Genomic DNA, 57671 nt, shown 5'->3' with positions numbered 1-57671 from the left:
GCTGAATCTCGATGTATATCAATTAAATACGTTATATCTTCATTTTTAGAAACTGTAGTTTCGATAAGTTCACGAGACAGTTGATAAGAATGGCTATAATTCCATCCCCTATCCTTTAAGGCCTTAGCAATGTTAGTTTCGTCCTGTACCGCATAAACACCATATTCTTTCAATTTTTTTGTTAGCATGGAACCAACTAGAACTACATTTTCATTATTATTAATACTTGAAGAGTCACTAGTCCTCCCATGCTCTGCCATTAAAGGTAGATATCCTTCCCAACTATGAGATTGATAGATAAAAACTGTTGGATTATTTGGTTTATCTGTAGTTAGATTTGGAACATGATGATTATCATTATCAGGACCTTCTGTCTTGAGTAGTTCATCAAAGTCTGGCGGTGGAGACTCTTGAGGGAGATTTGAATAATCTGAACCCTGGCCAGCCACATAAATCACATTATTATGACTGAATCCTGGAATTTCACTGATTAGTAACATATTGAGGTTATCAGTATTAATTCCGGTTATTGATTCTAATAACAAGTTACCAATGGAAGGAGTATTATATTCATTGTCTATATACTCTTTAAAATTGGGAATTTCTTCTCCCATTATAGATAAAAAAACCTTAGAAAATTCATCTGAGTTAATAAGTTGTGCAAGCATATTGTTTTTCATATTTGAATTATTTATTACCATAGTTATAATAATTGTCATTGGAACAAATAAACTGATTAATATTATTGAAAATATTCTTACCCTATTATTAGCATTCTTCAAAATATCACCTCTATTTAATCTATGATTTGTCGGGCTAAAATAGAAGTTATATCATTGTATATTCAACTTCTATTAAAAACTATCACCATTTTCACGGTGATAGTTTTTAAAATGCTTATATTAGGGTTATATTAAAAACAGTTTAAAGTAACATCAATCAATTGCATTATGCATAGGAATGAAGCCCTGCTATCACTAAATTTACAACAATTAGGTTAAATAATATTATCCCAAAACCTATTATAGCTAGCCACGCTGACTTTTCTCCATGCCAACCGCGTGAAAGTCTTAAATGTAAGTATGCAGCATAGAAGAACCAGGTGATAAGTGCCCAAACTTCTTTTGGATCCCAGCCCCAGAAGCGTCCCCATGCTTCTTGAGCCCAAATAGAGGCAAAAATTAACCCGCCCAATGTGAAGATTGGAAACCCAATTGCTACTGCACGATAATTGATCTCATCCAATAACTCGGGGTTTACTTTTTTAAGTAGCGGACTAATTGCCGCACCTACACGCTTCCGTAACAGCAACCGAGTCAATCCATAGAGAGCTGACCCTACAACCATTGACCAAATAACACTGTTAAATTTTCTTCCGGCATGAGAACCCTGCATCCATGAAGGGGTTTCAAACCACGGTTTCATTACACCTTCTGTTACTAGAGTGCTTTCATTCGGTGCAGCAATTGCTGGTAACTCATATTCTGTCATTACCCTCTTACCATTTAAATCATATTCAAAAATTGCACTATAATTCATAGCACTAAATACGGAAGAAATAAGAATAAACCCTAATAACAGGAATATGAAGTATAAAACTACTTCTAATGAAACAACTCGAGCATCACGTTTACGTTGATCAACTTGGCGAATTAAGTACATTAATCCTGCAACAAAGCTAACAAATAAAATGCCTGACCCTAAAGCAACAGTAGTTACATGAATATATAACCAGTAGCTTTTTAATGATGGAACTAGTGGTGCAATTTCTGTTGGAAACACACTTGCATATGCAATAAAAATCATAGCAATCGGTAATGCAAATAAACCTAAAATGTTTAATTTGTAAATTAAATAGATAATAATAAACGCTAACACTAAACACATACCAAGGAAAGTAACAAATTCGAACATATTACTAACTGGAGCATGTCCTGAGGCCATCCATCTTGTAATAAAGTAGATTAGCTGCGCAACTAACCCAAGTATGGTTAGTGTTATTGCTAGTTTTCCAGCAAAACCAGATTTTTTTTGTTCACTATTCTTCTCTTTAATAGTTGCACCGAAAAATAATGTTGCAACTAAGTACAATATGAATGCAGTGAACAGCATTGTACTACTCGCATTTAATAAGCCCTCCATGATTGTCCTCCCTAATCATCCTCTTTTTGTTCTTCCACCATTTGAATGGAAGTCCCGTCGATTACTTTTTCAATATCCTTTTTAAGTCCAAACCAGTTCTTATTGGTATGAGCAGCTAAAAGAATACCTTCTTTTTTTGGATGTATCCAAATTCTTCTGTGCTGCCAATACATACCTTGGATGACACCTATCATAAAGATTAGTGTGCCTAATACAAAAAATGGAATGGTATAATCCCTTTTAATACTTAAGCCACTCTTACGGTCAAATTCTATGGAATCAATTAAAATACGATATTGATTTTCACCAGTAGGGTCAATTGAAGGTGCGAATGACCCGATAACATTACCCATTGGCTGTAGGTCAACAGCGGAAGTGTCTATCCCTAAATCCTCTGCCGAACCGATAACGTCACCTACAAAACTAATCTCAGCATCTTCACTACCAGGAGGATATAAGTTAAACACGAATGCAGGATTATTGGAATCTTTTGTCTTAGACCTTACCTGATCTTCGGTTAATGTATAATCTGGATAGTATTCAACCACTTCTACTCTGAATTCACTATCAATCTCGTACTCTGTTTTGGGGTCAAATAAATCAACTGTAAATTCCCCTAATGCTTCAGCCTCTGGATCATTCAATTGATAGATTTTAAAGGTCATCTTCGAAAATTCATTTATTTGATAGCCTTGTTGATATAAAATATAACCACCAAATTTTGCTGGTTCATTCATTCTTATTTCAAAATCATTAATTTTTACTAGGTCCTCTTCAACACCGATTACTTCGGGTTCCTCAGCCTTAAAAATAGTAACATTTGTCTGGAAGTTACTAGGAATTATTCTCCCCTCTTTTGCAAGAGCATCTTTAAAACGTTTATCATTTATATCATATGTATCTAATATGAATTTCTTATTCTCGATATAATACTCGCTGTCTGTGCCGGGAATGACTGTAAGTTCCCCGTCTCTTACCCAAACATACTCACTTAAATAGAAAAAGGAAGTTGTTCTCAATAATGCTGCAATGAGAATGATAATAAGACCAATATGATTGACATAAGGACCCCATCTAGAAAATCTGCCTTTCTCCGCGACTATATGTCCATTTTCTTCTTTAATTCGATAGCGTTGCTTTTGCAGACGTTTCTTGACTGTATTAATTTCTTCCTGAGAAACTACTTCAGTTTGACTATAAAAACGCTGTCTATTAATAAAGGATTCATGTCGCTTAGCCTTTTGACGCTTTAATGCTCGATATAGTGGGACGAATCGATCAATACTACAAATTACTAATGATACCCCAATGGATGCTAATATAATGAGATACCACCAGGAACTATATAAGTTGTGAAAACCCAATTGATAATATACTTTTCCAAATAATCCGTAAGTCTCCGGATAAAATATTGCTGGATCTCGTGATATTGCATTTGCTGGAATGTATTGTTCAAGTGGTAATATAGTACCAATTCCGGATGCAATTAATGCAATAACAATTAACCATACACCAACCTTAACCGAGGAGAAAAAACTCCATACTTTGTCAACTATTGATTTGTTAAATGTAGTAGACCTTCTCGCACTTCCTTCATAGCGCATATTTAATAGTTTCTTTTTATCGTTTCCATCAATATGCTGATTTCCTTCTATTGGTTTACCACATGCTTCACAAAGGACAGTGCCCTCTGGATTTACATGACCACATTCACATTTTATATGCTTCATTTACATCCCTCTCTGGCTTATGATTCCGTGGGTTGAATTTGTTTAAGGTATCCTTCTAATCGTTCAAGTGAAAGTCCACCTTCTACAACTTCAACTATTTCTCCCTCAGGACTTATAAAAAAGGTACTTGGAAGAGGACCTACTTTATACAAGTCACGAACTTGATCTTTTGTATCGTGTGGTACAGGGAAAGTTAAGTCATATTTATCGATAAATTTATCTACTACAAACTCTGTTGCATCAAGATTTACCGCAATAATCTCTACACCTTTTTCTTGATATTCAGGGTAGAGTGCTTGCATATATGGCATTTCTTCCTCACATGGTTTACACCAGGTTCCCCAAAAATTTAACATAACCCCTTTTCCACTAAAATCGCTTAAGCGCACCGTTTCTAAATCGTTATAATTATTAATCTGATTTAATTGGAAATCCGGTGCTGTATCCCCAACCCGATAAATAGTTGTATCTCCTTGCAAATTAGAAACTAATGCAAATATTATGGCCCCTGCCAATAGCACCAAAATAGATGTTCTAAAAATAAAGCGATTTCTTTTTTTATCTTTCTTTTTCCTCTTAGCTTCCTCTAAGCTCATATACGTCAACTCCTAAGCGCTTTTAATTGAAAAGTATTCATAAGTACAATCCGTTTAATTGTAGGAAAAATATATGCATAAACTGTCAAGATTTAATGAAATCTTTATGACATAAGCAATTGCCAGAATAAAAAAATGGCTAAACAAGATATTCTTGCTTAGCCACGATATATTATTCGGTTAGTCAATCTTTAATAATTGAGCATTGATGGCACATATAATTGTACTAAGTGACATTATTGCTGCGCCAACAGCTGGTGTTATCACTATCCCAATATTATAAAGTACACCAGCAGCTAGTGGGATCGCAAGGATATTATATCCAGCAGCCCAGCCCAAGTTTTGAACCATTTTTCTACGACTTGCTTTCGACAGTTTAAGGATACTTAAAATATCTACCGGATTGCTGTTTACCAACACAACATCAGCGGTCTCAATTGCAACGTCTGTGCCTGCTCCAATTGCAATTCCCAAATCGGCCTCTGCTAAAGCAGGTGCATCGTTAATTCCATCACCAATCATAGCAACCTTTTTCCCGTCTTGTTTTAAATACTTAACATTGTTTGATTTCTCATGGGGAAGTACTTCGGCAATAACTTTAGAAATTCCTAGTTTTTCACCCACATAATTTGCAACACGGCTATTGTCCCCAGTCATCATAACAGTCTCAATTCCGAGATCACTCAACTCTTTTATAACCTTGTAAGAAGATTCACGGATAATATCAGCGAGTGCTATCATTCCTTGCAAAGTATTATTTTTAAGGACAAATACAACTGTTTTTCCTTGTAAAGCCAATTGTTCATAGTTTTTTTCATCGAAAGAAATTTTATTGGCTCTCATAGCACCGGGACTTATAACAGCTATTTCATCTTCTCCTATTTTTGCTACTAATCCCTTACCAGTTAGATTTTGATAATCCCTAACATCATAGGGATATAAATTACGTTCTTTTCCTTCTTTGACAATTCCTTTAGCTATGGGATGGTCTGATTGTGTTTCAACAGAATAAGCTAGTTTTAATAACTCTTCTTCACTAATACCCTCAATTGGATGAACATCCGTAACACCAAAATTACCTTCCGTAAGGGTACCTGTTTTATCAAACACCACTCGATCCAATTTAAATGCACTTTCAAACGCTATTCTATTTCGAATTAACAAACCATTTTTAGCTGCAATGGCAGTAGATCTAGATGTTACTAGAGGTGTTGCTAAACCAAGTGCGTGTGGACAAGCAATAATTAAAACGGTAACCATTCGTTCTAGGGCAAAATCTACATCCCCAGTAGTCCACCAGACGGCGAAAGTTATAATCCCTACAACAACAGCAACATAGAATAACCATTTGGCTGCAATGTCGGCAAATCCTTGAGCTTTTGATTTGGTCTTTTCAGCGTCACTCACTAATTTTATTACTTGAGATAGGTACGTATCATTTCCTGTTTTACTTACCTTTATCTTTAAAACACCGTCACCATTGACAGCTCCACCAATCGCTTCCATTCCAGGACCCTTTTCGACCGGTACCGATTCACCAGTAAGCATGGACTCGTCCACTGTAGACTCACCTTCGTATATTTCACCATCAATAGGAATCTTTTCACCCGACTTAACTAAGATTCGGTCCCCTGGCTGTAAATCCTCTACTGTTACTTCAATAATATTGCCTGACTCATCTAATTTGTGAGCTTCTTTGGGCATTAATTTAATTAACTCCTCCAATGCCTTGGAAGCACCCATAAGGGATTTCATTTCTATCCAATGTCCTAGTAGCATAATGACAATAAGTGTAGCTAGTTCAAAGAAGAAATCACTACCCTCGATAAAAAATGCTGTTAAGGTACTGTATACATAAGCAGCCACTATAGCTAGTGTAATTAACATCATCATGCCAGGAGATTTACCTTTAAGTTCATCCCATGCACCAAGCAAGAACGGCTTTCCACCATAGAAAAATACAATAGTAGAAAGTATGAAAAGTACAAGGGTATCCCCCGTAAAGTTCACTTCATAGCCAATAAGCATTTGAATCATAGGTGACAAATAAGAAACTGGTATTGCTAGGACTAATGAAATCCAAAAACGCTTCTTAAAGTCTTCTACCATATGCTCGTGGTGTCCTCCATGTCCTCCATGTCCATGGTGAGCATGGCTATGATTATGATGTTCATGACCGTTATGTTGTTGGTTATGGTCTCTATGGTGCTCGTGTTGTTCATGATTGTGATGTCCATGTTCCATGTGTTCATGTTGATTATGGTGTTCGTGATGCTCATGATTTTCACTACCATTGTGATGTTCATGTCCCATATGTTCTTTATGATTATGGTGATCATGTCCACTATGTTTGTGGTGGTTATGATTTTCATGATGGTGCTTATCCATTATTACCACTCTCCTTTTTAAGATATTCTACTGTTAACATCTACTTTATTTTCTATCCCTATTCACATATTACCATACCCCTGTATGGTATACAATAAAATTGATTGTTTGTTACTACTTTTGTGTGGATTTGTGATAAAATCATGAACATAGACTTTGTTCCAGTGACTAATTTCAATTACTAAATTTTATTAACCCACTTATATCCAAGTCCCCAAACAGTTAGGAAATAATCTTCAATTGGAAAACCCACCTGGCGAATTTTATCGCGAATATTACGGACATGAGAATCAACCGTTCTTCCATCGGTCTGTGATTCATATCCCCAAATTAACTCGATTAATTGCTCTCTTGTGTATACTTGATTTGGTTTTTTCATCAAATACCCCAACATGGTAAATTCTTTAGGTGTTAATTTAATCAGTTTATTATTATAAGATAACTCGAACTCATCCTCATTCCATAATAATCCATTTACCTCTATTTTGTTTGCTGTGCTACTTCTACGTAATAAAGCTTCTATTCTGGCCAATAATTCCTCTTCATCAAATGGTTTGGTAATATAATCATCCGCACCTAATTTCAGCCCTTTAACGATATCCTCTTTCTGTTCACGGGCGGTAACCATAATAATTGGAACGTCGGAATTTTTTCTAATTGTACGGCATAAATCCCAACCATTCATCTCAGGCATCATAATATCAATTAATACAATGTCAAAAGTCTCTTCTTCTAAGTACGATAATGCTTCTTTGGCACTTAAAGCTTTTTTTGATTTATACTTATGTGCTCTTAAATATAATTCTAGCAAATCTAACATTCGCTTTTCATCGTCAACTAATAATACTTTCACCAACCCAATCACCTCTTAAGAAATATATTAACACTGGTTCCTTTTCCAATCTTACTTTGAATTTCAATTCTTCCTTCATGGGATTCTATAATTTCCTTTGCTATTGCCAAACCTAACCCTGTACCTCCACTTTCTCTAGAGCGAGACTTTTCAACACGATATAAACGGTCAAATAAATAAGGTAGGTCCTCCTTTGGAATCCCTTCCCCTTCATCCTCAATAGTTATTTTTATTTCCATTTCATTTTGTATAACCCTAATTGAGATGGTTTCCCCCGGACTCGTATGTTTAATTGCGTTATCTAGAATATTTAATAAGACCTGCTGTATTCTTTCCGGGTCAATATTAGCAATTATATTTTCGGGACAAATAACTGAAAACCTAATATTTCTTTCTTCTAAGCCAGGTCTGATTAGTTCTTCAACAGTTTGGATTAGTTTTCTAAGTTCTACCTTTCTTCTATTTATAATGAATCTATTTTCGTCCATTTTAGCTAATTCAAACAAATTTCTTATTAAAACTGTCAATTGATTCGTCTCTTCGCGTATAATATCAAGATATTCCTTTCTTTCATGAATAGATATATCCTGTTTATTAATGATGTCTGCATACCCTTTAATATAAGTTAGCGGGGTTCTTAGTTCATGAGAGACACTTGCTAAAAATTCGTTTCTATCCTTTTTTAATCGTTCTAAATCATTGGATAACTTCATTATGGTACTAGCTAGTTCACCTAACTCATCTTTTCGGTCTGTATGTAACGATACTTTAGTTTTCCCCTTGCTTAGCTGCTCCGTCGCTTGTTTCATTTTCATTAACGGTATTGTAATAAATCGAGACAGGAAGAATACCGTAATAATTGTAAGAATTACTGTAGTTATTCCTATCCAGACAAATTGATCACTTAAATGATTAACCATGTTTTTAACTATATTAGTATTGGCGAACATAATTACATGGCCATGGTGGTCTCCATTAATATTAATTGGACTATCTGCAGCAATATATTGTCTTTCCGTCCATCGTTGCTCTAAAACTTTTCCACCACTAGGTATTTCTTCGTAATCGGTATGTTCAATAATATCTAACATTTCTTTTTCTATAGGATCTGAGTTTATTAAGACATTACCATCCTCGTCTGTAATAATTACTGCATATTCAGATTCTGACTCCATGATAGCTACATGTTCCATTGTAGAACTATTAAAGTTATTCTCTAAAATAGCACTATGGGTGTTTGCCCTTGCTAATAAACTGTCCATTACCTCTTCTATTCGTTCATTTGCGATAGTTGTATAGAGAATAAAATAAACAAGAATCTCGATGATTAGTATAAAAACAAAAAACAACATACCAATTTTAAGCGATAGTTTGTTAAACATAAAAGACCTCTTTTACAGTATAATGACGGGCTAGTGTAATAAGAGTTGTAATTTGGATGTTTCTTCACCAAATAAACCCATAATAAATGATAATTATTCCAATTTTGTGGCAGTAGATTTTTCATTTTCACTTAAAAAAATTTGTATCTATCAGTATACTTAAATGCATTTTATTTGAGAGAGTTATTATTATAATACTTTTCGATTTTGATAATACACTAGGCCCAATATCCCAAAAGATAACATTAATACAATATAAATCAACTCATTCATATATTTACTAAATAAAAATATACTACTTTCTTTATTGTTCCCCTTAACAATATCATTTTTTCCCTGAGTTGTATTATTTGCTAATTCTTCTACTTGAGTACTGCTTAACTGTGTCGAGGCCAAAATTTCATTTTCCTCAGTAATAATATTTAACACACCGCTATTATTTGTCTCAAATTTTACCTGCTCATTAATCAAATGAGTATAATAGTAATCCTTTGACAATTGATATTCTTTATTTTCAACTTTAAATGTAGTCCCAGCGGAGACTTTCGAAGTTTTATAGTTTTCAAATGCATAGTTTAATAGATTTGTTGTGTCTGTATATGCCTCCATTTCGTGTTCACTATTCAAGGTAATGATGATTAAGCTAAGATTATCTCTTTCGGCAGTTGTAGCTAATGTATAACCTGATTCTTCTACAAAACCTGTCTTCCCCCCTGTGATACCCTCATATGGTATTTCCCTCATTAGCTTGTGATGCGTATAAAGGGTGGTATCCCATGTCTCGCCATCCCAATTTACTTCTTTTAACGCAAAAATTTCTTTAAATGTTTCATTTTCAATGGCGTACTGTGTGATTTTAGCCAAATCTTCTGCAGTTGTTAAATGATCTGTATTAAATAATCCATGTGGATTTATAAAGTTTGTATTTTGAACCCCAATCTTGTTTTCTAAATATTCATTAATATCATGGGAAAATCGCTCAGTACTACCACTCAGATGTTCTGCTATCGCTACACCTGCATCATTCCCCGAATTAACTAATAACCCCTGTACAAGCTGTAATAAGGTTATTTTTTCCCCCTCTTCCAAATAAACACTAGATCCAACTGTACCTCTGGCGTTTTCACTAACAGTTACAACTTCATCTAGGTTGCCATTTTCTATGGCATAAATAGCTGTTGCAATTTTAGTTAAACTTGCAGGATACATTTTTGCGTTCGAATTTTCCTCATATATAACTGCACCAGATTTTGCTTCAATTATAATTGCTGCTTCACTGTTTAGGCTTGGAGGAGATGTATTAGAATGCCCAAAAGTCACTATTGGTAAAAGTAAGTTCAATACAATTAAATTTGTTAAAATAAAACCCATCTTTTTCATGTTATCACCCGATTGTTGTAGTATTTTAATTCTTTAGGCCAAGTATTCTTTGTAATTTTATAACTTATTTGTGCAGAAAATGTGAAAAAGACGGTGTGAAATATTTATTTAATTATTGTTACTTACATGTAATAAAACTTGTTAGCCAGGGTGAATTATTTAGATAATTAATATAAAATTAAGTAATATTATGGATGAATCTAACTAGAAAAACCTACTGAAGACTTTTCAGTAGGTTTTCTTTGTAGTACCAATTGTAAAATAGAAATTCCCAACAAACATTTGTCTCGATTTATTTTACTTGCTATATTTATACCCAATAGGTTAAAGTATCAAAAATACCTATAACCAGTAGTATTACACCAGCAACCTTTTGAGTTACAGCACCTATTTTCCTGCTTTTTTTGAGAATTACACCACTTGCCCCAAAATACCAAATCAGAAATATTACTAGTATCAGAGGTAATGATGTACCTATCGCAAAAATAGATGGTAATATGACTCCATATGATGTAGTCAGGACAACTGGCATTAGTGTTAAAATAAACAGAATAAACATTGTTGGACAAAATGCTAAGGTAAAACTTACACCCATTAAAAAACTCCCCAAATAGCTATCTTTTAACCCCTTTGGTAGTTTAATTACCCCTAGTCCCCTATTAAATCGAAATAAACCAATCATAAATAATCCAATAAGGATAAGTAAAGGCCCCATAGCTTTTCTAACAACAGGAAATAATTGTGTTAATGAACTATTTGCTTCCTTCCCAAGTAACCAAATTATAATTCCGAGTGCAGAAAAAACTAGAATCTTACCCAGAATAAATAAAAACACATGCAACCAAGGAACCTTATCTATTAAAGATTTATTTCCATAAATAGTAATAGCACTTACATTACTCGTTAGCTGGCATGGTGCAACAGCTCCTACTAATCCTAGAAAAAAGGCAAATAATAATGGAATATGCTCAAAACCATACGCAAGCCCATGAATCGGTCCACTTAACATTCCACTAATTTGATTAAATAGATCAAACATTTCTTTTCAACTCTCTTACTTTACTTTGCCATTTTCTAAAAGTTGATTCCAAGTTTCTCCACCATCATTTGATAGATACGCTTGCCCCTTTACTGTATAAATGGCAATTTCTTGGGCATTTTGAGGGTTTTGAGCAATATACACAGGACCATCCTCCGTTAAATCTGGCAAATTAATTTTTTCTTCTTCCCCATTTGTTAGATTATGTTTGACCAATGATGGAACAGTGCCATAACTTGCATAATATAAGTTTTCTTCGTTAAAAAATACTGCTGTACCTTGGGCGGAATCTGTTATTATCTCAAAACTTGTTCCAGCGTCTTTTGAAATATAAACACCAGTTGAAGTCGCTGCTGCAACATAGTTAGAATCAGTAGGATGAATCGCCAATGCAAGGATATCTCCTTCAAGACCGGAAGCTTCTACACTCTCCCATGATTTTGTATCATCTGTGCTTAGATAAAGTCCCACTTCCAACTCAGAGTTTTTAGATGGATTCATTAGGAAAATATCATGACTTTGATATCCAACCGCCATTGCATGGAAATCTGTTTCACCTTCAAACTTTAAGCTCTCTAGTGTTCTCCCACCATCAAAACTTCTTTGTATTCCAATCGGATTAGGTAAATCGGAATCTTTACCCGGATGTCCCGATGTATAAAAACCTTTATCAACAGCATTAAATCCCATGTAATCATTATTATTTTTCGTAGTTTCAAACCAAGTACCATCGCGGTATATTTTTAAACCAGTATGAGTAGCAAAATATAATCCATTGTCATCACCGGCATACCCCATACCATGTACATGATCGACAGTACCTTTAAAGGAGGCTTCAAATTCCTTATTATCGCTATTAGTACAACCGGCTATTAGTAATCCTATTATTATGGTTAGTATAATCGTTGCTTTTCTTATCACTTTATCAATGTCCTCAACTTTCATATTACATTTACTAGACTTACATTAATCACTAATATTTTATATAAAGGAAATTTAAAAGACAAATACAGATTTCTACATTTTATTTTCTAAAACAGATTTCAACCGTTGATATTCAGCTTCATCTATTTCTCCTTTTGCTAATCTTTCCTTTAAAATATCAATTGAATCCCTTTTTTCTCCTCCTTTTAAGTAATTTGATATGAGGTAAAAACCAATAATTATTAAGACTATCCAAAAGGTCATCATAACTAACATGGGCAAATTAGATCCATGCATGAAATTCATTATTTCCACCTTCTTATATTAGGTATCTACAATAAGTATACAATTAAATTATCAAGAAAATATGCAAAACATGATAATAATTTTATGTTGAAAGGTATGATTTTAATGTAGTTGTAATATTATCTGCATATATTTTGCATATTTGTAGGGAATCGTAATAAAGAACCTTGAAATGAAAGGAGTAACTATCATATGATTAACAAAATATTAATAGGTATTTTCACACTAGCCTCCATATTCGTATTAACCGCATGTGCAGACAATAATAACGAAACAAATCAAGATGAAGGAGCGGAAATGGATATGGATTCTGGCACAACCGGAGAAAACGAAACAGAAACAGATCCACATGCTAATATGGAACACTCAGGTTCTGGAGAAGTACCCGAAAATCTTCAAGTAACGGAAAACCCTACATATGAGGTTGGGAGTAATGCTATTATTGAATCAGACCATATGAGTGGTATGAAAGGCGCCGAAGCAACTATTGTTGGTGCATACAATACAACAGTCTATTCTATCTCTTATACTCCATCAAACGGTGGAGAGCGGGTAGAAAATCACAAATGGGTCATTCATGAAGAAATTCAGGATGCTGGTCAAGAACCATTGGAGCCAGGGACCGAAGTTACTATCGAGGCAACTCATATGCAGGGAATGGAAAGTTCTACTGCGGTGATAGATTCCGCAGTAGAAACTACAGTTTATATGGTTGATTTTATGCCTACCACAGGTGGCGAGATGGTAACGAATCACAAATGGGTTACAGAGAGTGAATTATCACCAGTTGAATAGATTTATGTCACTAAGGGCTGTTAAACTAACAGCTCTTTTTGTTTAGTTAAAAGCACCAAATTAGACACTTCATAGGGTTAATAAACTATTCCCAATTAGTAATTAGTAAATCATAATTTTCCCATCAAATAATTCGGAGAGGATATTTTATATATCGACAAATAACAATATAAATAAAACGTTAAAAATATAAAAGTATAAACACTAAATTTGCAGAAACTATGAATTTCAATAAGTTGTAATCATTTTGACCACTTTTTTTAAACGAGTGATATTTATCACATTTAGGGTCACCTAATCTCCTTATTATGACTATAGATTCACAAAAAGGAGGAAATTTTATATGCGAAAAATATCAATTAGCATATTAACTTTATTAGCTTTTGTATTAATACTAGCGGGCTGTGGGGAAACTACACCGACCGAATCTGTTTCAAAGGAGACTACTACTACAGAAAAAGAGGTTTCCGATACAAATGAACAAGCAACAGCGGATGACACATTAGGGAATTTTATATTTACAGCTGACGAAGGTGGTAGTATTACTAAAATAAATGCAGAAACAGATCAAGTTGTATCATCCATCAAACTAGAAGGTTCCGTACACAATGTTCAAGTTTCACCAGATGGTAAAGTTCTTGCCGCAACACTAGTTCCTCAAATGAACCATGGGGATCATGGAACGATGTCTATGAAAGGGTCAGTTCTCTTTTATAATACGGAATCAGATGAGTTAATAAGTAAAGTGGAAGTTGGTAATCATCCTGCACATGTTGTATTCACTAATAATGGAGAGTTTGTACTTGTTGCAAATAATGAAGACAATAATGTCTCCATCATTGATACTTCAAATTACTCTGTGGTGCAAACAATTGATACCGGTAAAGGACCACATGGGTTCCGTATATCCAAAGATAGTAGATTAGCTTATATTGCAAACATGGGTGAAGATAGTGTAAGTGTTATAAATTTAGAGACTATGAAAGAAGAAAAGAGAATTAAAGTAGGAGCAGCTCCTGTAACCGTTGGTATAACTTCAGATGGTAAAACATTAGTTGCTACATTGAATACGGAAAATGCACTTTCCATTATTGATTTGGAAACAGATACAGTTGAAAAAGTATCCGTTGGGCAAGGGCCAGCACAAGTTTATATTGATCATAATGACAAATTTGCATATGTAGCGAATCAAGGTACAGAAGATGCTCCTTCTCATTCAGTATCCAAAGTCGACATTACAACAAAAGAAGTGGTTTCAACAATTGAAGTAGGTAATGGTTCCCACGGGGTTGTTACAAGCCCTGATAGTAAACTCGCATATGTAACAAATATGTATGACAATACAGTAAATGTAATTGACACAGAGTTAAATGAAGTTATTAATACTATTGAAGTTGGAGAGATTCCCAATGGAATTAGTATAATGCCTTAATTCAAAATAAGCATAATCTATCCTGTAACTATAGCAAAAGCACTATTTTACTTGCTATATTTTTAAAAGGAAAATGTGAAAAAGAACTGTAGGGATAATATTAAATAATAACTATTGAAGCGGTTCTTCACTCTACGGGCAAGGTTAATGAAAGCAATGCTTCCCATTTTTATAAATGTATCAGAGTGTTAAACTATGAAAATAGCAACTACCTATTGTATGTCTATACCTGACATACAATAGGTAGTTGCTTTTAATATTATTTGGTGGCTATATCAAGAATATCTAAATTGTAATTCATTAGGGAAATATAATCCTCGTTATTTTCAATATCTTCCTCAGTTAAAACAGACAAGTTGTGAATGGTTAAAGCCTCTGCGCCAATTTTCTCTTGGATTATTTCTGAAACACGATTTGTACTGTTTTGTTCATAAAGAATATGATTTAAATTGAATTCTTCGGCCTGATCAATTATTTTGGTTAACTCTTTTTGTGACGGTTCATTACTTGATGATAACCCACTAATAGGTATTTGTTCTATACCATAGCGTTCTTCCCAATATCCAAAAGCGGCATGTGCTACAAGAATATGTTTATTTTCTTTTGCTTCTAACACTTCCGTAAATCTCTCATCTAATGTAATCAACTCTGCTTCTAATGCTTCAAAATTTTCATTGTAAGTAGCTTCTTCATCCGGGTTTAATGTAATAAGTTCATCCTTTATTATTTTTGATAGTTCAATCATTCTGAGTGGATCTAACCAAATATGTGGATCTTGTGTACCATGATTATGACCCTCATCAGATTCTTCTTCATTCTCATGAGAATCATCCGAATGTTCCTCCACGTCCGCCATGAATAATTCATCATGCTGTCCAATCTCAATTAATTTAACACTTTGAGAGGAAAGTGAATCTGCAGCAGTTTCTGCAATTGCCTCTAATCCAGCACCTAAATAAATAAATGCATCACCTTTTGCTATTGTAATCATATCTTTTGATGTAGGTTCATACGAATGAGCATCTACCCCAGGTGGGTAAACTGTTTCAACTGACACTGTGTCTTTGGCAATCCTTTCAATAGCATATTCAATTGGATAGATCGTCGTATAGATAGTAAAATCCGAACTTTCTTCTGTGGTTGCTCGATTGGATGGCGAACAACCAATTGTAATGATTATAAGTATTAAAGCTATTCCAACTCCCTTAAAAGTTTTCATTTCTCAATGCCTCCTATTCTTTTCATTGCTATTTAACTTTTATATCATATCGTAATGATTACGGTTTGTAAATAGGAATGATTACGATTTATCAACTAATGTTATTTATGGCAAGTACAGAATAGGAATTAATCATCTTTGGAGCCAGGGGTCGAAGTTACAGTCGAGGCATGCAGGGAATGGAAGGTGCTACTGCGGTTATAGATTCAGCACAGGAACAACAGTTTATATGGTTGATTCCGTTCCTACAACTGGTGGAGAATAAGTAACGAGTCACAAATGGGTTACAGAAGATGAGTTTTCCCTTGCCGAATAATTTTTATTACAAAGGGCTGTATTACTTTACAGCCCTTTGCTTGTGGAGAAACCTCTGTGTTTTTCCTACAGGTAATTAAAATTTTTAACAATTCTAATTCGCGACAATACTACTCAGATAATTCATCTAACATTTTTACTACCCTATGGCTGCGTTCGATATTTTGATTAATACAAGCCTTTAGTAATTGAACTCTGTCATTTTGTGATTCCACAATGTTATCCTCTAACCCATTAAAGATTCTCTCATTGGCAAAACTATAATCCCCAAACAAATAATCTACAATACTTCTATTTAATGCCCTCAACTCTTTTATATCAAAACAATCTTGATTACTCATCGTTATACAACTATGAAGTAGTGAGATTATTTCTCTAAATGCATCCTTCTTATTCGTAATTTCTTCTTCAGTCAGGTCTTCAAATGATTTTCCAGTTCTTGATAGTGTCATATAAGTTAAAAGCCCAAACAGTATTGTTTCTATACTATCTTCACTAGCTATGCCCATATTATGTCGATTATCAAAATGATCTTTTATTTTTTCAGATGAGTATAGAAAAAATTCTTCTAAGAAATTATAGTCCCATGTATCCAAAACGTACTTCGAATTCCCTGTGATAAAATCTACTGAAGTATTAAAGAAATTTGCTTGTCGAATGGTATCTTCTAACGTTGGAGTTTGTTCATTGTTTAAATATCTTTGTAAGTTTAACTGGTTAAGACCTAAGTTCTCAAATAATAAATTGTCAGAGATATTAAAGCCATTAACTTCCAACAGATGCTGTAGTTGATTACCTATCTTTATTTTTGATACTTCGCAATTCATTAACATTCCGCCCTTCATTCACCTCTTATTATTGTCGTAATTATACGCGGATAAGTGATGATTCACAAATCGATTATGTCGATGATTAAATAAAATTAATAGGCCTCTCTATAAATTTGATTCGAGCTGGGATTTGTTTTATAAATAAATTGTAGGATAATACAAAAATAATTAAAGCATTACTTTAAAGTACATATAACAATCAGCCTACCACGTAAATTTTAAGGAGGTTGATATTATGGAAAAGTCCATTTTCGAAGAAAGTTTTTGGGTAAAAACCCTAAAGCAAGAAGAATTATTAAGAGAGTTACTAAGAATTTGTGATAGTGGAAAAGTTTATTTTTTGACTAGTGGAGAATGGGTTTTCACAAAAGAAAATTATGATATACATACTAAAGATAGTGAGGATATTCCTATATTCCATCTGGATTCCGAGTGTTTAAAATCTATTGGTAATATTAATGTGGATAATGTTATTTTTAATATCCTTAGAATATTTCATCTTTACGACATCTACTGTGAAGGTTATCTACGTTCTTATGAGGGATTTTTAGAGTTTGTTCATAAACAGTTGGAAACAAAAATACCGAACATCCTTAACGAAAATAAACTTGAGACTTTAAAAGAGACCTACCATTTAAAATTAGTTGAGGAAGACTATGCATTCAACTACTATATTTCATGGAATAGTTCATTCGATTTTAAAATTCTTTCTAACAATTCGATACTAGGATATACAGATTATGACGGGCTAATGAATTACCTAATAGAAGAGGAATCAATAAATATAAAAGACAAAATGGTTTTCTTTAATTTTTGTGAGGAAATAAGGAACCTACAAAAGTATTTCTACAAAAAAACAAAATCAAAATATCATAGTCGTTTCTATACTTCTTTTCATGAACTTGCACTGATAGGTAAAGAAGTCCATTTTAATAGCAAAACAATATGGGCCGATAGGGACTCACCTGTTAAAATCAAAGATATTTTTAACCATTTTGGAAAAGATAGTGCTCACCTTAGACAAAACGATTTAGAAAAATATATAGATATTTTCCACCTAAATCCACACTATGATTGGTACGGACAAATAGCAATTTCTGATGTTTATGATGTGGTTGAATCCGTAATAAATGGTGAAGTTAAGGAGCCATTTTCAATTAGGAAGATTAAATGTAAATATACCCATAAGTATAAATTCAATTTTAATTCTAACTACATCATAGAGTGGAACTATCAAGAAAATTGTTATAGACTAAAGCATTTAGAAAATGGTTCATATGAATACTTCAATGGCATTATTGAGTTTATCTTTTTCATTCATGATGAGGTTAGAAACAAAGAAGAATCTATTAAAGAATGTACATTAAACGAAGTAGAGAGTTTCATAATCAAAGTATTTGAACAAGACAAGAGTAATCCTGAATTTGCACGACTTGTCGAGTACTTATTTGAGGGTGATATTGTGATTACAAGCGAAGATCTACCATTTTAAAAATCCACATTTGTTTTTATATTAAAATAGCTGTAGGTTAAATGATGAGCTGATATTTTTTAATCAGTACATTCACCCTACAGCTATAAATATAGCAAACAAATTATTTTAATAAAACATAAAATATCCTAGTATTAAAGAAATTGGGATACTAAACACCAATACCTTTCCTTGCCAAGGAATACCTTTTTTAATTTCACTTTCCTTATAATTTTTTTTAGCCAAAATATATCCTCTAAGAATACAGAACCAAAAAAATCCCCCACTCATTAGAAACAATAGGTAATATATACTAACAATAAAATTATCTGTTAAAATAAAAATCGTAAGACTAAGTAAACTGTAGGTAATGAATTTACCAGTAAAAGTACTGATAACAAAATACTTTGGAATTTCCTCCTCTAATTCCTTTTCTTTGATAGGATATATATTTAAAACTAAATTGAAAATCACCCCACCCAAAAACAATATCCCTAGAGAAAATATATAATAATTTATGGCTGGTATTCTGTAATGCAACCACATCATCGGTAAGCATATTGTTGTAAAAATTCCTGAATAGTAAATCATTATAGCCAGCAAAGCCAATTTGTGCCACAGTGAATCAATCACTTTCCCCACGGTCATTCACCTCCATTTAATTTAAAACTATTCTAACGCGCTTTCTTTAATTTCTCCGCAATAAAATAAAAGAGGTAAAGACCTTGCATTTTGAGTTGATTAACTGACCTAAAATAGACGGATAAGTACCAGCAATCAAAAGTTTTAATTCAAAACCTCAATTATTTTCATAATCGTGATTACTTATAATTCTTAATTTATCTCATTAGCAATGTAGTAGTATAATTGTTTTATCTGAAGTGTTGTCCCCTTTATGCTAAACTTTTGCGCAAAAGACAAGGACAAAGTATTATAAAAGAAGCAAAGATGTACCTGTAATCCTACTTATTTTTATACATAGGTGATTATATACTTAAGGTGATAACTCTGATTACAGAAGGATATTAGCCCTAATTCTTGGTGGAAAAGGAGGAGATTTGTTGAAATTAGGTGCTGCTTATATAAGAACAAGTGTAGATAAAACAGGAAACAAAATTAGTCCACAACAGCAGTATAATGCTATTAAAAGTTTTGCTGACAATAACTCCATTACTCTTGTCAATGAAGGTTATTATGATGAAGATGTTTCTAGCGAGAATTTTGAAGACCGTCCTGCTTTTCAACAATTACTAAAGGATATTGATACTTACAATATTACATATTTAATTTGCTATGACAGTAGCAGATACACACGGGTAGTTAAGGACTTTATAAATATGACTACTAGCTTGCAGGAAAAGGGTGTTAGTATATTCTTTGCGAATAGTGGTAAGGAAGTAAACCTTCTTGATTGGAACAGTAATACAATGATGGATTTAATCCAGTCTATATTTGATCAGAATATGCGTGAAGACGTAAGAAAGAAAGTATCTGCAAATATGAATGAGCTCGTTGATATGGGATGCTATGTTGGTGGTACAATTCCAATAGGACTCTCGATAGAAGATGTTGAAATTGGTGGGAAGAAAAGGAAAAAATACTGTTTGGGTGATAGAAAAGAAATTCAATTGGTTAAAAATATCTTTAAATGGTATTTAGAAGACGATAAAAGCCAAAGTGAAATTGTACGCTTAGCAGACGAAGAGTATGCTGATATTTTAAATGAAAATGAGTTAAAAAAATACCGTAAAAAAGGATCAGAAGAAAATTACAAAGGGATATACTTCAACAGCAAAAAAGTCTGGAGAATTCTTAGAAATCCATCTTATACTGGTTATATGGTTAAGAATAGAAGAAAAAGAATTACTAAGAAAAGAAGATCAGATAATCCAGTTGAGGAATGGTATTGGAGTAAGAATTTTAGAGAAGGAAAGGAACCTGATTTCACTCCAATTGTTCCGTTTGAAACATGGGAGAAAGTTCAACAAAAACTACAGGAAAGAAAGCCTAAACAAAAGCACTATGACCCTCAAAGAGAAAATAGTCCCTATTTACTTTCCAGTATGTTGAAATGTAATGAATGTGGTAGAGCTATGAATGGCACATACACATTGGGAAAAGTAAAAAAAGATGGGACACGTTCTAAGTTTTATTATTACAAATGTGATGTAGCAATAAAAAGTAAAGGTCAAAACTGTAGTAATAAGAAATTGGTGCGTTGTGAAAAGGTTGATAATATAGTTCTTGACATATTTGGTAATGCAACTGTATTGCTTAATGTACTGAAAACATTATATAGTTATCAAAAAGATGCGTTAGAAAATAATACTGCCTACCTTGAGAAGATAAATGGCCTAGATAACAAAATTAAAAAAGCAGAAGAGTCTAAGCAAGGAATTATCTCTAGCATTGGTCAAGTAACTGATCCGGAGTTTAAAATGGATTTAATAAAACAAGGTGAGGAATTAACTAAAGAGATTAGGACATTAAGAAAGCAAAAAAACCAATTAAATGAAGAACAAGAAGAACAAAGTATGAAAAAAGTTGAATTGCAGGAAGTTGTAGGATTATTACTTCAGCCTGAAACCTTTTATAAAAATCAAACAACTAAGCAAGTAAGAAATTATTTAAAACATGTGATAGAATCAATTGAGTATAAGCCAAATAAGGAAATGGTAATTAATTTAAAGTTTGCTAAAAAGGCAATGAGTATCACCACCGTACCTACCGAAAAATTTAATCATTTAAAAGAAGAACTCAAAACTGAAAAAGGCAGAGTAAGTAAAAAGAAAGTAAAAGAACAAAATCAAATAGTCCTATTTAGCCTATTATCTACCTTGTGGGATAAAGATCCTAATAAAATTGGGAAAGATGAGGCTAGCATAATAAAGTTTATAATTGAGGCTTTAGAGGAATTTAACGGGACGAATGAGGAATGGGCATACCCAAAGTTTAGTGGTACGGTGGCACACGGGGGTTCATTCGTCCCTTCCAATAGGGAAACGAATGGGCTTTTTTTATTGTACAAAATTAGAAGGAGTGGATTTATTATGAGAACAATCTTTTCAGGAATCCAACCAAGTGGTTCCTTAACTATTGGTAACTACGTGGGGGCAATCAGACAATTTGTAGAGCTTCAAGAAACACATAATTGTTTCTTCTGTATTGTTGATGAACATGCAATTACCGTTCCTCAAGATCGATTACAACTACGAAAAAACATCCGTTCTTTAGCTGCACTGTATCTAGCTGCAGGAATCAATCCAGAGAAAGCGACTTTATTCATCCAATCAGAAGTACCAGCACACACGCAGCTAGGATGGATGATGCAATCCATTAACTATATGGGGGAACTAGAACGTATGACACAGTTTAAGGATAAGTCAGAAGGGAAAGACGCGGTATCTGCTGCACTTTTCACTTACCCATCTCTAATGGCAGCAGATATTTTACTTTATAATTCGGATATAGTTCCAGTTGGCGATGATCAAAAGCAACATTTAGAATTAACTCGTGACCTAGCTCAGCGTTTTAACAATCGCTACTTAGAAGTCTTCAATGTCCCTGAGATTAGTATTCCTAAAGTTGGAGCTCGAATCATGTCTCTGCAAGAACCAACTAAGAAAATGAGCAAATCCGATGAAAATGTTAAAGCATCTATTTTTATGCTTGATGATCCCAAACAAATTGAAAAGAAAATCAAAAGCGCCGTTACTGATTCAGAAGGTGTCGTAAAATACGATAAAGAAACTAAGGCTGGTGTTTCCAATCTCTTAGACATTCACTCTGCCTTCTCTGGAGAATCAATCGTTGAACTTGAAGCAAAGTATGAAGGTAAAGGGTATGGAGACTTTAAGCAAGGTGTGGCAGATGCTGTAATTGCAGTTCTAAAACCAATACAAGACCGTTATTATGAAATTTTAGAATCAGATCAACTCGATGATATTTTAGATGAGGGTGCGGAAAAAGCTTCTATTGTAGCAAATAAAACCATGCAAAAAGCAAAAAAAGCTATGGGCCTTGGTAGAGTTAGAAAGAAAAAATAGCCTGTATTAGCTACTATCGAATCTAATTTTAAAAATGCAGCAAAATAAGTGCAATAAAAAAACAGGAACATCATCATTCGGATAATGTTCCTGTTTTTGTTTGATTCCACATTAAGCTTTTGATAAATAATTGCAGACGACATGTCCTACAGATTTTGCAGCCACTAATATCGCATCTTCGTCAATATCAAATTTAGGATGGTGGTTAAAATATGGTTCTTTTACTCCCTTTGGTGTACAACCGATATAAAAATAAGAACCAGGTACCTTCTCTAAATAGTACGCAAAATCATCGGATGGTGACATTTTAGGGAATTCCTTTACTTCTTTAATATGTTGATCTTTAACCTCATTTAACGTATCCGCAACAAACATAGTCATTTCCGGGTCATTATATAACGGTGGATAGTCTGGTTCGTAAGTGAGTTCACATGTTACACCGAATAGTTCTTCCGTTCCTCTTACAATGCGGTGGATCTCTTTTTCAATAATAGCCTTCGTGTCATTATCTGAATAGCGTATATCACCTTCAATTTCAATGCTATCTTTAATTACATTAAAACTACCCTTTCCATCAAATGAACCGATAGTTACAACTCCTGCACTATTTGGATCCACTCTACGGCTAACAATGGTTTGGACTGTTGTAACAAAATAAGCCCCTGCAACAATAGCATCGTTAGCCTTGTGTGGTGAAGAACCATGTCCTCCACTTGCTTGTAAGTGTAGTTTAAAATAGGAACGCCCATTAAAAGAATAACCACTGTGATACCCAACGGTACCAGCTGGAGCCATTGGGAGAACATGAATACCAAATATTGCATTCACATCGTCTAGATAACCTGCTTCTACTATCGATTTTGCTCCACCAGGTGGTACTTCTTCAGCATGTTGATGAATGATTTTAACATTACCTTGAATTTGATCTTTTAACTGGATTAGACAATCAGCCAATACTAGAAGGTAAGCAGTATGTGCGTCATGTCCACACGCATGCATAACACCTTCATTTTTGGACTTAAAGGGAACATCCAGCTCTTCTTTAATAGGAAGAGCATCAAAATCAGCTCTTAGTGCTACTGTCTTACCAGGTCTGCTCCCTTTGATTGTGACAACGATGCCATATCCATTACCAACATTTGTTTCAATCTCTACATCTTTTCCTTTATAAAAATCAGCTATATAAGTAGCTGTTTTTTCCTCTTGAAACGAAAGTTCCGGATTCTCATGCAAATAACGTCGGATTTCAATCATCTCATTTTCTCGTTCTTCTAACATTTTCATCAATTGTTCTTTCATTTGAGTAATCCCCTTTCTATTGAACTCATACAACACATTATTCCGTAACTAATTTACCAGCTCTTCTTACTTTTCTATTAGCATTTGGAACAAGTATTATAATCGATAATAATGAAACAGCTGCGAAGATTACATTTGTAATAATACCGACAGTAGCTGCTATATGAACAGAACTCATCGCTGCTACAGTACCATATACGGTTGCAGAGATTGCAATACCGAAAGCATTACCTAATGAACTAGCCATTTTATAAATACCCGATGCTTCCCCAACTTTTTCGTCTGGAGCAGCAGAAACTGCTGTATCTGTTGACGGAGTTGCATACATCCCTAGACCTAAACCAAACAAAATGAATCCGACAAATACGATTACGGTGTACGTGAAACCTGGTAGGAATGTTAATCCCATTAAAGCAACACCAACTAACGTTATGGATGACCCCCAAATCATAGGCTTTTTAGCACCAGTTCTTTGCATAATCTTCTCACCGACACGAATCATTCCTAACACCGCAACTAAATAACCAATGGATAATAAACCTGATTGGAAGGCAGTAAATCCGCGGCCTACTTGAACATACGTATTAGCTACAATCAACGTACCCGCAACTGCATTCAATAGAAAGTTCGAGATAGTTGCTCCTGTATATGGTTTGTTTTTAAATAGCTTAAAATCAATAAGCGCATTGTTTCTTTTTGCCTCATACTTAACAAATACGATAACTCCCACAATAGATACTGCCGCTAATGCGATGGTTGCAACACTTGTCCAACCTAATTCAGCACCTTGTGTTATGAATATATTAATCGCTAGCATTGTAATTATGAAAATACCTAGCCCACCGAAATCAAACTTAAATTTACCAGTTGTTCTCGCCTTACTTTCAGGAACTTCCTTAATTAACCACATCGCAAGTAAAGCAAATACGATGGAGAAAACAAAAATCCATTTCCACCCCATATAGGTTGCAATAGCACCACCAGCAAATGAAGTGATTCCAGATCCTCCCCAAGAACCGATAGACCAGTAACTAAGCGCACGTTGTCTTTCTGCACCTTCAAAATATGCTTTCATTAAAGCGATTGTTGCTGGCATAATACATGCAGCAGATAATCCCTGTAGTACACGGCCAATAATTAAAAATGTAGAACCTTGTGCAAGTACCAAAAGTAATGAACCAATAATACTTAGGATTAAACCGAGATACGTGATTTTCTTTCTTCCAATTCTATCTGCTAAACCACCAGCTACGACAATAAACATACCTGAGAATAAAGAAGTTAAACTAATCGCGATATTTAAAACCCCTAATTCAACACCTAAATCCTCTTGAACTGCTGGGACTATATTTACCATTGCTTGAGCAAATAACCAGAATGTGATAACCCCAAAAACAATACCTGCAATCATTTTATTTGTACCTTTATAGTTTGTTGCCTCCATGATGTTCCTCCTTTAGAAACTTAAAAAATTAAGTCTCCATATAAAGTTTAGTCTTCGTTAATAAGCTGCTTATTAATATAAGTAAATTATAGGAAATAATATACAGGCACATAAGGTAATACTTGTTCATTAATGAGCAAAGTTTGCTCCTATTCTTATCCCCTAATTTTGATAAGTAAAAAATCACCCGTTTATTCTTTACCTAAGAAAAGCGCAGGGCGCCCGCTTTGCGACGTACGGACTGCGCCTGGCCATGCCAGGTGGGTCAACGTTGCCACGCAAAGTGGCGGTTTTAGTTGACCATTCTTCCCGCAGGAGATAAAGGAAACATGCCCCTTCATAGGGGTATGTCGACGTTGGCCGCATAGGCCGGTTTTAGTCGACCTTCCTTATGAGTCGATGTTGACTTATCGTACGGAGGTGAGGGAAGTCTTGTGCCTGGGGCTGCGATTACTCGCCCCACCGAAAACATTTGCGGTTACTCGGCACAAAGGCAAAGAAGCCTTCTCAAGTAGTTCCTTCGCTAGTCGCAGGCGCCCGGAGCTAGACATCTCTGAATTTATACTACCTTATCTTTCAAAAAAAAGAATCAATGCAATTGCATTGATTCCCTCATCTAGGTATTAACTAATTTTTTATTTTACGTATCTCAAAAAAATGTATAGCATTGAAAGTTAAGTAAGAATAGAAGGACCATTCCTCTTTAAAGCTCTTATCAAATAATTCTAGTGAAGGTTGACTAGAATTAATAATATATTGAATCACTTCTTCATCAATTCCAAACTTACTATTCAATTTCCACCATTGATTATAAAGAGCCCCATGATCCTTATCAAATATCCGTTTTCGAATTTGATATTCACCAGGTTCAAGGTTTTTAATAGTTACATGAATGTCTTTATTCAACTTTCTTAACAATGTTTCTTCTGTTGAATAGTAAGGATTGACCGTATTATAATTCATAAGTACAAGCTGATAGCCCCGTTCATTCTCGGTCATAATATATTCATTATCCTGTGCTATAATGCTTCCATTCAAACGCTGCAAGAATTCCATGGAAAAAAACGCCGGTCGTTTGCCACTAAAGTAGTGAAAAAGCTCCATTCCTTCTAAACGGATTCCTCTATTTTTCACTCTATTTTCATGCAATTCCGTATTAATCCAAAAACCAATTGAGTCAACTTCTTTTGCAATCTCAAATGCACTTTTAAATACTAGTGCACCTCTAAAAAATGTTCCATTCGTATAACGAGTATTCCCAGTCAACGTATTCCAACTAACTAGATGAAGTGGTTTTTCTTTATGATTCTTTCGGAAGTATTCTTTTAATTTCCCGGTTTTATCCGTTATGAAGTTCTCCGTTAATGTAAATCGTTCATCATCAAGGTTTTCAAAATCGATAATTTCATTTTGGTTAGCATCATACCCATAAAAATCAATTGGAATGTCCTTCTCCATCATCCATTCATGTTTCTTACTTGTTCTTTCCTCTCTATAAAAGAACGGAAAGAACACCCCTATATCTAGTTCTGGAATTAGATACTTTATCTTCTTATTGAACTTAAGATAAACGCGTTTCATTTCATTAGCATTAACGATTGTTGAAGAAGGCTCATAAAACATAAATTTCCATGTTTTTATAAATGATCTTCCGAAAACGGTAAGACAATGTTTCAAGAAATTTTCCAATTCGGTGAAATAATATTGTTCATTTTCGGTTATTTCTTGATAGTCTACTTTGATAAATAAGGAAACGCTATGTTGTTTAAGAAAAGTTATTGCAAAGTCAGCATTGTAATATGGAGAAGTAGTTGCAACAATTTCATCTGTTTCAACAGCGGGGATAATAGTCGAACCAGTAATTAATCTACTTACTCCTACATAATCTAACCCAAGGTTCTTTTTAGTCATTAATATCTGTGACCTTACGTCTTCTCTTAATAATTCCTTTAATTCTCCGATGGATAGATTGTATTTTGGGGTAACGATTTTCTCATTTTGATTGCTCCCTAAGGAAATGTCTATTGTTAATTCTTCTGTTCTCCATTCTGCACTTTTATATGAGTCAGTAATGTCTTCTTCAAGAATAAACTGCAATCCATTTAATATATCTCTTGATTGCTTGGTTTCCAACGTGTCCTCTGATTGATGAATCTTTACTTCATCAACCATATTCTTTTGATTCTTTTCACGATAAGCCTTTGGCGTATCTTTATACGTCTCCTTGAACAGGGTTGTAAAGGATTTGGCATTAGGAAATCCATTATCCAATGCAATTTGACCAATTGAATGAGAGGTATAAAGCAAATCCTTCACTGCATGATTGAGCCTTATCTTCATTAGATATCGATTAAAACCTATATCCATCTTTTGTTTAAAGTACCGAGATAAATAACCAGCAGAAATATAAAATTTCTTTGCTGTCTCTTCTAATGTGATAGGATATTTATAACTCTCTTCTATGTAATTAATGATTTTGTTTATACGAGGATTGTCTGAAATATGACTTTCCGTTTGGATGGCTTTCTGTTTAAAACCACGGATAAGAGTGAGTAATATTCGACTACAATAAGATTGCATTTCAATCTTATGGCTTTCATCTTTTCGATAATAAGATATTAACATCTCAACTAACAACTTCTGAATAGTCTTTAGCAAATGTACTCTTCCCATATCAATTTCTTTTGAATAACATTCAAAACGATAATACCGATAAGCTGGATAGAACAATTCCATAAACTTATTTGAAATTTTTAAAACCAAAACTCTATTGTTATGGCGGCTGTTAATTTGATAAAGTTGATTTTGATTTAGAACAAGTAGATCTCTTTCCTCTAGCATATAAAATCTGCTATCGGTTTCAACTACTAGTTCCCCACTAATGACCATTATAACTTGAATTCCCTCGTTCAATCTTGAATTCAATAGCTTAATTTCTTGTAAATTAATATGATAACTTACTTCTTGAACCATTTTGCTTCCTCACTTTAATTTAAGTATTAATCTATCATAAACGGTTCTTTAAACATTTACTAAGAAATCAATTTTATGAAGTATGCTCTATGAAATTTATATAAGCAAAAGAATCAGCGAGGAAATGTCTCACTGATTCTTTGATTTTTGTTTGGATGCACCTTCAGCATAATTATTTTCAAGTTCCCACATTTTCTCCAGAAATGGTTGGCCTTTGATTAGTTTTTCACAGAGTTCTTCATGGACAAAACTCCATCCAAACTTAACTCCATCATATAATGCCTGCCAAACTTCATCCTCATCCATATACCGAATATCAGGATACTTCTTTGGGTCCCATTCCGTAAGCCAATAACGTAATTCTTCGATATTATTGGATGTTCGAAGCTGGTCCAATCCCATCATTAATAGCTGCTTTAATTGTCGCTCTCTTCTAGTTAATCCAAATACAAGCTCAGGAGCCATAGAAAGCATATGATATTCTTTTTCGTACGTAGTGTCATCAAAACCAAAACTTTGTGGTCTTACTTTTTCAATCATTTCGTATACAAGCTGTTCCTGCCTCGGAATTAATCGACTCTTACGGATTGGTATTCGATATCCAATTGTATCAAATGCCAAGATATCGTTACCATCTGTTACAATACAAGCATAATCTACAACGGAACGGTCTTGCCCTTTTCTAGTATATGCACGCTTATAAATAGCATCAAGTAACCCTTGAGGTAAGTCATGCATATCATTTTCAATGTATTGATATAATGATTCAGTTATGTATAGTAGTGGAACTTGGTCAAGTAATTCTATTCCGTCATCTTTTCTCCATTCATGGAAATAACATACATTATAGCCGTTTTCTTCACCTTCAAACCAGTTCACCCATACATCGTGTAAATATAACATACAACACCCCTCACTCCCAAAATGAATCTTCCCTCGAGGTTGTTCAAAAAATTACCATCTATGCCATAATTTTTGAACACGCTTTAGAATACATTATGACCATCATTTAAAAATTTATTCGAGTGAGTAAAAAAATCAGCTATGGTCTGTTTGGGTATGTATAAATAACAAAAGTCATCAATATTAAACCAATCGGTAGAAAATAACATTCCAATCGCCCGCTAATAAAAATAAAGTATTCTGACCAGGAAACACCTGCTGGCAAGAAGTTCATATAAGCAATCAATGTTACTCCTCCAGTTACAGCTAGTCCAAATCCAATTAAGAAGATAAAGATATGCCCCATCTCATTACCACCCATGCTTGTCCTTTAGTTTATATTGGATTATATGCTAGGGCTTTTTATTACATGATAGAAATTTAATAGAGGAAATAGATTAAGGGGATGTTTCAGGCTTATCTCCATGAAACTTTCAATTTCAAACAAAAAAGGCTGACCAATTCGGTCAACCCTTCACTAAGCTATCTATATATTATTGATATTTCTTAAAAACAAGTGATACATTATGTCCACCAAAACCTAATGAATTACTTAATACGACATTAACATCTTGCTTTCTAGCTTCATTAGGTACGTAATCCAAATCACAATCTGGATCTGGCGTTTCATAATTGATTGTCGCAGGGAGAACGCTATCCTCTATCGCTTTGACAGAAATAACTGCCTCAACACCACCTGCTGCTCCTAATAAGTGCCCAGTCATTGATTTGGTAGAAGACACAGCTAGCTTATAAGCATGGTCTCCAAAGATAGTCTTTATCGCTTCTGTTTCAAATTTGTCATTTAAATCTGTGCTTGTACCATGTGCATTGATGTAATCAACATCTTCGGGTTGTAACCCTGCATCTCGCAAAGCATGCTGCATCGCCCTAGCAGCCCCTTCACCATGTTCAGCAGGAGCAGTAATATGATAAGCATCACCAGTAGCACCATAACCTACAATTTCTGCATAAATGTGAGCACCACGTGCTAACGCAGACTCTAATGATTCTAGAATTAGGATGCCTGCTCCTTCACCCATGACAAATCCATCGCGATTTTTATCAAAGGGACGACTAGCTGTTTTTGGATCCTCATTAAAGGACAATGCCTTTGCCGAGCAGAAGCCAGCAAATGCCATATTAGTTATTGGAGCTTCTGTTCCACCTGCAATCATGTAGTCCACATCTCCACGTTGTACAGACTTAAATGCATCCCCAATGGAATTGGCACCCGATGCACAAGCCGTTACCGTACATGAATTAATACCTTTTGCTCCTGTTTGAATGGAAACCTGACCCGCTGCCATATCTGGAATCATCATAGGAACAAAAAATGGACTAACTCGCTTATGACCTTTGTCTATAAATTTGCGGAACTGCTCCTCATACGTTTTCATTCCACCAATTCCTGAACCAATCCATACACCCACGCGATGTGCAATATCCTCTGTTATTTCTAAACTAGCATCTTTTAATGCCATTTTAGACGCTGCAACAGCAAATTGCGTAAATGGATCCATTTTACGGGCATCTTTCTTCTCGACAAATAATGTAGGATCAAAATCTTTTACTTCTGCTGCAACCTTTGCTGGAAACTCATCTTTATCAACCTGAGTAACAAAATCTATTCCAGAATTACCTGCAAGGAGATTCTCCCACATTGTTTTTACATCGTTACCAATTGGGGTAACAGCTCCAAGCCCTGTAACAACTACTCTTCTATCCGACATGTTTGGTACTCCTCCTAAAGTGTTTTGTGTCTTTCGGGAACGAGCATTACTTCCTAGTGATTCAACTATCTTCCCCAGCGTAATGCAACTGCTCCCCACGTTAATCCGCCACCGAATCCTACTAAAACTAATACATCATTTTCCTTAATTTTACCATCTTTTACACTTTCTGATAAAGCCATAGGTATACTCGCTGATGAATTGTTTCCATATTTATGAATTACCTTCGCCATTTTCTCTTCAGAAACACCTAGCTTTTCCATTGCAGCCTCCATGATCCGAATATTAGCCTGATGTGGAACTAAATAATCAACATCTTCTTTCTTTAGCCCAGCTTTTTCAAGCACATTTAAAGATGACTCAGGCATTTGTCTAACTGCAAACTTAAATACCTCACGACCATTCATCGTAATAAATCCATCATTCTTTTGATAGAGATGTTTGCCTCCTGAACCATTAGCACCTAATTCGAATGAAAGAATGCCTTTCCCCTCAGATACTTCACCCATCACTGCTGCACCAGCACCATCACCGAATAAAACACAAGTATTACGGTCAGTCCAGTCAGTTATTTTTGAAAGTTTTTCTGCTCCGACAACTAATACATTTTTATATACTTTTGTTTCAATAAATTGCTTGGCAGTAATCATTCCATACATAAAACCTGCACATGCCGCACTAACGTCCATAGCTGCTGCATTCCAAGCACCAAGTTTTTCTTGAAGAATACATGAAACAGATGGAAATGGTGTATCTGGTGTGACGGTAGCAACTAGGATTAAGTCGATGTCTTCCGGCTTAATATTTGCATCTTCTATTGCACTTAAAGAAGCATGATAAGCCATATCAGAAGTATTCATATCATCATCGGCTATTCTTCTTTCCTCTATGCCAGTTCGTGTACGAATCCACTCATCGCTTGTGTCTACTATATTTTCTAAATCTTTATTCGTTACTATCTTCACTGGTGTGTAATGACCTACTCCTAAAACTCCAACACCCATATAGACATCCCCTAACCTTTTAAGTTTGTTATCAAATATTATGACTTGGTACTAATTTTAATGCAAAAAAGAGAGACTTGCAAGTTGTATTTACCTAACTTCAGTAAAATCAACCCATAGGTATATTAGTATTGATTCGGTAGCAAGCCTGTTTCTTTATATTTTTCAATATACTTATTTAGCTTCTTCTGAAAAGATTTTGGAACTTCCTTACTATAATCGCCTAATGTAATAAAGTCATCTTTAAAATCAAATGACATAATTTCTCCTTCTAGTTCATCATTATTAAATCTCTCAGCTGCCAACAAATAAATTTGTTCCACATGCTGGACAGTACTTGTCAAAACTGTTTCAGGCTCTATATTAATCTGATCCGAAACAAATCCAATCGCATATATATCATCTTCACTAGCTAGCTTTATTATTTCCTCACTAAAAGCATCTCCAGCTGGATAGATAACATCGATACCATTTTCTTTCATTCGATTGTATGCTTGGAAAGCTACATCACTAGCTGTCCAATCATAGATAAATTCCATATTTACATTCGTATCTTGATTTTGATACTTTACACCTTCATAAAATCCCTCAATTTCTGGTTGCCATTGATAGGCAGCTATGATGCCCACTTCGTTGGTATCAGACATTCTACTAGCAATCATCCCTGCAAAGAATCCCATCGCATGGGAATTAAAAGTCATACTTGTTAGATTATCACTATAATAATTACCGTTAAAATATACAAAATGAACATCGGTATGTGATTTGGACAGGCGATAAAACTCATCACCGTAATTACTGCTATGCCCAAAAATTAAATTCGTACCTTCATTTACGAGTTCGCTAACTACCTTAGAGATTTCTTCATCTGAACTAATATTCTCTCTTATTTCTATATCGACACCAAGTTCCTTCTCAATAGCTAATAGACCATCGTATCCCTTTTGATTCCATGGTATATCTTCTATAGTCCCTTCCATAATCATGGCAGCTTTATAAAGCTTTCCTTGACTTTCACTTGCGCAACCACTAGTAACTAGTAATCCAAAAATAATTAGTATAGTTATACTGAGAATTCTCCTCAAGTTAGTGCACTCCATTCATTTTCTATCTGAATTAATAAAAATGTTTATAGCGTCGATAATGTGCTATTAGCTTTTTCACATTTTCTTCTATAGGTATATTGTCACGAATATAGATGGAATTTTCAAGTTTTACAGCATCATCTAGGAAAATTTTCTTGGTAGAGACCATAATATCCGAGGAATAGTGGCTTGAATTAAGTAGTGGATATGTCTTTTTGACAAAGTCTTGAATGTAAATCGCATTTGCTTGAAACTCTTCCGAATCAAAAGGAACAATTTTATTTCTTAATTTAACTCCATTCTCCGTCATATCCATCCATTCTCCGAAAAGAATTGGAGCATTCACTACAATAGCATTTTGTAATTTGTTTTTTAGTACTCCTACATTAATTTGTAGGATTTTCTCTGCATTTATTGGGTACGAAGGTGAAATATCTCCGATAACAAGAGCAACCTCCTCGTCACGTACTTCTTTTGGGGTTAATAGCTTAAAATCGCTATTCCTACCAATCAACATGGAGAGGTTTTCTTTTTTATCAGAATTGATTTCATCTACCCCTATTATTACCTTACCCTTTTCGAGTAAATAATTAACATAATGATATCCAATCCAATGAAAACAATTATGAACGTAGATAGCCATTTCATTTCCTCCTCTCTTTGTAAACTATGAAGAAATACTTTTAATTTATGAGTTCATTTGGTAAACTAAAATAGGAAATTATCAGTTGTTTATTATCGAAGAATAAATGGGGTGTACATATGCGTTATCTAGCTACAATTTTATGGGCTGTATTAATTACTTTTGTACTTTCATACGTATTATCAAGTATGGCAGGAGTTGCATTAGACTTAGTTGCTACATTAGTAATGGCAGCAATCTTCTCCGTTGTGGTCTTCATTCTAGGAGACGGCCTATTACGTGAACAGAAAGATCAATAATTGGAACTAACTGTTAAAAATGGATAGAATACGAATGTAAAACCCTTGCCTTCTATTACATGGCAAGGGTTTACTATTATGCTACAGCTCACGAAACACACTAGTTAATACCAAGGTAATACACTTAATGCAGCTAATGCAGCCAGAGGAAGAACTAGTCGTCTAAATCTTCTACGTGGGCCATATCCATAACCAGGGAAACCATAGCCATATCCTGGATACCCGTAACCATAGCCAGGCCAACCGAATTGACGCTGTTCACCCATGTTGTTAGGTAACATTTGTGTAGATACGTCATTATCGATCGGTACCGCAAAATATACATACTCATCGTCTAAACCAGTAATAATCCCATCAAAGTTAGTACCATCTTCTAACTGTGCTAACACATAAGAATGCATGTGAGTCTTACATAAATCATACATATGTTTTTTATGTGACATATTTGATCGACCTCCTCACAAGTTAGACTATTCATTAGCCTAATTAGAGGTGACAAAAATAGCCAATTAAGGACTAGGAGAATAATTATTATGGAACAAGAGTTAATCGTTATACTACAATATTTATTTTTAGGTTTATTACAAGGATTTACCGAACCAATTCCTATTTCCTCTAGTGGCCACCTTGTGCTTGCAAGAGAGATACTTGGAATAGATAGACCAGGGGTTTCTTTTGAGGCTTTTGTAAACTTTGGATCTTTAATAGCGGTTATTATGGTTTACTATAAAGATATTATCCGATTAGTGAAAAACAGTCTTCGTTATATCATCTCCAGAGAAACAGATGCTAAAGACGATTTTCAATTTATGGTTATGCTTGTTATTGCAACCATACCAACAGGCGTTATGGGAATTCTCCTGAAAGATACTATTGGTTCACTTAGTAAATCTTATGTAGTTGGAATCACTTTATTAATTACAGGAATTGCACTATGGATTATAAGAAATTTACGTGGAAGAAAAGGAGACAAAAATATTTCTTGGAAGGATGCAGTCATAGTAGGATTTGCACAATCGGTAGCGTTAATTCCTGGGATAAGTCGGTCAGGAGCAACTATTGTAGGTTCTATGCTATTAGGCATGAAACAAGAAACTGCACTTCGATTCTCCTTTCTCCTCTATATACCGGTTAGTTTAGGAGTTGGATTACTCTCTATTGGAGAATTTGTAGATGATCCCGAATTTAATACGTTAATTATTCCGTACCTAATAGCGTTTATAGCCTCTATTCTTGCTTCATACTTTGCATTAAAATGGTTTATGAATATTATGGCAAAAGGAAATTTAAAGTACTTTGCTTTTTATTGTTTTATCGTTGGAACCATCGTTTTATTATTTATATCATAGAAACAAAAGAAAGCCGGCTCTATCGTCGGCTTTCTTTTTCTAATCAATCTGGAATACCTAATGCTATTTTTGCATAACGAGACATTTTGTCTTTACCCCAAGGCGGATCCCAAACAATATTTGTTTGTGTCTCTTTGACTTCGGGAATATCAGACAAGGCACGTTTAATATCAGCCTCAATATGAGCTGATAAAGGACAACCCATTGCAGTTAACGTCATCGTCACGATACATAAGCCCTCATCATCTAGATCCACATCATATATTAGCCCAAGATTAACAATATCAATACCTAGCTCGGGATCAATTACATTCTCAAGAGCCCCCATGAGATTTTCTTTTAATGCTTCATCCATGGTTTTCCCTCCTTCTTTCCTCATAATTACATTTAAACATATTTTACTTGTTTTTAAAATGATTTAAATCACAGGTGTTTGACAAACCATTTCATCGTCTCTAAGATGGCATATCTACTTACTTTATGATCTCGACCACTCTCACGTAAAAAGGCTAAATTAGCTTGGTCTTTATATAGTTTCTTAGCATGTAGATAAAAACGATACGAATGATCAAAAGGAACTGTTGAATCGCTATCACCATGCCAGAAAAGTAATGGTCGATCATTTAACTTTTCTGCTTGTAATGATAAGTCATAACTTGTTAACGTATCATACAGTTGGTTAATTTCTTCCACTGTTAAAGGTAAATCCCCCGCTGTTCTGTAGACATCAACTAGCTCCCTTGCAAAAGAAGTAAGCTTCGGAGACCCCATTAAGATCGCTGCGGATTTAATCCAACTGTATTGAGTTAACGCCGCTGCAGTTGTGATACCTCCCATACTTGTACCAGCGACACCTATTCGTCCCTCTGATAGGAGTCCCTTTTCTTCAAGATCAACCTTCATATCTTGTAATTCTTTTACATTTTGTAATACAATTTGAAACAGATAATAACGAACATCTGAAATATCATTTGATTCTCTTTCACCATGATACATACTGTCCGGTAAAATAACACGCATTCCTTTCTCAGCTAAAAGAAATGCCAATGGTAAATTATGCTCTTTGGCACTGGTAATTCCGTGAAAATAAATAACGGTCGGTAGTGCATTATTTTCTTTGGCTGTATTGACAACCACTAAGCTTGGTACTCCCCCAACAATTTCTTTTGTTATTCCGATCATCTGTCTAGTCCCCTTGTTTATTTAGCTTAAGTATATGATAGTATTTTTTACAAAATAGTTAAACTAATTTAACTAAAAGATAACGTAATAATCCTTTACATAAGTCGAAAACACGAATAAACTTAATAAATACGAGGTGAATAATTATGAAAAAGCAACATTTAATCGCTTTAGATCTAGATGGAACATTATTATCTGATGATAAGGTAATAAGTAAAAAAAATAAGCAAATCCTTTCAAAAGCAATGGATGAAGGGCATATCGTGGTTATTGCAACAGGGCGACCACACCGAGCAAGTATACAATACTACCGAGAGCTGGACTTAAAAACACCAATGGTTAACTTTAATGGTGCATTAATTCATCATCCAGAAGATCGCAAATGGGATGTTTTACACAACCCGATGCCAAAACGTACAGCTTTAAATATCGTCCAAGCATGCTATGACCTTGATGTTCATAATGTTCTTGCAGAAGTAAAAGACCATGTGTATCTAGACAAATACAATCAAGACTTAATTGATATCTTTTATCAAACGGAAGATGACGCTCCATTTGTTATTGGAAGTTTAAAAAGCAAACTAAAGGAAGACCCTACATCACTTTTAATCCATCCAAAAGAAGATCATATTGTTTCATTACGTGATCATTTAGATGAATTTCATGCCGAAGTAATCGAACATCGTAAATGGGGAGCCCCATGGAATGTCATAGAAATCGTTAAAAAAGGAATTAATAAAGCTGTTGGTTTACGAAAAATTGCTCACTATTACCAAATTCCTGAGGACCGTATTATCGCTTTTGGGGATGAGGATAATGATTTAGAAATGATTGATTATGCTGGTGTAGGTGTTGCAATGGGTAATGCAATTGAACCACTAAAAAATATTGCCAAGCATGTCACTGTTACAAATGAAGAAAGCGGTATCGGACTATTTTTAGAAGAATATTTAAACCTTCGTGTAAATGTTAAGTAAAGACATTCATGCCGTATTTTACCTTCTATAAAAAATATCATAACTTCCCATACTACAAGTGAACGTGAATAACGTTCACTTTTTTTCAATTTGGAAAGCATGTTGCTTGTGTTTGACTTTAGCTCTAACTTAGGTCTTCTAATTGGGAGGAATCGACTTGGGCAAAGGGAGTAAATCAAAACGATTTAGCCAACAAAGCGCAGATGCTGTAAAGAGACATGCCGAGAAGTTCCCTTATCGTTCTAACTTCACAGACGCAGAACGTAAACGGGAAGAAGCAGATAATCATACAGTAGGAGGATTCTAAATGCAAAACAACTTATTTCAACAAGCAAAGGATGCTGTAACTAAATTCACGAACAATCTTGCTGGTGGTGCTTCTGAACAGGATAAACAAGCAGCTAACAATGCTATCCAAGCTGCTATGAATGATGCTACTCCAGAAGAGAAACAACAATTACAACAGTTAAAACAACAGTTGGAGCAGGATCAACTTAGCTAACCTCCGCCAAATAAAATCCCAATAAAGATCGATTTTACAGAAATCTTGTGATGGTAATAACTAATTCATTCTTCGGATGAAACGGTATTACTGATGAAACAAGTATAGGAAAAGGCACTCTATTTAGAGTGCCTTTTCCTAATTTTCCTTTTTTCTTCCCCGCTTTTCTGCTAAGATAGATATAAAAGAGTCATGTGGGAGGTAATACGAATGGGAGTTAGAGCTGAAGCAACACCGAACCCAAACGCAATTAAATTTACAACGGACAAGCTTATTTTTGAAGGTACGAATAGTATATCTGTTATGCCTGGAGATACAAGTGAGCATGAAATCATGAACGATTTGATGAAGCTTGAGGGCGTTGACAACGTTTTTGGATATCAAAATTTCATTACCGTTAACAAAAGCTTCGATGCGGAATGGGATGAGGTTACACCAAAAGTTAAAGAAGTTTTTGAGAAGCACGGATATTAAGTTAGATGCACAAGGTGCAGCTAAGAACATAGAAAGGATGAGGGAATTCTCCCCCATCCTTTTTCAATTCTCGGCATTATCGCTATCAAGGTCTAATGGTATGTAATTAGGATTTACAATACTACCGTCAACTTTCTTAGTATACATATTCACAATAGTAACCGTTTCTGCACTTCGCATTTTATCAGTGATATCAATGGCTAATTGAAACTCGCCCCATTCTCCATCCACTGTAACCATCTCTTCTTGAACAATTACTTCTTCATCTAGTTCAACATGATAATAAAATTCATCATTCGAGGCTTTAACCTCTCCAACCACAATAACTCGGTCTTCTTCCAATTGAATATCAATATTCCGAAAGCTTGCATGGATATCTTGTTTGTTTTTTGTTTCCTCTTCATTTCCACATGCTGAAAGAAGAATTACTAGTATAAATATTACTTTCTTCAATGCTTAATCCCCTTATTCTTTTCTAAAGAAGCCATATATACCAGCTGTTTGTACAATATTTGTAAACGCTTCTGGATCTACTTCTTTAATGATTTTTTCTAAATCATATAATTCATACCGTGTGATAACTAGGTAAAGCATATGTTTCTCTTGATTCGTATACGCTCCCACCGCAGGTAAAATGGTGATACCACGTACCATCGTATCATGAATTGCTTTTTGTAGTTCCTTAGCCTTTTTCGTAACAATCATCGCAGTCAACTTATTATAACGAGTATGAATCGTATCAATAACACGTGTTGTTACATATAGGGCAACCATCGTATACAATGCATTCTCTGGTTCATAAAGAATTCCAGCAAATGCAATGATGATAGCATTCAATGAAATAAAATATATCCCGATTGGTTTATCGTTCATACGAGATAATACCATAGCCACAATATCCATACCGCCTGTTGAGGCACCGATTTTCAATGTCATCCCGACACCGACTCCAGCCACAAGTCCACCAAAAACAGCATTCAAAATAATATCTTCTGATAGCTGAACAATAGGTAGAAACTGAAGAAATATCGAAGAAAAGATTACCGAAATTATACTATAGATCGTAAACCCCTTCCCTACTTTAAACCAACCTAATATAAAGACTGGAATATTCAGTAGGAATAAAAGAATACCGGTTGAAATACTGATTCCTATAAAATCGCCAAATACACTTGAGATGAGCTGAGCAGTACCAGTAAAGCCACTAGCATACACATTGGCACTTTCTAAAAATAAGTTTAATGACAAGGCATTGAGTAGTGAGCCAATAATTACAATAATAATTCGTTTCGCCTCAATTAAAAACATAATAGTCTCCTTTATGAATAACAATTACTTTGACTATATCCCATTATAGCTATAAACTAAACATAATATAATTTTTTTTAGAAAAAGAGGGTGGAGAGATGAGTATTAAGATTATGGCAGATTCTGCAAGTGACCTAACAAAGGAATACTTCAACGAATATGACATGGAAATGGTTTCATTAACGGTACATTTAGATGAAACGGACTACAAAGATGGGATCGACATACTTCCTAAGAACGTATTTGATGCAATGCGAAAAGGTAAATCCCCAAAAACTTCCCAAGTATCACCGCAAACCTTTAAGGATATTTTTACCGAGTATGCAAACTCTAATCAAACATTAATTTACTTAGCTTTTTCATCAGAACTTTCCGGTACATATCAAACAGCCAAGATGATGGAACAAGAAGTAAAAGAAGAGTATCCTGATGCAGACATCCATGTACTCGATACAAAGTGCGCTTCAATTGGGTATGGACTAGTTGTTTTAAACGCTGCCAAAATGGCTAAAGAAGGAAAAAGTAAAGAAGAAATAATTGATGATGCAACAAAACGTGCACTTCATATGGAACATATCTTTACCGTAGATGACTTAGAATATCTTAAACGTGGTGGACGAGTTAGTAAAACCGCTGCCTTTGTTGGTACATTATTGAATATCAAACCTATCCTCCATGTTGAACAAGGTAAATTAATCCCACTTGAAAAGATGCGTGGGACGAAGAAACTTCTTGGGCGTATGATGGAACTTATGGAAGAACGTGGTGGAAACTTTGAGAATCAAGTTATCGGTATTAGCCATGGGGATGACTTAGAGCGTGCTGAACAACTTGCAGAAATGATCAAAGAAAAATTCGGTGTGAAAGAATTTGTCATCGAATATGTTGGATCAGCTATAGGCGCACATGCAGGGCCAGGAACTATCGCACTATTTTTCTTAAATAAATCATTCAAATAAATAAAAACATGCGGATCCTGCTTCCGCATGTTTTTTTGTCCCCTAAATTTTATCCTTAACCATTAAAAGCCATGATATAAATTCTATTTTGAAACAAATTATTTAATCGCTTCGTCTTAAAGGTAAAGGTTATTTTTTCCTATTAAAGAGGGGTGAAGTAAGAATATGTATAAAAAGATTGGGTTAATTAGTGTATTGGTGATTATTGGTGTTTGGATGATTGTAATCTTTGGCTTCTCTAATAAGATTACTGCTGAAATACCATCTGCCTCTAGCTTTGTGCCAACGTTCAAGGACTGGACCATTCATTTTTCTGAGCCAATGGATCCTAATACATTTACTGAAGATACCGTTATAGTAAAAAATGAAAAAGGTGAGCGTATTGGCGTGGAGATGGAGTGGAACAATTCCTACAATGTATTAACATTGCGAGCACCTAAAGAAGGTTACACTATAGAAGAAGAATATGAAATTACAATTAAAAATGTGGTAAAAACAGCAACTGGTGATACTTTATCTAAAAAATTCAAACATGAATTTACTGCCGTAGCAGATTTACCGAATATTAAAGACAAAAAGCAGCTTGTAACCTTGTTAAAGGAACGGATAAAAGAAGAGCAGAATGGAGTTACATTATTTGATGCACAGGAGGAATCAGCTGAAAGTGAAACCTCTATGGACACAGCAGCATCTGATGATAGTGCTGGGGGAACTGATGGGACATCATCTACAAACGTTCAAGTACAAGGAATTGATGAAGCAGATATTATCAAAACCGATGGGAAATCAATCTTCTTTGTTAGAGATAACGATATTCTTATTACATCAACAGAGAAAGCAAATAGCAAACTGCTGAGTCAAATAAAAGTTAAAAACTATTTTCCTCAAGAGATTTACGTTTATAATGAGCAGTTAATTGTAATCGGACAAAAAAATGAGACATTGCGTAATGTAGAGAATGAAACAACCAACAAAGAGATAGGTATTCCTGAGCCAATTTACTATGGTCAAACAACTATTTTGATCTATGACATTAAGAATCCAAGTGAGCCAAAACAAATTCGAGAAGTCAGTCAGGAAGGACACTACAGCTCCTCTAGGATTCTTGATGGTTATCTATATCTAATTGCAAACCAACATCCTCCTTATCACATTTTGAGTATGGAAGAAGATGCTGAAATTAGACCATTTATAAAAGATACTGCAGTAAGTGACGATAGCATGCCAGTTGACTTTGATGACATGTATTACTTCCCAGAAAGTCAGGAAGAACAATTCCTAATTCTTACTTCTGTAGACTTAAACGATATGGAAAAAGAAGCACATATGGAAACTTACCTAGGTGCTTCCAACCAAATCTATATGTCTCATAACAACCTGTATGTTGCTGTTAATAAATATAAAGAAATAGAAAGCCAATCGTCAGATACAGCTGAAAATAGTAGTTCTGATGAGGTTATGGATATTATGATTTGGCGTCCACAAGATGTGGATACAGAAATTACACAGTTCCGAATTCAAGAGGGTACATTGAAATACAATGCATCAACATTAGTTAACGGTAAACTAATTAATCAGTTTGCAATGGATGAACGTAACAATACATTTCGTGTAGCAACTACTAAAGGGGACACTTGGGATGAGGAAACATTATCAACGAATAACTTATATACATTTGATATGAACCTACAACCACTTGGATCCGTAGAAGGGCTTGCAGAAGGCGAAAGAATCTATAGTGTGCGATTTATGGATGAAGTAGCGTATATGGTTACATTTAAGCAAGTAGATCCACTGTTTGTAATTGATTTAAAAGATCCTAAAAAACCAACGGTGCTAGGTGAGCTTAAAATCCCTGGTTTTAGTAACTATTTACATCCACTAGATGACAACCATGTTATTGGGTTTGGGCAAGACACAAAGCTTATTAAAGAAGACGGAATGAGCGAGCCAATGGTACGCACCGATGGGATAAAGATTTCTGTGTTTGATGTTAGTGAACCGACTAATCCAACTGAAAAATTTTCTGAAGTAATTGGTCAAGGTGGCTCTTATTCTGAGCTTCTGCATAACCACAAAGTACTTTTCAAACACCCAACAGAGAACTTATTTGGATTCCCTGCAGTTTTATCGGAAACAAAAATGGTTAACAAAGATGGAATAACCTATGAAGAATATAATGTAATCTTTGAAGGTGCATTGCTATATGAAATTACTCCAGACGGAATACGACTAGTGGATACAATTACACACCAAGGAGAGTTCAAAGAATATCCAGAATGGACATCTGAGATAAGGCGATTAGTATCTGTAGATAATGCAATTTATACCCTTTCTTGGGATAAAATGAAAGTGTATGATTTGAATCAAAAACAAGTGCTGAAAACAGTTGAATTACCAGAATTAAAGTTTGAATATTAATAGGATTTGTGGTTAAGACATAGCTCAATTAAGGATAGTGAAAGACGAACAAACACTATATTAGCCCCGGAAATATACGTAGACTCCTGTGGGAGGATAGGCTTCGGTGAGACCCCGAGAATGCACCTGCGTCTGCAAGTAACGCTACGTACCATGCTTCCTCGGTGCAAGGCTGCAAAGAAGTTAATTCAAGTAGCAGCCTGGCTCACCAGCCGCCCACGGCAAGGGAAACACTGCGAGGTACTTTCGAGCAGATGTTGCTCCTGTGCTGGAAGTAAAAGCGAAGTATATTTCTGGGGCGTATTATATGCACTAACAAAAATATTCGGAATACTTTGTCTCGACTCCTTTTTGTTTACTATTGTTGGGATGGATTCGGAGAAATAATTCATTAGTATTCTATCAATTTCTTAGCATGATTTTCACCAATAAATCATATAATCTTTATACGTTGTACGAGCAACATTTATAAGGAGGACGAATTATGCTAATAACCGAATTAGTCTCTGAATACGAATCTGATCGTAAAGAATCTCCTAAGACATTAAACGATATATTAGACTACTACCAAAAAAAGTACGTGGCTGGAGAAATAGACATTAGATTTTACCGTGATGTGTACAACTATTTGCACCAACAAGGTGCTACCTCATCTCATGAATATGTTTTTTAACAGTGGCCTGAATAAGGCTTTTTCTTTTTTAAGCTTAATAGTTAGGTACCGCTCTTACCTTTCACCTGACTATTAATTACCCCTTCTATAAGTTCTTTATCCTCAGGATAGACATGAACAATTTCATCTAATTCATTTAGTGACTTCCAAGCAAACTCTTCAATTAATTGATCAGGGTCATCTATCCCATCACTCTCACCTATTTTTTCCACTAGGAAATAATAGCTTGTAACCGCTATACCCTGTATTTCTATTTCTTTAACATGTATTAGTCTTTTAACCTTTACTGTGTATCCAGTCTCTTCCTTCACCTCTCGCACACAACACATTTCTGGAGTCTCTCCACGTTCTATTCCGCCAGAAGGTACCGCCCAAGCCTCAGATTTTATGCCACGTACCATTAATATTTCATTATCATCATTGATACAGATTGCCGCAGAGCCTTGCCACTCCTTCATCAGTTGTTTCCCCCTTTTTCATTGGAACCTAACTTCACTTTTTATATATATTCAAAGACCCTTCTATCCACTTCATCCATACAACCGATGTCTTGATAGCCATCCCAAAGAGTAATTTTTGTTGTTTCATCGTTTTCTAGAAAAGGCATTAGTTTATCAATTTCCCCATAATAAACTGGATTATATTTGAGATTGTTGTCCATGCCCTCTGTTTTCAAAAGTCCCATAAATTTCATGTCAGTTACTACCTGCCCTGTTTCTTCAAAAAGTTCTCGTATAGCACACTCCATCGGGGTTTCATCATTCTCACGACTTCCTGCAGGGATTTCCCACTGTTTACGCCAATTGTTGTAACATAATAAAAACTTTTGCTGACACTTGATTACTGCGAAGGAACCTGCTATTGGATAAAACTGATCCATTTCAGCTTCACGAATGGCAATAAAATCTATAAATCTCCGTCCATTATTGTTAGTAATCAAATCTACTTACCCCCATTCATCTACTACATCGGCAATTTATGGTTATCAAAATATTGAAGCCATTCCAGGAGATTTTGTTCTATTACTGGATCCGTAGGAATGGTAACTGATTGAAGTTGCCCATCCTTTAAATATAGATGCTCTGTCCATATTTTATCCTTATTAGCGATATCATAGGGTATAACACCGAAGTAGGCTTCTTGTATAATTCTGCTATCGTCCAAATTAATAAAGAATACATAATACCCTTCTTTTAGAGCTGTAATTATTAATTCACGACTTATATGTGGGATATAAGATGGCTCGATTAAAACCAGCTTATTATCTGGTAAGTTCAAATTAATTGTAGACAAGTTTTCAAAGTCAATCTCTAGAGATTCTAAAGACGATAAAAATAGATTATTATCACCTATATACTGAACATTCGAGGACAATAGCTGATCCTCCTTATCTTCCTCAGGAGAACAAGCAACTAATAGGAGAAAAACTGTGAACCCAATAAGTAGTCTAATTTTCAATATTTAGTCCTCCCGTAATACTCAAGTAAAAAAAGACTATCATTCAAGATAGTCACTATTATTACGAATTACTCTCTGGATATGTTTCCCTTAAAAACTTAATTGATTGCTTAATTAAAGACTTTAATACTTCCACATCAATATCCGCTACTTTATTTATATAAACACAAGCTTTTCCTGTTGTATGTTTTCCAAATTCATTTAATAGCTTCTCCCGCTCCGTATCCCCTGTTGCAAAATATAAACTAATCTTTGCTTTACGCGGAGAAAAACCTACTAACGGGGCATTTCCTTCATGACCAGTGGCATATTTATAATGATATGAACCAAATCCAATAATACTAGCCCCCCACATTTTTGCTGGATAGCCGGTAGTTTCAGTGAATATATCTAATAATTTATAGGCATCTTCTTTTTTCTTTGGGCTGTCTACAGATTCAATAAACTCTAGTACACTACTATCATTTTCTTTTGTTTTTAACTCGTACATGTAGAACACTCCTATTTAATTATTTCTTTATATCATCAACAGTTAAACCTTCAGGTGACTCTTCCCAATATTCATATATTGGCTTATAACCTTCATCAGCCCAATTCATAATAATCTCAGGAGCGACAATTGTGTTTGCTGGGAGCCTTAAAGCTTCTCCATCAGGTTCAATTAAATACCTTTTAGCTTCGACAATACTATTAATTGTATTCTCAATCGTCGTCATCTCCACATAATAAGACCTACTATTATTCTTACCATCTACTACTAAAAATTGACGCTTAAAGACTGGAGCGTTTACTTCATTAGAATCTAATTCAAATTCTTCCTCTAATAGTACATGATATAGCAAGCCTTCAACTGTTGGATATAGTAATTCTTGACTTTCTTCCGTCATATATGAAGATTGTACAGCTGGAACATATCCTGTCTTCTCGATTATACTTTGCCCCTGTTCAGATTGAATCCACTCGAGATACGGTTCGATATTAGGATTGTCACTCCCTGCGGTAACAACATAAAATTCTGATGTCAATGGGTATTCTCCACTTCTAATGCTATCTTTTGTTGGATAAACGCCATCTATTGCTAATAGACGAATCGATTGGTTATGTACCATTTCCTGAGAAAAGAATCGGAAGGAATAACCAATTGCATTTTTATAGTTTTTATAATCAGCCGTTTCTTCGATGATTCCACCCATTAAACTCACCATATTTTCTGCTGGAGGATCCATTATTGGGGTATTGCCCATTAATAACTCCAGGGTTGTCTGACTACCACTATCAGCAGGTCTCTGAAAAGCACGGATGGAGTCATGTGAACCACCTACTTCACTCCAATTCGTTATTTGTCCCGCATAAATACCCTTTATCTCTTCTATTGATAATCCCTCAACTTGATTCTTAGAATTCACAAAAAACACAAATGCTTCTTTTCCAATGGGAGTTAGTTTTAACTCAATACCTCTGTTAGCCGCACGGTTAATTTGTGCCTCTGATGGTGCCAGTGCAAAGATCATATCTACCTTACCGGAAATTAAATTTGAGTACGCATTTGGTGTACGGTTAGACATGACTTCACTATCATACACATCATAGTCTTTTTCTGGGTATGTAGCTTGTGCAAAAGCCGCATATATTGGATATAAAGCAGTCGCACCATCAAGTATTGGCAAGTCCCCTTCCATTTTAAACGTTGCAGGCCCGTCTAGATTTACAGCTTTCGTACCATCTACAAACGGCTGGTACTCATATAAATCTACCTCCCCATTACTAATAGTTGGAATACTTCTATCATAAGCATTCACAGCTTCATGGAAAATTACAGAGAATATAGCAACGATAATATAGCCAATGATAACGCGATGAAGCACTTTCCCTCGTAAGAAAGTAAAAAATCCATTGAAAACAAAGAACAAGAACCCCAGAGTAACGAAAATTATATAAGGAATATAGAACGCTTGAATTCCAAAGAGTAACATAACAATACAAGCTATATAAGCAAACATAGAAATTACAAAGCTAATTAATAAAAATAATATAATTCTTACTCCAATACTTCGTTTCATAATAGTCCCCTTTATGTTTCAAACACTATACTAGTCATTCTTATCTATTTAATTGTAGCTAATTTTCAAAATAGTTACAACTTAAAAAAGTAGCACTAATCCTATGATTAATACTACTTTTCGGTCATTCTAATTTGCTTCACGTTTTTTCTGTTTTCTACTTAAATAGATAACTGCTAGAACAAATATCAATAAAATCGTTACGACAGGAGCAACAAACATCCAGTTAATTCCCGAATCTTCTTCGATTATATAAACGTCAGTACTCTCCCTAGCTAGACCAATTTTGTATTCTCCCGAATCTAACTGCCGTACAAGATTATCTCCTAGGATACCTCTTAATTGCAAGTCAGAATCTAAGTCAGTTAGCGATACTGTTCTTGAAACACTATCATTATTAATGGCAATATACATCGTCTCATCCTGATACGTACGTTTAAAGACACTTAATCCTTGATCTGACCCTACTAATTCAAAATCACCATATTGAAGAACCGGGAATTCTGTACGTAATGCCAATACTTTTGAATAAACTTCTTCTAATTCGGGTTCACCACTATTAAAGTTTACTAAACGCTGAACTTGCTCAATTCCTGAACCGTACATCGGTAATTCTGAACCTTGGAAAATGATTGGCACTCCAGGTGATGTTAATAAATAGACTAAAGCTAGGTTCCATGTATTGACATCATCTCTTTTATTTTCGGCTGCCACTTGGGTGAAACGGTCCATTGTTTTGTTATCAACATAAATAAGACTGTTCTTTCCACCTAACTCGACCCACTGCTCATAAATGTTCTCGACGGGGTTATCTACTTTAGCAAATACATCGGCAATCGTTTGTGATAATGTAGGATTCTCAACAATGTCCAGTGTTGGCATGTTAATCAGTTCTTCAGGTACGTCTTCTGCCAAGACATCAGCGATAAGGTACAAATCAGGATTCTCTGCTTTCAACTCGCTTGTTAATGTCTCCAAAAATTCAACAGATGCTTGGTCTGCAGCATGTATTTTAAATCCATCTACATTTCCTTCATTCATCCAATGCTTCGCCATATCGATCAGCATCTCTTGAACTTCTAGATTATCATGATTTAATACAGACACATTCTCTAACCAAGGCTCACTGCCTGTTTCTACTTTTGCATTCTGGACAAGCCAATCTTGTTTTTCTGAATCAGTTGTTATTGGATGCTCATTTCCAATATAGTTAATGACAAGCTCTAAAATAACCTTCATGTCCCTCTCATGCGCTTGCTGTACTAAGGTCTGAAATTCTTCCATCGTACCAAATTGTTCTTCGATAGAATAAAAGTCTTCAATCCAATATCCGTGGTAACCATCTACACTATTCTCCATAATCGGAGATAATGAAATAGATGTAAATCCTAGGTCCTTTATAGCATCCAGCTTTAGTGTAATTCCTTCAATATCGCCACCATGGTAAGCAAACGGGTCATCAATACGGACCTGATCACTAAACGCTTGATTCCCATTATTAAATCGATCAACTAAAATATCATAGATAATTTCTTCTTGTATGTTATTATCTTCTGCAAAGCTTACTGCTGGATATGTAGTTGCGAATAGCAGTATTGCTATAAGTAATGTTGATATTTTTTTCATTTAAGTTCCTCCAGCTTATTTTCTCTCTTTCTTATTATTACCTAGATTACACTATAATCAACTAAATCTAGTAAATTGTAGAAAAAACGACATAAATAAAGATGCCCCAGAGTAAGTAAACCTTCCCCCGAGACATCTACTTTTGTCTTACATAAATCCGCCTTCTAAACGGAAAAATCCTAAAACGATTGTTATAATAAATGATACTAACAATACGATCCAGCCAACCTTTGCAGAATCCCCATCTTTAATCTTACCTAGTGTCATTTCTATCCCTGCTATAACCCCAACACCAGCTAGACCTTTAATAATAGCTTCAGCCATCATAGGACTTCCATTGAAGTAATTCATAATCAGGTCGCCACCAGAGTAAAGAATTAATAAATAATCTAAACGAAGAATCATCTGTACAATTTTAGCTGCTTTTTCTTTTCCTTGCTTATGTAATACTACTGCTACAACAAATAGTATAAATGCAAGTACCCATGCCGTTACATGTAAATGAGTATTCATGCTCATCCTCCTATATTAAACAAGTCTATAGCTATTCCATTTTATCATATCATGTAATTAAGTTCATCACATATGAAATCAATTTATCGAGACCACATTTTGCAGTATCTTTTGTTTACTAGTATAAAACACACAATACGCTATCAGTTTAACAATTGTTGAAATTGTGATACATTTGCATATATATAGGAGGGATTATGATGAGTAAATTGAGTGAAACGATTATTCAGCAAACTGAAAACTACGGGGCAAAAAACTATCATCCACTACCAGTGGTTGTTTCAAAAGCAGAAGGTGTATGGATAGAGGATCCAGAAGGAAATCGATATATGGATATGCTTAGTGCATACTCAGCGGTAAACCAAGGACATCGTCATCCAAAAATTATTGATGCTTTAGTAGAACAGGCAGGAAGAGTTACCCTTACTTCACGTGCTTTTCATAATGACCAATTAGGACCATGGTACGAAAAAATTTGTAAATTAACGAACAAAGACATGGCTCTTCCAATGAATACTGGTGCAGAGGCAGTTGAAACCGCTGTAAAAGCTGCACGTCGTTGGGCATATGAAGTAAAAGGTGTAGCAGAAGATAAAGCTGAAATTATTGCCTGTGAAGGAAACTTTCATGGTCGTACAATGCTTGCGGTTTCCTTATCATCGGAAGCTGAATATAAGAGAGGTTTCGGCCCAATGCTTCCTGGAATTAAGCTAATTCCTTATGGTGATATTGAAGCACTAAAAGCAGCTATTAATGAAAACACTGCTGGTTTCTTATTCGAACCTATTCAAGGAGAAGCAGGTATTGTCATTCCTCAAGATGGTTTCCTGAAAGAAGCATATGAAGTATGTAAAGAAAACAATGTTCTTTATATTGCCGACGAAATTCAAGCTGGTCTAGCCCGCACTGGAAAAATGTTCGCTTGTGACTGGGAAAATGTTGAGCCTGACATGCTTATTCTTGGTAAAGCATTAGGTGGCGGAGTTATGCCAATCTCATGTGTGGTTGCCAACAAAGATGTGCTTGGTGTATTTAACCCAGGTTCTCACGGTTCAACTTTCGGTGGAAACCCATTAGCATGTGCTGTATCCGTTGCTGCTCTTGAAGTACTAGAGGAGGAAAAATTAGCAGAACGTTCCCTAGAACTTGGCGAATACATGATGAGTGAGCTTCGCAGTATTGATAACCCAATGATTAAAGAAGTTCGTGGAAAAGGATTATTTATCGGTGTAGAGCTTACTGAATCCGCGCGTCCTTATTGTGAAGCTTTAAAAGAGAAAGGTCTACTATGTAAAGAAACACATGAAAATGTAATACGATTCGCCCCACCACTTGTTATTGACAAAGAGGATCTTGATTGGGCGATTGGACATATTAAAGAAGTACTAAAGGGCTAATAGATTAAGATGTCGCAGGTGCGGCATCTTTTTTTGTTATGCCACGAATGCTTGATTCCCCTCGTAAGTATGGTACTCCTAAACTTATACTAGCTTTCCCCTTCAACAATTTCTCGCCCAAACATAAACTACTTATGAGGGGGATTCATATGCCAGCAAAAGTAGGTGCAGTAAAAGTAAATAGCATTTCATCATCCAGCATATTTAATATTGGAGATGTATACTCCATGAATCCGGAAAGTAGTGCAAAGACTTATGCTGGTGGTGGATCATTTAATACAGGAGATGGAATACGTATCGATTTAGAGAATTCAAACATATATGTTTATGACAAAGATAAAATTGATCAGCCTGTAACCTAAATTTGGAGTGAGTTCAATGAATATAACGGTACATCAGTCTATTCATATTAATCTATTAAAGGTAGGAGCTATTAGTAACTCCTCCGTTTTACAAATCGGGAGTACTGGGGCAATTCAAGCCAATTCCGAGCTTTATAACTCCGGACAGTTCACTGAATTAGCAGAAGAAGCATTACCTCAAGAACAAGTCGAACCTTTAGTACAACTAACACCGCTCTCCCCTTAGCACAAATTTCACCTGCCTGCATACGATATTCATAGGTATCTGCCCATAATTACTACCTAATTTTTTGTGAAGGGGGGATTAAGCTATGAATATGTACGAATGGAATAATTATATATACGAATTACAACAGATTGCTTACAGACAAGGTGAACAAATCAGCGTTCTAGAAGCAAAAGTAGATCAGTTAGAGAGGCAATTACAGGAAAATAAAAGCTCTTCTATCGATAAAATTGAGTATCACTTCGACCAACTGAAAATAGAACGATTGGATGGAACATTACACATTGGGCTATCCCCTAATGAATTAGCAAACATTGACGATTTAAGTATTCCAAAACCCAAAATACACAAACACGCAACACAGAATTTAACAACACAAAAACTAACACCTGCTTTGAATCAATTTGTTAATAACCAAGGACCAGATATGATACGAAGCTTATCAGAAAAATATAATTTACCAATTGATAGAAAATTAGAAGGCGATGTTATCCATGATATTCTTGGCCAAATCCCAGGTCGAATATCATTCTATGAAAAAGAAGCAAGGGAAAAACACCAAATCACCAATCAGCAACAATTGGAAAACTTTGTTTCTGATCATATAAAAAAGGAAATCTATCATTCTTTAGAACGGTTTGTAGAAAAAACTAAGGACCAAAAAGGAGAAGCTGAATGAATATAGAAGTTCATAATTGGGGATTATCTGTTGGAGATGTTGCAATAGAAGCCATTGCCTCCTCCTCTGTTTTTTTAATTGGGGATAACGAAGAGATAAAGTTATCTTCTTTTTATGATACTCCACCGGAATCGTATATTGTAGGTAATATTGTACCCTTAGCTCCTTAAATGAGGTGGAAAAATGGGGCGTTATGTTCAAATATCTCAGAGTGGAATAAACTCGATAGCTTATAGCTCGATTTTCAATATAGGTGATACAGTTAATTTTAACCCTAAGTTTAGAGCGATAGCTATGCAGCGGGAGGGTAATGTTTGGAATGATAATTACGATTTACAGTTTAATTATTATTCCATTTTCGAGAGAGAAGCAAAATGGTTGGATAGTAGCTTACCAATAGAAACCAATTACCACCATCACGACAAAAATATTATCGTTGGCAATGTATCTATTACTGGAGTTAGCCAATCCTCCTCCGTACAATTTGGCGGATTAAAAAACATTAATGCAGAAACTAGATTAAAGCATATTCGCTCGATACAAGAGAGAGAAACTTAATTGACCATACACACAGTTTTATCATGACAGACATATTTTAAAGTAAACTCTAAAATTAGTAGGTGTATGATATGCCATCGATCGTTGGACCAATTAAAATTAATAGTATTGGAGGCGGGGTCGTCAATTTTGGTGACTCGTTTTATCTCTCACCAAAAAGCACATCCAAAACAACTGCTGGTTCTGGGTCGCTAAATACTGGGGACTTTATTAACACAAATACAGGAGCAAATCTAACAAACCCTTTTGATCCAGACGTGAATGACCAAAACCAAACTGCCAACACTTAAATAACGTCTCAAAAAGAGGGGGACAGTCCCTCCCTCTTTTTGAGATGGATAATTATTTTGGAACTTTAACTAGTAGTTGCTTAGAGAAAAAGTATAGATACGTTTCTTCGACTGGTGCCTTCCAAATTGTCTCCAGTGCATGACGATACAGACTGAGCTGAACCTTATATCTATTTACTAACTTTGTGATTACCGTCTCGTCTACTTCCTGATCAATCTGGTCAGTTTTATAGTCTAGAATAATCCAACCATTTTCAGTTGGAATCACGGCATCAAATACCCCTTGTACAAGCACCTGCTCATTCGTTTCACTTGTCCAATTTGCATACACTTCATTAGCAGGAAGAGTTATGGTAAACGGAACCTCACGGTAAAGTTTAGGTGCCGCCATCATTAGCCCAGCAATTTCAGTGTGGAAAAATTCCTCTATAGCCACTAGATCAATCGATTCAGCTTCTTCTCTTCTCAAAATTTCCCGCTCCACTAAACGCTCGACATACTCCTCTATCTCCCCACGATTCATGCTTCTTTGCATCGGCAGATGTTGCATCACCGTATGCATTGCGGTACCCTTCTCGGCAGCAGAAAGTGTTTTTTCCTTCTGCATAAAGATTGGCTTTTTAGATATTGGCGTTTTGAACGGTTGAACAAGTTGAGTAGCACTATATTCATCTTTTATTTCACGTTGGCGCTTAATCTCCGTAACACTTTGCTTCGCCCGTGAATGTGCTGCTTCATCGAATGGATATTGGAAAGAAAGGCGACTATCTACAAAGCTATCTAAATCTGGCTCCTCTAATTCAAGTGGTTCCCAAGCATTAATCTTATCTCTTAACTGTAAATCCTCTTCAATCGATTCTTCTTCTAAATTCGTTAATTCGCTACCATGAATAATGGAAATATCCCACTCGGATGGGTCCACTCTAATTTCTTCCAAGATAGCATCCTTTATCTCTAAAGTTCTTAGTGCGTCTGTTTGGTGATGACGTATCAACGCTGGACCAACCCAGTCTAAATAGGAGTTACAGCCAATTCTAAAATGCGCAGGTAGTATCCATTCTGAGTGCTCGATGACAGACTCCCATCTTTCTCGTTTTTTCTCAAACGAGGCGACATTACCAACCATCACTAGCTTTTCTCTGGCACGGGTAAGTGCTACATACAGGACACGCATTTCCTCAGCTAAAAGTTCTCTTCTCTTTTCTTCCTTTATCGCATGATAGAACAACGTAGGGTATGTTATCCGCTTCTCGGGATCAATAAATTTTGAAGCAAAGCCTAAATCCTTATGAAGTAAATAGCTTTGACGTAAATCCATCATATTAAATTGTTTATCCATTGCACCAACAATAACAACAGGGAACTCAAGACCTTTACTTTTGTGAATCGTCATAATACGAACAACATCTTCTTGCTCACTTAAGGCTCTAGCCGCACCAAGGTCATCCCCTTTTTCTTCCATTCGTTCAATAAATCGAAGGAAACGGAACAATCCACGGAAAGAGGTAGTTTCATAGCCTCTAGCACGGTCATACAATGCTCTTAAATTGGCTTGGCGTTGACGGCCTCCTGGCATTCCTCCAACAAAATCATAATATCCTGTTTCTCGATATATTTGCCAAATTAATTCTGACAAAGCACCTTGTCTAGAACTCAAGCGAAAACGTTCCAGTAATTCCATAAAACGATTGACTTTATTGGTCAGTTCATCATCCATTGTTTTACAATACTTTTCTACCGCTTCAAAATACGTATGACGTGGATCAGCTAACCGTATTTTAGCAAGCTCATCTTCATTTAATCCTACAATAGGTGATTTCAATACAGATGCTAGTGGAATATCTTGCCTTGGATTATCAATTACCTTTAGTAGATTTAACATAATTTGTACTTCTATCGCTTCAAAGTACCCTGTTGATAACTCCGCATAAACTGGAATACCTTGCTTCTTTAACTCGTCGACAATGGTTGGCGCCCAAGTCATGGATCGCATTAATATTACTATATCTCGGTATTGTACATCCCTTAAGGACTCCGTTCCCTTATCTACGACTTGTAGGGGGGGTTTATCTTCATTTCCAATCCATTGTTTGATTTTTAATGCGTAAGCCCTTGCCTCTAATTGTGCTTTTTCCAAATCTTGATAATCCTCTTCACCTTCATTATTTTCATCATTCTGTTTTTCCTTTTCTTCTGGTTGTTGGCGATCAATAATGATTAGTTCTGGATTTGGTTCTGTAAGTGGTAAAGAATCATACATGTTATTGGCGTAAATCAATTCTGCATCTTTGTCATAATTGATTTCTCCAAGATTTTCATCAAGAATCTGCCGGAAAATATAATTTGCCCCAATTAACACAAGTTCACGGCTTCTAAAATTACTCGCCAAATCAATACGTGTTGCTGGATTGTCCTCCGAGGCAAAGCGCTTATATTTCTCAATAAAAAGGGAAGGCTCGGCATGTCTAAAACGGTAAATACTTTGCTTGACATCGCCTACCATAAACATATTACCTGGACCAACTTGGTCACTGATTAGAGTTAGAATGGTTTCTTGTACAAGGTTCGTATCTTGATATTCATCGACTAATAGCTCACTGAATTGCTTCTGCAAATTTTTAGCAACGTGAGATGGTTTTGGTTCTTCTATGGTTGACGCTTCATCCATTAACAACTGTAAGCATAGATGCTCCAAATCAGAAAAATCCACTACTGCTTTTTCTCGCTTCACGATTGCAAACCGGTCAATGAAATCCTTCACAACTTCTGTCAAAGCTTTTACAACAGGAGCTATTTCACGCATATCCTCTACATGGGCTGTAAGGTTTCTAGTAAACCAATCCTTTTTCATTTTATCCCAGGCATCTTTATACGATTTCCGTAATTTAGCAACCGCTTCTTTGATATCGTCATTAAAGTCCTTTTTCCTATTTGATTTAAGGGAAACAAATTTTTTCTCATTCATAAAGGACTGGAGATCATTCCAATTATCTGCTAGTGAAATTGCTTGCTGTACCATTTCCAAATCAGAGCGAATAGACTCTTCATAATGATATGGACCATCAGGCACTCTCGTTAATTTGAGTGCGTGGTTTATTTCCTGTTCAATTCCACTAAATTTGTCATGAACTTCGCGCTTAATAATTTCTAACCAAGTAAGATCATCATCTGTCCAATCTTCTGGTATTTCATAAACTGCAGCCAGATTATCCAACCAGACTTTTGGCCATGGGTTTTGAATGGCAAAATTGTAAAGTGCCAGGACTAGTTTTTCAACATCCACATCACTACGGTCTCCAGAGAAGCGCTCTACTACTTGGAAGAACTTATCCTGTTCTTCCCCTTCTCTTCCATACCAATCTTCAAATAACTCCTCTAACACGTCTTGTTGCATTAAATCCGCTTCCATGTCATTCGCTATTCGGAAGCTCGGATCGATATCGATTAAATAGGCATATTGCTTCACAATATCTAAGCAGAATGAATGAAGGGTAGAGATAGATGCTCGCTGTAACAGGGATAATTGCTTCTTTAAATGGATAGAGGTTGGCTCTTGCTCTAAGGCCTTTTCCAAAGCTAGTCCAACTCGATTTCTCATCTCTTGAGCAGCTGCATTCGTAAACGTTACAACAAGAAGGGAATCAATATCAACAGGGTTTTCCTTCTTTAATAGCTTCTGAATAATTCGTTCAACAAGTACAGCAGTCTTACCCGATCCAGCGGCCGCAGCAACCAACACATCATTGCCCTCCGTATAGATAGCATCCTCCTGTTCCTTCGTCCATCTAACCATTGATATGCCCCTCCTCTCTTCTTATCTTTTCAAGCACTTCTTCCTCTTTCATCTCGGATAATTTTCTAAATTCGTTCGTTTCTAATGACGTATCAAATTGACAAACAGATAGAAACGGACAGTAGGTACAAGCAATATTCTGCTTCCGTTGATATGGATTTAGATGAACAGCTCCACTTGTAATATCAACACCCGCATTGAACATTAAATGTTGCGTATGGTCCCGTAAATTGGAAAAGGTTTCTCTGCCCGCTACTTTTGAATTAGCTGTAAAATCACCGTCTTTTTTTATCGCTGCAGGGATTACATCACTTTTACCATTTTCAAGGGACACATCCATCATCTGAACTACCCGGTCATTATTAATCAATAAGCCCTTCATTTTATAACGCTTAAAAATTTCATTCTCCAAATCTTCATCAGCCATGCTAGATTTACCAGTAATCATTGGATTATGAACATGAAAATACAATACTCCGGCTGGGGTTGCTTTTTTTCCTAACCATTTTTCAGATTGAGTCAACACCACATCTAAATAGGTAAGCATTTGTAGAGTAATACCATAGTAAACGTCTACCATATCTAGAGCTCTAG

Annotated in this window: 57 protein-coding genes and 1 pseudogene (2 of these 58 cut by a window edge); 21 read left to right on the top strand and 37 right to left on the bottom strand. The window is 35.2% G+C overall.

The window, feature by feature from the left end:
- The 11 genes from spoIIP to TE34_RS18045 form a co-directional block, all read right to left on the bottom strand.
- Positions 1 to 782, bottom strand: partial view of a stage II sporulation protein P gene (gene spoIIP / locus TE34_RS18095; protein ID WP_053075135.1) — the 5' portion only. Its footprint begins 349 nt before the window's first position; the window shows 782 of its 1131 coding nt (coding positions 1-782); it begins with the start codon at positions 780 to 782; its stop codon lies beyond the left edge, outside the window.
- 166 nt (positions 783 to 948) lie between these two features.
- Positions 949 to 2142, bottom strand: a complete 1194-nt coding sequence (gene ccsB, locus TE34_RS18090) for a c-type cytochrome biogenesis protein CcsB (RefSeq protein ID WP_047986220.1) — start codon at positions 2140 to 2142, stop codon at positions 949 to 951.
- A gap of 11 nt (positions 2143 to 2153) precedes the next feature.
- On the bottom strand, positions 2154 to 3872 hold the full coding sequence (gene resB / locus TE34_RS18085; RefSeq protein WP_047986219.1) for a cytochrome c biogenesis protein ResB: 1719 nt from the start codon (positions 3870 to 3872) through the stop codon (positions 2154 to 2156).
- A gap of 17 nt (positions 3873 to 3889) precedes the next feature.
- A complete protein-coding gene (gene resA / locus TE34_RS18080) occupies positions 3890 to 4468 on the bottom strand; it encodes a thiol-disulfide oxidoreductase ResA (protein WP_047986218.1) in 579 nt (192 codons plus the stop codon).
- A gap of 180 nt (positions 4469 to 4648) precedes the next feature.
- The gene (locus TE34_RS18075) at positions 4649 to 6856 is read right to left on the bottom strand and encodes a copper-translocating P-type ATPase (protein WP_084710776.1); all 2208 of its coding nucleotides are present in this window, start codon (positions 6854 to 6856) and stop codon (positions 4649 to 4651) included.
- A gap of 181 nt (positions 6857 to 7037) precedes the next feature.
- Positions 7038 to 7712, bottom strand: coding sequence for a response regulator transcription factor (locus tag TE34_RS18070; protein WP_047982432.1), 675 nt, complete (start codon positions 7710 to 7712; stop codon positions 7038 to 7040).
- Between the two features lie 5 nt (positions 7713 to 7717).
- Positions 7718 to 9091 carry a sensor histidine kinase gene (locus TE34_RS18065; protein WP_047986217.1) on the bottom strand — a complete coding sequence of 458 codons (1374 nt, stop codon included), beginning with the start codon at positions 9089 to 9091 and terminating at the stop codon, positions 7718 to 7720.
- Positions 9092 to 9280: 189 nt separating this feature from the next.
- Entirely contained in the window at positions 9281 to 10471 is a 1191-nt protein-coding gene (locus tag TE34_RS18060; RefSeq protein ID WP_053075134.1) for a D-alanyl-D-alanine carboxypeptidase family protein, read from the bottom strand.
- A gap of 310 nt (positions 10472 to 10781) precedes the next feature.
- Positions 10782 to 11510, bottom strand: coding sequence for a cytochrome c biogenesis CcdA family protein (locus TE34_RS18055; RefSeq protein WP_047986216.1), 729 nt, complete (start codon positions 11508 to 11510; stop codon positions 10782 to 10784).
- 15 nt (positions 11511 to 11525) lie between these two features.
- Positions 11526 to 12431, bottom strand: coding sequence for a F510_1955 family glycosylhydrolase (locus tag TE34_RS18050; RefSeq protein ID WP_084710779.1), 906 nt, complete (start codon positions 12429 to 12431; stop codon positions 11526 to 11528).
- A gap of 96 nt (positions 12432 to 12527) precedes the next feature.
- The gene (locus tag TE34_RS18045; RefSeq protein WP_047986214.1) at positions 12528 to 12740 is read right to left on the bottom strand and encodes an SHOCT domain-containing protein; all 213 of its coding nucleotides are present in this window, start codon (positions 12738 to 12740) and stop codon (positions 12528 to 12530) included.
- A gap of 192 nt (positions 12741 to 12932) precedes the next feature.
- On the opposite strand from TE34_RS18045, the gene TE34_RS18040 reads away from it, so the two are divergent.
- A complete protein-coding gene (locus TE34_RS18040; RefSeq protein ID WP_047986213.1) occupies positions 12933 to 13535 on the top strand; it encodes a YdhK family protein in 603 nt (200 codons plus the stop codon).
- 343 nt (positions 13536 to 13878) lie between these two features.
- Positions 13879 to 14967 carry a YncE family protein gene (locus tag TE34_RS18035; protein ID WP_047982438.1) on the top strand — a complete coding sequence of 363 codons (1089 nt, stop codon included), beginning with the start codon at positions 13879 to 13881 and terminating at the stop codon, positions 14965 to 14967.
- A 259-nt stretch (positions 14968 to 15226) separates the two neighbouring features.
- Here TE34_RS18035 and TE34_RS18030 read toward each other — a convergent pair whose 3' ends face one another.
- On the bottom strand, positions 15227 to 16186 hold the full coding sequence (locus TE34_RS18030; protein WP_047986212.1) for a metal ABC transporter solute-binding protein, Zn/Mn family: 960 nt from the start codon (positions 16184 to 16186) through the stop codon (positions 15227 to 15229).
- Between the two features lie 425 nt (positions 16187 to 16611).
- Positions 16612 to 17328, bottom strand: coding sequence for a hypothetical protein (locus TE34_RS18025; protein WP_147405201.1), 717 nt, complete (start codon positions 17326 to 17328; stop codon positions 16612 to 16614).
- Positions 17329 to 17566: 238 nt separating this feature from the next.
- Here TE34_RS18025 and TE34_RS18020 point away from each other — a divergent pair, with 238 nt between their 5' ends.
- The gene (locus TE34_RS18020; RefSeq protein WP_047986210.1) at positions 17567 to 18823 is read left to right on the top strand and encodes a hypothetical protein; all 1257 of its coding nucleotides are present in this window, start codon (positions 17567 to 17569) and stop codon (positions 18821 to 18823) included.
- Between the two features lie 108 nt (positions 18824 to 18931).
- Here the strand turns inward: TE34_RS18020 and TE34_RS18015 are convergent, their stop codons facing one another.
- Positions 18932 to 19444, bottom strand: a complete 513-nt coding sequence (locus tag TE34_RS18015) for a hypothetical protein (protein ID WP_047986209.1) — start codon at positions 19442 to 19444, stop codon at positions 18932 to 18934.
- Positions 19445 to 19860: 416 nt separating this feature from the next.
- On the opposite strand from TE34_RS18015, the pseudogene TE34_RS21555 reads away from it, so the two are divergent.
- Together TE34_RS21555 and trpS are read left to right on the top strand one after the other, a co-directional pair.
- Positions 19861 to 21039: pseudogene (locus tag TE34_RS21555) on the top strand (recombinase family protein); the annotation flags it as partial.
- 813 nt (positions 21040 to 21852) lie between these two features.
- Positions 21853 to 22848 carry a tryptophan--tRNA ligase gene (trpS, locus tag TE34_RS21550; protein WP_047986230.1) on the top strand — a complete coding sequence of 332 codons (996 nt, stop codon included), beginning with the start codon at positions 21853 to 21855 and terminating at the stop codon, positions 22846 to 22848.
- Between the two features lie 111 nt (positions 22849 to 22959).
- Here the strand turns inward: trpS and TE34_RS18005 are convergent, their stop codons facing one another.
- From TE34_RS18005 to TE34_RS17965, 9 genes are all read right to left on the bottom strand, one after another.
- Complete coding sequence (locus TE34_RS18005) at positions 22960 to 24147, bottom strand: amidohydrolase (protein ID WP_047986208.1); 1188 nt, start codon at positions 24145 to 24147, stop codon at positions 22960 to 22962.
- A 37-nt stretch (positions 24148 to 24184) separates the two neighbouring features.
- Positions 24185 to 25591 carry an MFS transporter gene (locus TE34_RS18000; RefSeq protein WP_047986207.1) on the bottom strand — a complete coding sequence of 469 codons (1407 nt, stop codon included), beginning with the start codon at positions 25589 to 25591 and terminating at the stop codon, positions 24185 to 24187.
- A gap of 627 nt (positions 25592 to 26218) precedes the next feature.
- Positions 26219 to 28564, bottom strand: coding sequence for a helix-turn-helix domain-containing protein (locus tag TE34_RS17995; protein ID WP_047986206.1), 2346 nt, complete (start codon positions 28562 to 28564; stop codon positions 26219 to 26221).
- Between the two features lie 129 nt (positions 28565 to 28693).
- The gene (locus TE34_RS17990; protein ID WP_047986205.1) at positions 28694 to 29467 is read right to left on the bottom strand and encodes a YjbA family protein; all 774 of its coding nucleotides are present in this window, start codon (positions 29465 to 29467) and stop codon (positions 28694 to 28696) included.
- Between the two features lie 139 nt (positions 29468 to 29606).
- A complete protein-coding gene (locus tag TE34_RS17985; protein WP_047986204.1) occupies positions 29607 to 29813 on the bottom strand; it encodes a hypothetical protein in 207 nt (68 codons plus the stop codon).
- Positions 29814 to 30000: 187 nt separating this feature from the next.
- Complete coding sequence (gene fabF, locus TE34_RS17980) at positions 30001 to 31239, bottom strand: beta-ketoacyl-ACP synthase II (RefSeq protein ID WP_047986203.1); 1239 nt, start codon at positions 31237 to 31239, stop codon at positions 30001 to 30003.
- 65 nt (positions 31240 to 31304) lie between these two features.
- Positions 31305 to 32243, bottom strand: coding sequence for a beta-ketoacyl-ACP synthase III (locus tag TE34_RS17975; RefSeq protein WP_047986202.1), 939 nt, complete (start codon positions 32241 to 32243; stop codon positions 31305 to 31307).
- A gap of 125 nt (positions 32244 to 32368) precedes the next feature.
- The gene (locus TE34_RS17970) at positions 32369 to 33328 is read right to left on the bottom strand and encodes a BMP family ABC transporter substrate-binding protein (RefSeq protein ID WP_053075133.1); all 960 of its coding nucleotides are present in this window, start codon (positions 33326 to 33328) and stop codon (positions 32369 to 32371) included.
- Between the two features lie 31 nt (positions 33329 to 33359).
- The gene (locus TE34_RS17965; protein ID WP_047986200.1) at positions 33360 to 33971 is read right to left on the bottom strand and encodes a Rossmann-fold NAD(P)-binding domain-containing protein; all 612 of its coding nucleotides are present in this window, start codon (positions 33969 to 33971) and stop codon (positions 33360 to 33362) included.
- Between the two features lie 119 nt (positions 33972 to 34090).
- On the opposite strand from TE34_RS17965, the gene TE34_RS17960 reads away from it, so the two are divergent.
- Positions 34091 to 34270 (top strand): YjzD family protein, encoded by a 180-nt coding sequence (locus TE34_RS17960; RefSeq protein WP_047986199.1) that lies wholly within the window; start codon positions 34091 to 34093, stop codon positions 34268 to 34270.
- Between the two features lie 104 nt (positions 34271 to 34374).
- Here the strand turns inward: TE34_RS17960 and TE34_RS17955 are convergent, their stop codons facing one another.
- Entirely contained in the window at positions 34375 to 34713 is a 339-nt protein-coding gene (locus tag TE34_RS17955) for a hypothetical protein (protein ID WP_047986198.1), read from the bottom strand.
- A 90-nt stretch (positions 34714 to 34803) separates the two neighbouring features.
- On the opposite strand from TE34_RS17955, the gene TE34_RS17950 reads away from it, so the two are divergent.
- Positions 34804 to 35619, top strand: coding sequence for an undecaprenyl-diphosphate phosphatase (locus TE34_RS17950; protein ID WP_047986197.1), 816 nt, complete (start codon positions 34804 to 34806; stop codon positions 35617 to 35619).
- 43 nt (positions 35620 to 35662) lie between these two features.
- Here the strand turns inward: TE34_RS17950 and TE34_RS17945 are convergent, their stop codons facing one another.
- Positions 35663 to 35974 carry a metal-sulfur cluster assembly factor gene (locus tag TE34_RS17945; protein ID WP_047986196.1) on the bottom strand — a complete coding sequence of 104 codons (312 nt, stop codon included), beginning with the start codon at positions 35972 to 35974 and terminating at the stop codon, positions 35663 to 35665.
- A 68-nt stretch (positions 35975 to 36042) separates the two neighbouring features.
- The gene (locus TE34_RS17940) at positions 36043 to 36801 is read right to left on the bottom strand and encodes a prolyl oligopeptidase family serine peptidase (RefSeq protein WP_047986195.1); all 759 of its coding nucleotides are present in this window, start codon (positions 36799 to 36801) and stop codon (positions 36043 to 36045) included.
- Positions 36802 to 36947: 146 nt separating this feature from the next.
- On the opposite strand from TE34_RS17940, the gene TE34_RS17935 reads away from it, so the two are divergent.
- From TE34_RS17935 to TE34_RS17925, 4 genes are all read left to right on the top strand, one after another.
- Complete coding sequence (locus TE34_RS17935; protein WP_047986194.1) at positions 36948 to 37778, top strand: Cof-type HAD-IIB family hydrolase; 831 nt, start codon at positions 36948 to 36950, stop codon at positions 37776 to 37778.
- Positions 37779 to 37935: 157 nt separating this feature from the next.
- Positions 37936 to 38085, top strand: a complete 150-nt coding sequence (locus TE34_RS21290) for a hypothetical protein (RefSeq protein WP_169749114.1) — start codon at positions 37936 to 37938, stop codon at positions 38083 to 38085.
- Complete coding sequence (locus TE34_RS17930; RefSeq protein WP_047986193.1) at positions 38086 to 38280, top strand: DUF3813 family protein; 195 nt, start codon at positions 38086 to 38088, stop codon at positions 38278 to 38280.
- 210 nt (positions 38281 to 38490) lie between these two features.
- Positions 38491 to 38754: a NifU N-terminal domain-containing protein gene (locus tag TE34_RS17925; RefSeq protein ID WP_047986192.1), complete on the top strand. Its 264-nt coding sequence runs from the start codon at positions 38491 to 38493 to the stop codon at positions 38752 to 38754.
- Positions 38755 to 38817: 63 nt separating this feature from the next.
- Here the strand turns inward: TE34_RS17925 and TE34_RS17920 are convergent, their stop codons facing one another.
- Positions 38818 to 39207, bottom strand: a complete 390-nt coding sequence (locus tag TE34_RS17920; RefSeq protein ID WP_047986191.1) for a hypothetical protein — start codon at positions 39205 to 39207, stop codon at positions 38818 to 38820.
- Positions 39208 to 39219: 12 nt separating this feature from the next.
- Positions 39220 to 40062: a YitT family protein gene (locus TE34_RS17915; RefSeq protein WP_047986190.1), complete on the bottom strand. Its 843-nt coding sequence runs from the start codon at positions 40060 to 40062 to the stop codon at positions 39220 to 39222.
- 98 nt (positions 40063 to 40160) lie between these two features.
- Here TE34_RS17915 and TE34_RS17910 point away from each other — a divergent pair, with 98 nt between their 5' ends.
- The 3 genes from TE34_RS17910 (at position 40161) to yppF (ending at position 44115) form a co-directional block, all read left to right on the top strand.
- A complete protein-coding gene (locus TE34_RS17910; protein WP_047986189.1) occupies positions 40161 to 41021 on the top strand; it encodes a DegV family protein in 861 nt (286 codons plus the stop codon).
- 165 nt (positions 41022 to 41186) lie between these two features.
- A complete protein-coding gene (locus TE34_RS17905; protein WP_053075132.1) occupies positions 41187 to 43442 on the top strand; it encodes a beta-propeller domain-containing protein in 2256 nt (751 codons plus the stop codon).
- Between the two features lie 484 nt (positions 43443 to 43926).
- Positions 43927 to 44115, top strand: coding sequence for a YppF family protein (yppF, locus tag TE34_RS17900; protein WP_047986188.1), 189 nt, complete (start codon positions 43927 to 43929; stop codon positions 44113 to 44115).
- Between the two features lie 41 nt (positions 44116 to 44156).
- Here yppF and TE34_RS17895 read toward each other — a convergent pair whose 3' ends face one another.
- The 7 genes from TE34_RS17895 to TE34_RS17865 all read right to left on the bottom strand — a co-directional run bounded on the left by TE34_RS17895 (position 44157) and on the right by TE34_RS17865 (position 49772).
- Positions 44157 to 44573 carry an NUDIX hydrolase gene (locus TE34_RS17895; RefSeq protein ID WP_047986187.1) on the bottom strand — a complete coding sequence of 139 codons (417 nt, stop codon included), beginning with the start codon at positions 44571 to 44573 and terminating at the stop codon, positions 44157 to 44159.
- Between the two features lie 41 nt (positions 44574 to 44614).
- Positions 44615 to 45055: an NUDIX domain-containing protein gene (locus TE34_RS17890; RefSeq protein WP_053075131.1), complete on the bottom strand. Its 441-nt coding sequence runs from the start codon at positions 45053 to 45055 to the stop codon at positions 44615 to 44617.
- Between the two features lie 23 nt (positions 45056 to 45078).
- Entirely contained in the window at positions 45079 to 45573 is a 495-nt protein-coding gene (locus TE34_RS17885; protein ID WP_047986186.1) for a hypothetical protein, read from the bottom strand.
- A 61-nt stretch (positions 45574 to 45634) separates the two neighbouring features.
- Positions 45635 to 46063: a DUF1801 domain-containing protein gene (locus TE34_RS17880; RefSeq protein WP_047986185.1), complete on the bottom strand. Its 429-nt coding sequence runs from the start codon at positions 46061 to 46063 to the stop codon at positions 45635 to 45637.
- Positions 46064 to 46082: 19 nt separating this feature from the next.
- Positions 46083 to 47633: a PstS family phosphate ABC transporter substrate-binding protein gene (locus TE34_RS17875; protein WP_064971741.1), complete on the bottom strand. Its 1551-nt coding sequence runs from the start codon at positions 47631 to 47633 to the stop codon at positions 46083 to 46085.
- Positions 47634 to 47762: 129 nt separating this feature from the next.
- Complete coding sequence (locus TE34_RS17870; protein WP_047986184.1) at positions 47763 to 49259, bottom strand: alpha-amylase family glycosyl hydrolase; 1497 nt, start codon at positions 49257 to 49259, stop codon at positions 47763 to 47765.
- Between the two features lie 147 nt (positions 49260 to 49406).
- On the bottom strand, positions 49407 to 49772 hold the full coding sequence (locus tag TE34_RS17865; RefSeq protein ID WP_047986183.1) for a YisL family protein: 366 nt from the start codon (positions 49770 to 49772) through the stop codon (positions 49407 to 49409).
- 200 nt (positions 49773 to 49972) lie between these two features.
- Between TE34_RS17865 and TE34_RS17860 the strand changes: the two genes are divergently transcribed.
- From TE34_RS17860 to TE34_RS17830, 7 genes are all read left to right on the top strand, one after another.
- A complete protein-coding gene (locus TE34_RS17860) occupies positions 49973 to 51169 on the top strand; it encodes an ornithine--oxo-acid transaminase (protein WP_047986182.1) in 1197 nt (398 codons plus the stop codon).
- Positions 51170 to 51318: 149 nt separating this feature from the next.
- Positions 51319 to 51531 carry a spore germination protein gene (locus tag TE34_RS17855; RefSeq protein WP_047986181.1) on the top strand — a complete coding sequence of 71 codons (213 nt, stop codon included), beginning with the start codon at positions 51319 to 51321 and terminating at the stop codon, positions 51529 to 51531.
- A 16-nt stretch (positions 51532 to 51547) separates the two neighbouring features.
- On the top strand, positions 51548 to 51757 hold the full coding sequence (locus TE34_RS17850) for a spore germination protein GerPB (RefSeq protein WP_047986180.1): 210 nt from the start codon (positions 51548 to 51550) through the stop codon (positions 51755 to 51757).
- 85 nt (positions 51758 to 51842) lie between these two features.
- A complete protein-coding gene (gene gerPC, locus TE34_RS17845; RefSeq protein WP_047986179.1) occupies positions 51843 to 52436 on the top strand; it encodes a spore germination protein GerPC in 594 nt (197 codons plus the stop codon).
- Positions 52433 to 52606 (top strand): hypothetical protein, encoded by a 174-nt coding sequence (locus TE34_RS17840; protein WP_047986178.1) that lies wholly within the window; start codon positions 52433 to 52435, stop codon positions 52604 to 52606. The genes gerPC and TE34_RS17840 overlap by 4 nt, the downstream gene beginning before the upstream one ends.
- 13 nt (positions 52607 to 52619) lie before the next feature.
- Positions 52620 to 52994, top strand: a complete 375-nt coding sequence (locus TE34_RS17835) for a spore germination protein GerPE (RefSeq protein ID WP_047986177.1) — start codon at positions 52620 to 52622, stop codon at positions 52992 to 52994.
- Positions 52995 to 53065: 71 nt separating this feature from the next.
- The gene (locus TE34_RS17830; protein ID WP_047986176.1) at positions 53066 to 53284 is read left to right on the top strand and encodes a spore germination protein; all 219 of its coding nucleotides are present in this window, start codon (positions 53066 to 53068) and stop codon (positions 53282 to 53284) included.
- Between the two features lie 52 nt (positions 53285 to 53336).
- On the opposite strand, the gene addA is transcribed toward TE34_RS17830, so the two are convergent.
- Positions 53337 to 57077, bottom strand: coding sequence for a helicase-exonuclease AddAB subunit AddA (addA, locus tag TE34_RS17825; RefSeq protein ID WP_047986175.1), 3741 nt, complete (start codon positions 57075 to 57077; stop codon positions 53337 to 53339).
- On the bottom strand, positions 57070 to 57671 hold the end of the coding sequence (gene addB / locus TE34_RS17820) for a helicase-exonuclease AddAB subunit AddB (protein ID WP_047986174.1). 2902 nt of this gene lie beyond the right edge of the window; the window shows 602 of its 3504 coding nt (coding positions 2903-3504); the start codon falls outside the window, past its right edge; its stop codon occupies positions 57070 to 57072. Before addB ends, addA begins: the two co-directional genes overlap by 8 nt.

This window comes from Ornithinibacillus californiensis, from assembly GCF_001038485.1.
Classification (GTDB): domain Bacteria; phylum Bacillota; class Bacilli; order Bacillales; family Amphibacillaceae; genus Ornithinibacillus; species Ornithinibacillus californiensis.
Note: the sequence above shows the minus strand (reverse complement) of the source record. Positions and strands in the feature narration are given on the sequence as shown.

Bases quoted from the DNA above. Each gene is read 5' to 3' on its own strand.
- TE34_RS18045 (WP_047986214.1), bottom strand. From the start codon at position 12,740: ATGAATTTCATGCATGGATCTAATTTGCCCATGTTAGTTATGATGACC.
- TE34_RS18000 (WP_047986207.1), bottom strand. From the start codon at position 25,591: ATGGAGGCAACAAACTATAAAGGTACAAATAAAATGATTGCAGGTATT.
- TE34_RS17975 (WP_047986202.1), bottom strand. From the start codon at position 32,243: ATGGGTGTTGGAGTTTTAGGAGTAGGTCATTACACACCAGTGAAGATA.
- TE34_RS17945 (WP_047986196.1), bottom strand. From the start codon at position 35,974: ATGGATGAAGCATTAAAAGAAAATCTCATGGGGGCTCTTGAGAATGTA.
- TE34_RS18040 (WP_047986213.1), top strand. From the start codon at position 12,933: ATGATTAACAAAATATTAATAGGTATTTTCACACTAGCCTCCATATTC.
- fabF (WP_047986203.1), bottom strand. From the start codon at position 31,239: ATGTCGGATAGAAGAGTAGTTGTTACAGGGCTTGGAGCTGTTACCCCA.
- TE34_RS17895 (WP_047986187.1), bottom strand. From the start codon at position 44,573: ATGAAGGAGTGGCAAGGCTCTGCGGCAATCTGTATCAATGATGATAAT.
- TE34_RS17960 (WP_047986199.1), top strand. From the start codon at position 34,091: ATGCGTTATCTAGCTACAATTTTATGGGCTGTATTAATTACTTTTGTA.
- TE34_RS17915 (WP_047986190.1), bottom strand. From the start codon at position 40,062: ATGTTTTTAATTGAGGCGAAACGAATTATTATTGTAATTATTGGCTCA.
- TE34_RS17855 (WP_047986181.1), top strand. From the start codon at position 51,319: ATGCCAGCAAAAGTAGGTGCAGTAAAAGTAAATAGCATTTCATCATCC.
- TE34_RS17840 (WP_047986178.1), top strand. From the start codon at position 52,433: ATGAATATAGAAGTTCATAATTGGGGATTATCTGTTGGAGATGTTGCA.
- TE34_RS17830 (WP_047986176.1), top strand. From the start codon at position 53,066: ATGCCATCGATCGTTGGACCAATTAAAATTAATAGTATTGGAGGCGGG.
- TE34_RS17955 (WP_047986198.1), bottom strand. From the start codon at position 34,713: ATGTCACATAAAAAACATATGTATGATTTATGTAAGACTCACATGCAT.
- resB (WP_047986219.1), bottom strand. From the start codon at position 3,872: ATGAAGCATATAAAATGTGAATGTGGTCATGTAAATCCAGAGGGCACT.
- TE34_RS17880 (WP_047986185.1), bottom strand. From the start codon at position 46,063: ATGTACGAGTTAAAAACAAAAGAAAATGATAGTAGTGTACTAGAGTTT.
- trpS (WP_047986230.1), top strand. From the start codon at position 21,853: ATGAGAACAATCTTTTCAGGAATCCAACCAAGTGGTTCCTTAACTATT.
- TE34_RS17925 (WP_047986192.1), top strand. From the start codon at position 38,491: ATGGGAGTTAGAGCTGAAGCAACACCGAACCCAAACGCAATTAAATTT.
- TE34_RS17930 (WP_047986193.1), top strand. From the start codon at position 38,086: ATGCAAAACAACTTATTTCAACAAGCAAAGGATGCTGTAACTAAATTC.
- TE34_RS18055 (WP_047986216.1), bottom strand. From the start codon at position 11,510: ATGTTTGATCTATTTAATCAAATTAGTGGAATGTTAAGTGGACCGATT.
- TE34_RS18005 (WP_047986208.1), bottom strand. From the start codon at position 24,147: ATGAAAGAACAATTGATGAAAATGTTAGAAGAACGAGAAAATGAGATG.
- TE34_RS18025 (WP_147405201.1), bottom strand. From the start codon at position 17,328: ATGAATTGCGAAGTATCAAAAATAAAGATAGGTAATCAACTACAGCAT.
- TE34_RS17995 (WP_047986206.1), bottom strand. From the start codon at position 28,564: ATGGTTCAAGAAGTAAGTTATCATATTAATTTACAAGAAATTAAGCTA.
- TE34_RS17865 (WP_047986183.1), bottom strand. From the start codon at position 49,772: ATGAATACTCATTTACATGTAACGGCATGGGTACTTGCATTTATACTA.
- TE34_RS18075 (WP_084710776.1), bottom strand. From the start codon at position 6,856: ATGGATAAGCACCATCATGAAAATCATAACCACCACAAACATAGTGGA.
- TE34_RS17870 (WP_047986184.1), bottom strand. From the start codon at position 49,259: ATGAAAAAAATATCAACATTACTTATAGCAATACTGCTATTCGCAACT.
- TE34_RS17860 (WP_047986182.1), top strand. From the start codon at position 49,973: ATGAGTAAATTGAGTGAAACGATTATTCAGCAAACTGAAAACTACGGG.
- TE34_RS18020 (WP_047986210.1), top strand. From the start codon at position 17,567: ATGGAAAAGTCCATTTTCGAAGAAAGTTTTTGGGTAAAAACCCTAAAG.
- TE34_RS17985 (WP_047986204.1), bottom strand. From the start codon at position 29,813: ATGGGGCATATCTTTATCTTCTTAATTGGATTTGGACTAGCTGTAACT.
- ccsB (WP_047986220.1), bottom strand. From the start codon at position 2,142: ATGGAGGGCTTATTAAATGCGAGTAGTACAATGCTGTTCACTGCATTC.
- resA (WP_047986218.1), bottom strand. From the start codon at position 4,468: ATGAGCTTAGAGGAAGCTAAGAGGAAAAAGAAAGATAAAAAAAGAAAT.
- TE34_RS17835 (WP_047986177.1), top strand. From the start codon at position 52,620: ATGGGGCGTTATGTTCAAATATCTCAGAGTGGAATAAACTCGATAGCT.
- TE34_RS17940 (WP_047986195.1), bottom strand. From the start codon at position 36,801: ATGATCGGAATAACAAAAGAAATTGTTGGGGGAGTACCAAGCTTAGTG.
- TE34_RS18065 (WP_047986217.1), bottom strand. From the start codon at position 9,091: ATGTTTAACAAACTATCGCTTAAAATTGGTATGTTGTTTTTTGTTTTT.
- TE34_RS17850 (WP_047986180.1), top strand. From the start codon at position 51,548: ATGAATATAACGGTACATCAGTCTATTCATATTAATCTATTAAAGGTA.
- addA (WP_047986175.1), bottom strand. From the start codon at position 57,077: ATGGTTAGATGGACGAAGGAACAGGAGGATGCTATCTATACGGAGGGC.
- TE34_RS18030 (WP_047986212.1), bottom strand. From the start codon at position 16,186: ATGAAAACTTTTAAGGGAGTTGGAATAGCTTTAATACTTATAATCATT.
- TE34_RS18060 (WP_053075134.1), bottom strand. From the start codon at position 10,471: ATGAAAAAGATGGGTTTTATTTTAACAAATTTAATTGTATTGAACTTA.
- TE34_RS17965 (WP_047986200.1), bottom strand. From the start codon at position 33,971: ATGGCTATCTACGTTCATAATTGTTTTCATTGGATTGGATATCATTAT.
- TE34_RS17905 (WP_053075132.1), top strand. From the start codon at position 41,187: ATGTATAAAAAGATTGGGTTAATTAGTGTATTGGTGATTATTGGTGTT.
- TE34_RS18035 (WP_047982438.1), top strand. From the start codon at position 13,879: ATGCGAAAAATATCAATTAGCATATTAACTTTATTAGCTTTTGTATTA.
- yppF (WP_047986188.1), top strand. From the start codon at position 43,927: ATGCTAATAACCGAATTAGTCTCTGAATACGAATCTGATCGTAAAGAA.
- TE34_RS17990 (WP_047986205.1), bottom strand. From the start codon at position 29,467: ATGTTATATTTACACGATGTATGGGTGAACTGGTTTGAAGGTGAAGAA.
- TE34_RS17950 (WP_047986197.1), top strand. From the start codon at position 34,804: ATGGAACAAGAGTTAATCGTTATACTACAATATTTATTTTTAGGTTTA.
- TE34_RS17935 (WP_047986194.1), top strand. From the start codon at position 36,948: ATGAAAAAGCAACATTTAATCGCTTTAGATCTAGATGGAACATTATTA.
- TE34_RS17875 (WP_064971741.1), bottom strand. From the start codon at position 47,633: ATGAAACGAAGTATTGGAGTAAGAATTATATTATTTTTATTAATTAGC.
- TE34_RS17910 (WP_047986189.1), top strand. From the start codon at position 40,161: ATGAGTATTAAGATTATGGCAGATTCTGCAAGTGACCTAACAAAGGAA.
- gerPC (WP_047986179.1), top strand. From the start codon at position 51,843: ATGAATATGTACGAATGGAATAATTATATATACGAATTACAACAGATT.